The organism is Methylosoma difficile, assembly GCF_054657615.1.
This window is the reverse complement of record NZ_BAAHYJ010000001.1, coordinates 684,504-740,430: the sequence shown is the minus strand read 5'-3', so window position 1 is coordinate 740,430 and position 55,927 is coordinate 684,504. Positions and strand designations below refer to the sequence as shown.

Below are 55,927 nucleotides of genomic sequence, written 5' to 3'. Positions count from 1 at the left end.
ACGTTGACGGCTCACACATCAGAACCTTGTTGCTGACCTTTTTCTACCGCCAATTGCCGGAAATTGTCGAAAAAGGCTATATCTACATTGCCCAGCCGCCTTTGTACAAAATCAAAAAAGGCAAACAGGAATACTACGTAAAAGACGACTTACAACTGCACGAATACCTGATCCAGCTGGCGTTGGACAAAGCGCAATTATTCACTGACGAATCCACACCGCCTATCCAAGGCCAAGGCTTGGAGAAACTGGCGAAAAGCTATACCGAAGTGATGACAGTGATTAACCGCCTGTCCAGACGTTACGATACCTTGTTCCTGGAAGAATTCTGTTTTATGGAAACGGTAACGGATGAAATCAAACAAGACAAAGAACGTTTAAGCGCTTGGTTTGCCCAGCTTCAACAGCGTTTGACAGATTCTGAAGACAAAGCCATTTTCAAGGTGGAGCTGGATTACAAATCAGCCGGCGAGTTTTCAGTCAACGTCAGCAAACGCCAACATAGCATCAGCAAGCACTTTGTTTTGCCCAGCACCTTCTTCAATGGCAAGGACTACCAAAAAATTACCCAATACGCGCAAGAAACGGCAGGTTTGTTCAGCGAAGGTTCGTACATGCAAATGGGCGAGCGAAAAAACCCCGTCAGCAGCTTTAAACAAGCGTTTGATTGGATGATGAAAGAAATTAAGAAAGGCCAGCATATCCAGCGCTACAAAGGTCTAGGTGAAATGAATCCGGAACAATTGTGGGAAACCACACTGGATGCCAACAACCGCCGTTTGCTGCAAGTGCGGATTGAAGACGCGATTGCTGCCGATGAAATTTTTACTACGCTGATGGGCGATGTGGTGGAACCCCGCCGCGACTTTATTGTTAAAAACGCTTTGGATGTCAGCAACCTCGACGTTTAAAAATCCCTTATGTCAGATCTCAAAATTTATTAATAATGGTCCGCTGAAGGCGGACCACATATTTTTGTAAGCCAGAAGGTGAAGAACCTATCCCGCAAGAATCATTTTTCCAAAATCCCTAATTTGCCGTCCAAACAAAAGTGTTATTGATTGAATGGCAATATGCGGCGTTATTTAATGGCTTACTTTTTGCAAAGGATTACATGAAGTTCAACGAAGACACGCGCGTCAAGCTACCAACGATTCTGCATTTGGTTCGCTTGGGTTACGACTACCTGTCGCTGAAAGACCAGCAATGGGACATCGACACCAATATCTTTCCCGCGCTGTTCCGTCAAGCCATAGCCAAGATCAATCCAAGTGTCGATGAAGATGACATTGCCCGCTTACTCACAGAAACCAAACTGACGTTGGATAACGACGATCTAGGGCAGGCCTTCTACCAAAAGCTGACCGACCGCTCCGGCACTAAGCTGATTGATTTTGAAAACTTCAGTAACAACCTGTTCCACGTTGTTACTGAACTGACCTGCCAAAACGGAGACGAAGAATTCCGCCCCGACATCACGCTACTGATTAACGGCATGCCACTGGTGTTCATTGAAGTTAAAAAGCCCAACAACCGCGAAGGCATCCTCGCAGAGCGTGACCGCATCAACAAACGCTTTCAAAACCCCAAGTTCAAGCGCTTCATCAACATCACCCAGTTAATGCTGTTCTCCAACAACATGGAGTACGACGAAGACGAAGCACAGCCCATTCAGGGTGCGTATTACGCTAGTCCAGCTTATGGCAAGCCAGTGTTCAATTATTTCCGGGAAGAAGAAGTATTAAACCTCACCGCGCTGCTGAAACCAATTTCCGAGCAAACTGAGCTTAGCGTGCTCAAAGACAACAATTTGGAAGTTATCCGCAGCAACCCCGAATTCATCACAAACAAAGACCCCAACCGCCCAACAAACCGAATATGCAGCTCGTTGCTCAGTCGTGAACGGCTAGCGTTTATCATGCGTTTTGCTTTGACCTACGTGCACGAAACTGACGACCTGCAAAAGCACGTCATGCGCTACCCGCAACTATTCGCCACCAAGGCTATCGAGCGCAAATTAAATGAAGGTATCAAAAAAGGCATCATCTGGCATACCCAAGGCAGTGGCAAAACGGCGCTGGCCTACTACAACGTGCGCTTTCTGACTGACTATTTTCAGAAAAAGCACATCATCCCCAAGTTTTACTTCATTGTTGACCGCATAGACTTACTCATCCAAGCCAAAACCGAATTCACCAGTCGTGATTTGATCGTGCACACCATCGACTCACGCGAAGCCTTCAGCCGCGACATCAAAGCCACTCAAGTTATCCATAACCATTCCGGCAAACCGGAAATTACCGTAGTCAATATCCAGAAATTTGCAGATGACCCAGACGTGGTTTCAAACCAAGACTACAATGTCAGCATTCAGCGAGTGTACTTTCTCGATGAAGTACACCGTAGCTATAACCCCAAAGGCAGCTTTTTAGCCAATCTGGACGAATCAGACCGCAACGCCATCAAAATCGGCCTGACTGGCACGCCGCTGCTGGGCAGCGATTACAACTCACGCATGTTGTTTGGTGATTACATCCACAAGTATTACTACAACGCCTCCATTGCCGACGGCTACACCCTACGCCTGATCCGCGAGGAAATCGCCACCAACTACAAACTAGCACTGCAAAAAGCTTTGGCTGACTTGCAGATTCAGCAAGGCGACCTCGACAAAAAGCAGGTTTACGCCCATCCCAACTTTGTTGAACCCATGCTGGATTACATCGTCAGTGACTTTGAAAAAAGCCGAGGTGCTTTGAATGATGCGGTGATTGGCGGCATGGTGATTTGCGACAGCTCAGAGCAAGCTAAACAACTCTTCGAACTGTTCAACGCCAAATACGCCAAACCAGCCGCACCGCAAGCCGCCAACGACCTTGAATTTATCCAACTGAAACACGTCGCCGAGCCTAAAGCCGACTACAAAATCCAGAAAAAAGCCGCCAATCAAGTCACCAGCGCCGCTTTGATTCTGCACGATGTCGGTACTAAAAATGAGCGTAAAACCTGGGTGGAAGACTTCAAAGCAGGCAAAATCGACTTTCTGTTTGTCTACAACATGTTATTGACAGGCTTTGATGCCAAACGCCTGAAAAAGCTGTATCTGGGGCGGGTACTCAAAGCCCACAACCTTTTACAAGCGCTAACCCGCGTCAACCGCAGTTACAAAGATTTTCGCTACGGCTACGTGGTGGACTTTGCCGACATCAGCAAGGAATTCGACGAAACCAACCGCCGCTATTTCGAAGAACTGCAAGGTGAACTGGGCGACGAGCTGGAGCAATACTCCAAGCTGTTCAAAAGCCGTGAAGAAATTAGCGCCGAGATTGAACACCTCAAAGACGTATTGTTTCACTTCAATCTGGACAATGCCGAAGAGTTTTCCCTGCAACTCAATCAAATCAATGACCGTGAACAAGTGTTAGCGCTGAAAAAAGCCCTAGCCGATGCCAAAAGCCTCTACAACCTGATCCGTCTACAAGGCGAATACGACTTTCTACAGCATCTGGATTTTGAAAAGCTCAACAAGCTATTCCGTGAAACCAGCAACCGCTTGGATTTGCTCAATCTCAAAGAAACCCTGGAACAAGGTAGCGAAAGCGCCAATTTGCTAAACATTGCGCTGGAAGACGTGATTTTTCAGTTCACCAAAATCGGCGAACAAGAGCTGGTGCTAGCCGACAAACTGAAAAACACCCTGCGCCAAACCCGCGAAGCCCTGGCTAGCAACTTCGACCAGCAAGACCCCAAATTCATCACCCTCAAAGAAGCACTGGAACGGCTGTTCAAGAATAAGAATTTGTCGGAAGTGACTCAGGAAGAAATGAACGCCAATATTTTCACCCTGAACAAAATCCACGAGCGGGTTAAAGAGCTCAACCGCCAGAACAATCAATTGCGGCAAAAATACCAAGGCGATGCCAAATACACCCGATTGCACAAACGCCTGCTTGAACGCGGCGGCTTGTCCGATTCCGAACGCAAAATCTTCGAAGCCCTGAGCGGTGTCAAACAAGATGCCGACGAACAAGTGCTAAAAAACACCCAAATAATTGATAATGAAAGCTATTTTGAGAGAACGCTAATGCCGATTGTCATCAATCGCTTTATGAAACAGCAACAAATTAAACTCAATCCCGACACCAGCCGTTACATCAACCATCTGGTTGTTGCCGAATACTTGAACGAATTTAACAGCGGAGCCCGCGCGTGGTAGAACTGGAGTTTCAACAAAAAACCAAAAGTCTGATCGACAGCCTGAAAGCCATTTGCGCCAACTACGGCTTAGGCAACGATGGCAACGAGTTCAAAATCATCACCCAGATTTTTCTGTATAAATTCTTAAACGACAAATTCGCGTTCGAAGCCAAAAAGCTCGACGAATCCATCGCCAAAGCCGATAAATGGGAAGACGCACTGGCAAAACTCAGCGCCGACGATCTGGAAATGCTGCAATTACAACTCGGCCCGGATACCGCGCGGCTGAAACCCAGCCATTTCATCAATTACCTGTTTAGCCAGCAAAACGCGCCGGACTTCGCCAAACTGTTTGACGATACCCTGATAGACATCGCCAGCACTAACAACGACGTGTTTGCGGTCAAAACCGACGGTGGCGCGAAAGTGGTGCTGTTTGATCGCCTCAGTAATTACATTGCCGACGATGCCAAACGCGACGAATTCTGCCGCGCCCTCATCAACAAACTGGTGGAATTCAGTTTCGAGCGCATCTTTAACCAAAAATTCGACTTCTACGCCACCATCTTCGAATACCTGATTAAAGACTACAACAGCAACAGCGGCGGCAAATACGCCGAGTATTACACCCCACACGCCGTGGCCCGCATCATGGCGGCTATACTTGTGCCGGAAGATCAACAAGGTATCGTCAAAAACGTCAGCGTCTACGACCCGTCCGCTGGTTCTGGCACTTTGTTGATGAACGTCGCCCACGCCATCGGCGAAAACTGCTGCTCGATATTTACCCAAGACATTTCGCAAAAATCTTCCAATCTGCTGCGGCTGAATCTGATCTTAAACAATCTGGTGCATTCCATCCCCAACGTCGTACAGGGCAACACCTTGCTGCACCCCTCGCACAAGGACGGCAGCGATTTAAAACGCTTTGATTACATCGTTTCTAATCCACCGTTCAAAATGGACTTTAGCGATTTCCGCCATGATTTGGACAGCAAAGCCAATAAAGAACGCTTTTTTGCTGGTATCCCTAAGGTTAAAGCCAAGGCCACCGACAAAATGGAAATCTATCAGTTGTTCCTGCAACACATCATTTACTCGCTCAAACCCGCTGGCAAAGCGGCAGTAGTAGTGCCGACTGGCTTTATTACCGCCCAATCCGGCATAGACAAAGCCATCCGCGAACATCTGGTGGATAAGCAAATGCTCGCGGGCGTGGTGTCCATGCCCAGCAACATCTTCGCCACCACGGGCACTAACGTGTCAATTCTATTCATTGATGCGAGTAATAAAGATAAAGTTGTACTGATAGATGCCTCAAATTTGGGGCAGAAAGTTAAAGAAGGCAAAAACCAGAAAACTGTACTCACTGCCGCCGAAGAACAACGCATCATCGATGTGTTCAATGGCAAACAGCAGGAGGAAGATTTTTCGGTGGTTATCAGCTACGGCGATATTGCCGCCAAGAATTACTCACTCAGCGCCGGGCAGTATTTCGATGTCAAAATTGAATATGTCGATATAACGCCGGAGCAGTTTGCCGAGAAGATGCGGGCGTTTACTGACAATTTGGACAGCTTATTCAATCAATCGCGGGAGCTGGAAGCAGAAATTAAAAAACAACTGGCGGGGTTGAAGTATGAGTAATCCAGCGCAGCCAGACCACTATTCTGGCTTACTACAAGGCATAGGCCAACGGCTGCATAGCGCCCGCCAACAAGCCGCGCAAACCGTCAACACATTACTGGTGCAAACCTATTGGCATATCGGCCAGCACATCGTCGAATTTGAGCAAGGCGGTAACGAAAAAGCCGACTATGGCAGCGGTTTGCTAGACCGCTTGTCCAAAGACCTCACTGCCTTGCATGGCAAGGGCTTCAGCCGTTCCAATGTGTTTTACATGCGCAAGCTCTATTTGAGCTTTCAAAATAGTGAGACACTGTCTCACAAATTGAGTTGGAGCCATTATTTCGAAATACTGAAAGCTGACGACCCCTTGGAAATCAGCTTTTATACCCGCCAAGCCGCTTTGGAAAACTGGAGTGTGCGCGAACTGAAACGGCAAATGAAAAGCCTGCTGTTTCATCGTTTGGCCTTGAGCAAAGATAAACAGGGTGTGTTGCAACTCGCCAGCCAAGGCCATGAGCTGCAACAACCGGAAGACTTGCTTAAAGAGCCGTTTGTGCTGGAGTTTTTAAACATTCCGCAAAGCCACGTTCTGACCGAAACCCAACTGGAACAAAAACTGATTGACCACCTACAACAGTTCATCTTGGAACTGGGCAAAGGCTTTGCCTTTATTGCCCGGCAATATCGCATGAGTATCGGCGGCAAGCACTTTTACGCCGACTTGCTGTTTTATCACCGCATCCTCAAATGTTTTGTAGTCATCGATTTAAAACGCGGCGCCATCGACCATCAAGATATTGGTCAGATGAATTTGTATCTGAATTATTTTGCCAAGGAAGAAAATGTCGAAGGCGACAACCAGCCAGTGGGTATTATCCTGGGTGCGTACAAAGACCATTTCCTGGTGGAATACGCCACCGCCAGCATTACCAATAACATCCTGCTGGCGAAATATTTGTTGTATTTGCCGGACAAAGACGTGTTACGGCGGCAGTTGGAAAAGCTGTTATTAGCAGAACAATGGGACGAGCCATTAGCGGAGTCGGATTCAAATGAATAATGCGAATGCCAAAAGGGATGAATCAAGCGTAAGGTACGCAGCGCGTACCATTAGGGTCGTCGATAATTCGGCGTTTCAAAGGTACGCGATGCGTACCCTACAGAGCTTCAACGTATTTGTAGGATGTGCCGACGCAAGGAGGCGCATCAATCGCGACCGATGCGCTTCACGTTGTTCAGCACATCCTATTTACTCGCTCAGTGCCGGGCAGTATTTCGATGTCAAGATTGAATATGTCGATATTACGCGGGAGCAGTTTGCTGAGAAGATGCGGGCGTTTAATGACAATTTGGATAGCTTGTTTGGTCAGTCGCGGGAATTGGAATTGGAAGTGGAAATCAAAAAGCAGTTGGCGGGGTTGAAGTATGAGTAAGCTAAAAAAGTACCGGTTTACTGATTTTTATGAGATGTCTTCTGGAATATCATCGACTAAAGAACAGGCTGGTCATGGATCACCGTTTTTGTCTTTCTCCAGTGTTTTTAACAATTATTTTGTTCCAGAAACGCTAAGTGATTTGATGTATACCTCCGAAAAGGAGCAGGAAACTTTTTCTGTTCAAAACGGAGATATTTTTCTGACACGTACAAGTGAAGTCGTCGACGAACTTGGGATGAGTTCTGTTGCTATAAAAGACTACCCATATGCTACTTTCAGCGGATTTTTGAAACGCTTAAGACCAACTAAATCTAATGTCACCTATCCTAAATACATGGCTTTTTACCTGAGAAGCCAATTGTTTAGGAAAACAATGACTAATAATGCGGTGATGACGCTTAGGGCTAGTTTGAACGAAGCAATATTCTCATATTTTGAATTATTCCTTCCTGAATACGACGATCAAGTTAAAGCGGGTGATTTGCTTTTCTTAATGAACCAAAAAATCGAACTCAACAATCGCATCAACGCCGAGCTGGAAGCGATGGCGAAGACTTTGTATGACTACTGGTTTGTGCAGTTCGATTTTCCCTTCGACTTCGCTCAAGGCAAGCCCACCGCCAACGGCAAACCCTACAAATCCTCCGGCGGCAAAATGGTCTACAACCTAATCCTGAAGCGGGAAATACCGGTGGGGTGGGAGGTATCACCATTAGCAAGCTGGATTGCTAACGATAAAACTGGCGATTGGGGGGAAGAGTTACCTCAAGGTAATTATACAGTTCCGGTCAACTGTATAAGAGGAGCTGATATAAATGGTTTAAATGGTACAGGGAAAATTGCAGCACCAAGCAGATTCATTCTTGAAAAGAATCAGCACAAAATATTGTCGCCTTATGATTTTATTATTGAAATCTCAGGTGGTAGCCCAACCCAGTCAACCGGACGTATGGCATTTTTGATTGATGAAACATTAAGCCGATTTTCTCATCCATTAATTTGCTCTAATTTTTGCAAGGCGATTTCGATAAAAGACAATACTTTCTTCTACAACTTCGCGTATCAATGGAGCAATATTTATAACAGTGGATTGTTATTTGGTTGGGAGGGCAAGACAAGCGGTATTAAAAATCTTTTATTTGATGCATTTGTAACTAAGCATATGGTTTATAAACCGCCGGAAAGGCTTGCAGAAATATTTTTCGAATTTGCAGAGCCTTTGCAAAGAAAAAAGCAGAAGGTACTTAAAGAAAATGAATATCTTGAAGATTTGAGAGACTGGCTTCTCCCCATGCTAATGAACGGTCAAGTCACCGTTAAATAATCAACGGATTGAATATGCGCTATCAGGCAAAATTTACTGGCTGGCAAAACCTAAGCCTCGAAGACTTGGTGGTGACTTACCGCAAAGCCAAAGCCGATAGCTTCTTCGAAAACACTTTTCCTACCGCCATCAAGCTTGCTGAATACGAACAAAATTGGCTAGTCAATCTGAAAGCGCTGCTCGCCAACCTACAAAGTGACAATGGTTTTGCGGAAAACACCGATTATCTGGGCGAGTGTTGTCGGTCAACACACAAACATCCATAAGCGGTTACAGCCTAAAGCGGGTGCTTACTTCAACCGTGCTGATGACCGCTTTTGCACCGCAAGCGGCCTTATAAATTAAGGTTGAGCGCGTTGGGTGGCTCTGGAGGTTGGCTGACCAGGGCATGAACATGAAAGGGAGATATTCGAATCGCTGCTTTTCGGGCAGATGTTATATTTATGTAAGTTATTGAAATAAATTGAATAAATTTACTTCATTACAAGTTATGATATTCTGCTGCGTTTTTACCATTAATGATTGAATTTTTTGATGATCTGTATTTCATGAATTATGAGATCCGACACCTTACTTTGGATGCCTGATTATGTTGACTTATCCTGAAATTGACCCGGTTGCCTTAGCTGTTGGACCAGTAAAAATCCACTGGTACGGCTTGATGTATTTGCTGGGTTTTGCTGCCGTCTGGTTATTGGGGCAAAAACGCGCCGCTCAAGCTTGGTCGCCCATCAAACCCGAAGCTATCGAGGATTTGGTCACGTACGGCGCAATGGGGGTAATTTTAGGCGGACGCATTGGCTACATTCTTTTTTACAATTTCAGCCAGTTTCTTAGCGATCCGCTGATCTTGTTTAAAATCTGGCAAGGCGGCATGTCATTTCACGGCGGTATGTTGGGCGTGTTTATCGCTATGTGGTTTTTTAGCAAGAAACAGCATTGCAGCGTCTTGCAACTGACAGACATCATTGCGCCCTTAGCGCCTATCGGTTTGGGGGCAGGGCGCATTGGTAATTTTATCAACTCAGAATTATGGGGCAGACAGACCGACGTGCCTTGGGCGATGGTTTTCCCTAATGGCGGTCCGCTGGCGCGGCATCCTTCACAGTTGTACGAAGCGTTTCTGGAAGGCGTGGTGTTGTTTGTCATTTTATGGATTTACACTAGCAAACCCAGACCTGTCATGGGCGCTACGGGCATGGCTGTATTTTTCTACGGTTGTTTCCGCTTTTTTGTTGAGTTTTTCCGTATGCCCGATGCCCATTTGGGCTTTGTCGCCTTGGATTGGGTAACGATGGGGCAAATCTTATCAACCCCGATGATAGTAGCTGGCGCAACGATGCTTTACTTGGCACACAAAAAACCTGCATGAACGTATATTTGCAATTGCTCGATAAAATCCTCAATGAAGGCGCGCTTAAGGGCGACCGCACCGGCAGCGGCACCTTGTCGATCTTTGGTCACCAAATGCGTTTTAACTTGCAGGAAGGTTTTCCGCTGGTCACCACTAAAAAAATCCACGTCAAATCGATCATCCATGAATTGCTGTGGTTTTTGCAAGGCGACACCAACATTGCTTACCTGAACGCCAACAACGTCAATATCTGGAACGGCTGGGCAAACGGGCAGGGCGATTTGGGTCCGGTATACGGTAAACAATGGCGGTCATGGCCGACGGCAGAAGGTCGGCATATCGACCAAATCAGCCAAGTGTTGGAACAAATCAAAACCACGCCCAACAGTCGCCGCCTGATCGTCTCAGCTTGGAATGTCGCCGATTTGCCGGATGAAAGCATCAACCCGCAAGCCAATGTCGCGTTAGGAAAAATGGCTTTGGCGCCTTGCCATGCCTTCTTCCAGTTTTATGTGGCGGACGGCAAATTGTCTTGCCAACTCTACCAACGCAGTTGCGATACGTTTTTAGGTTTGCCCTTCAACATTGCCAGCTATGCCTTGCTAATCCACATGATGGCGCAACAGGCCGATTTGCAAGCGGGTGATTTGGTCTGGACAGGTGGTGATGTGCATTTATACTTAAACCACCGTGAGCAAGCGCAATTGCAATTGGCGCGCCGCCCTTATCCGTTGCCCACGCTCGTGTTAAAACGACAGCCCGCAACACTGTTCGATTATCGTTATGAAGATTTTGAAATCACCAACTACCAGGCACACGCCCACATCAAAGCAGACATTTCCATTTAACCGCCTTTCTAAACCCTTAAACTATACATCCGCACAATTCTAAATGAACATACAACACAAAGCACATCCTTGGCATGGCATTGATCCGGGCAAGGAAACCCCTGACGTAGTGACGGCTTTTATCGAGATTGTGCCTTCCGACACGGTCAAATACGAAATAGATAAAGCCAGCGGCTATTTAAAAATCGACAGGCCGCAAAAATTTTCCAATATGATTCCAACGTTGTATGGATTTATCCCGAAAACCTACTGTGCCGAAAAAATAGCGGAGTATGCCGCATTCCGGTCTGGCAAAACAGTCGAGAAAGGTGATGGTGATCCTCTGGATATTTGTGTCCTCAGTGAACGTAGTGTTACCCACGGTGATATTTTGCTGCAAGCCGTACCCATTGGCGGTTTCAGAATGCTCGATGGCGGCGAGGCCGATGACAAAATCATTGCCGTCATGCAAGGCGATGAATTCTACCGGCAATGGCATGATGTTTCCGACTGCCCTTTGTCTTACATCAACCGTTTAAAACACTATTTTTTAACCTACAAGCATCTCCCTAGCGAAAAGAACAATTGCGAGATTACCGATGTCTACGGACGCGAAGAAGCGCATGAAGTCATCAAACGCTCGCTGGAAGATTACCAAAACCACTTTGGCGACTAACGGATTTTATAGGCGGCAAAAAATCTTTGTGGCAGGAAAATAAAACCGCCTTACCCACAAATGATATAAAATTTATCGCTTTGATTTGAAAACCTTTTTGGTCAATAAACGACAAACACCTAACTATGCGATGTCCATTTTGTGGAGTACACGACACACGGGTTTTGGATTCCCGATTAGCTAACGAAGGCGACCAAGTCCGCCGCCGTCGGGAATGCAACGCCTGTAAAGAACGCTTCACCACTTTTGAAACAGCAGAACTGAGTTTGCCACGCGTCATCAAACGCGGCGGCTTGCGCGAACCTTTTGACGAAAGCAAACTGCGTTCAGGCATGTTGAGGGCTTTGGAAAAACGGCCTGTCAACAGCGATGCCATTGAAGCCGCCATCAACCGCATCAAAAAAAATCTGCTTGCCAAAGGCGAGCGTGAAATCTCCGCACAGGAACTGGGTGAAGGTGTCATGAAAGAACTCAGCGTGCTCGACCACGTCGCCTTCGTGCGGTTTGCCTCGGTTTACCGAAGCTTCCAAGATGTCAGCGAATTTACTGACATGATTGAACACCTGCAAAAAAACTAATGTCAGCCGAGCAAGATGCCCGCTTCATGGCCCAAGCCCTGCAACTAGCGCGGCAAGGTATATACACAACCGACCCCAATCCGCGCGTCGGCTGTGTCATCGTTAAAAATGGCAAGATCATCGGCGAAGGTTGGCATGAAAGGGCAGGGCAGGGACACGCGGAAGTGGTGGCGCTTAACAGCGTAGCGAAGGTAGACGACCTAAAAGACGCAACCGCATACGTCACCCTAGAACCGTGCAGCCATCACGGCAGAACCCCACCGTGTTGCGATGCGCTCATTAAAGCAGGCATCCGCCGCGTAGTCGCCGCCATGCAAGATCCAAACCCGTTAGTCTCAGGCCGTGGCTTGGCAGCACTGCAAGCTGCGGGCATCGAAGTACAAGTCGGTGTACTAGAAGCCGATGCCCGCGCCTTAAACCGTGGCTTCATCAAACGTATGACTGAACACCGTCCGTTTATCCGCAGCAAACTGGCGATGAGCCTTGACGGACGCACAGCCATGGCCTCCGGCGAAAGCAAATGGATCACCTCCCCGCAAGCCCGCGCCGATGTTCACCGCCTACGCGCCGAAAGCTCGGCAATCTTGACAGGCGTAAACACCGTGCTGGCAGATGACCCCGCCTTAACCGCGCGGGTCGATTTCCCAGTCGTACAGCCTATCCGCGTCATATTAGACAGCCACTTGCAAACGCCACCGAGCGCGCAAATAGCAACCCTACCAGGCCGCAGCTTGATCCTAACCTGCTCGGACGATGCCGCAAAGCAGCGAGATTTACAAAACGCAGGCTTTGAAGTGCAGCGTTTGCCAGACACCAACGGACGCTTAGATTTGCCCGAAGTCATGCGCTTTTTGGCAGAGCAACAAATTAACGACGTGCTAGTCGAAGCTGGCGCTATCTTAAACGGCGCATTATTAGCGGCAAACTTATTGGATGAAATCATCGTCTACATGGCGCCCTCCATCCTAGGCGACCAAGGACGCGGCTTGTTTCATTTGCCAGCCTTACAGGCAATGGCGGATAAGAAGGAATTGAAGCTGTCGGATGTCCGGCAGGTGGGCGGGGATTTGCGCTTGACTCTTAAGCCACAAACAAGAGGTAAAATATGACTATTTCTGTTGCCATAGATTTTTCCCAACTTAAAACCGTTGTTGGGCAATGCAATTTAGAGGAGAAACTCGAATTGTTAGAATTGCTTGAAAAGGAAACTTTTGCTTTAAGGTTCAAGAAAATATTGAATCAAATCAAAACCAATGAACTGAGTTTGGAAGACATTACCGCCGAAGTGGAAGCCGTAAGAGAAGCTAGGCACCATGCCAGATAAAGTAGTGCGTGTTGTTATTGACACCAATATCTGGATCAGTTTTCTTATTGGTAAATCGCTTATTGGTTTAACCGATGCGCTTGTCAATAATCGCGTGCAAGTCTTATTCAGCGATGAGTTGTTTGCTTAACTGTTTGAAGTGTTACAACGCCCAAAATTTAAAAAATACTTTTCAAATACATCCGTTGAACAATTGTTAGTTTTGCTCAATGAAAAAATAGTTTGGATAGCGGTAGATGATAAATTTACCGATTGCCGCGATGCAAAAGATAACTTCCTGTTAAATTTATCGGTTTCGGGTCAGGCAAATTATTTGATAACAGGCGATGCCGATTTGTTGGTATTAAATCCCTTTCACGGCGTTGAAATTATTACTTATCAGTTTTTTCAAAATGAAATTTTGGCAGGTGATTTTACACACTGAAAAATATTATTTTTCAAACTATATCAACCAGATCGACTATTGCATTTTTCAAAAAAAGCGGGGATAGGCATTGGAAAAAAGGTATCAAGTATTTGTCAGCTCCACTTACGCGGATTTACAGGATGAGCGGAAGAGAGTTATTCAAACATTGTTAAAAATGGATTGTATACCTGCGGGGATGGAATTGTTTCCTGCTACCGATCAAGATCAGTTTGAATTTATTAAGCGAATTATCAATGACTGTGATTACTACCTATTAATTATTGGTGGCAGATATGGTTCTCTTACTGCTCAAGGCATTAGTTATACAGAACAAGAATACGAATATGCACTAGAGCGAAATTTGAAAGTTATTGCCCTTTTGCATAAAAATCCAGATCAAATACCGTTTGATAAATCAGAACAAAAACCAAAATTACGGGCGCGTTTAAAAGCTTTCCGAGAAAAAGCAGCAAAAGGTAGGGTGGTTGAGTTTTGGCAAAATGAAGACGAGCTTCCAGGAATTGTGGCTTTAAGTTTGATAAATACTATAAAAATGTTTCCGGCGGTGGGCTGGGTTAGAGCAGATAAAGTGTCTAGCGAAGAATTATTAATTGAGATTAATGAACTTCGTAAACAAAATGAGTTGATGAAAGAGCAATTGGCGGCAATTGAACCGAGTATTTTTACTGGAAGTGAGGAAAAAGATTTTTCGTATATTTATAATCAATTTAATCGCTTTGAAGATGTGATTTTAACGATTCAAAACATAAAAGTTGATCCTCTAAAACGTGAAAAAAACACACAAGTTAAAAGATACTCAATTAACTTGGCTTCATTGGTTGCCTCAATTGATACTTCAGAAAGTCATATCTACAAGTGGTTTTTTGTTTCATCAATGATTGCTAGTGCCATTTCACAGGACAGAACAAAGCAGTGCTCAATATCAAGTGGTTTTGAGTGCTTAAGTGATGAACTATTAAGATATGGTCTATTAGTTAAATCTTATGTTCCTGCTATCGCGGAACCGCATAACCCAGCACAGTTGGGAGAGAGTTTACCTTTTAGCATCCCAATTATTAGAGGGGACGAATATCGCTTGGTATACTCAGAAAAATTAGAACGTTATAAATATTGGTTAGACGTAAACGGTAAAATGCCAGAACGCATTCAGATTGTAAAAAAGGAATGATGTCTATTTCAAATGCTGTCATTCAAAGGTGAAATCATGAACACAGCCGAACAAATCTATCAAAACGTACAAGAATTCCCCGAACCTTTGGCATTGGAAGTTTTGCATTTTGTCGAGTTTCTGAAAAGTAAAAACCCAGCTATCGACGAGTTGGTATTAGATCGCAAGATTCAACAAGGCTTAGAACAAGCGGAAAATGGCCTAGGAATTAGCGTGGATGATGGCTATATCGATAACCTGAACCAACGGGTTCAGCAACGCCTTGCCGCTAACCCAAAATAATGGCGGCGTTTGCAGTAAAAATAATGCCTCAAGCGGATGAGGAACTTGAAGATATTGCTTATTTCATCGCTTTGGATAGTCCGCAAGCCAGCCAACGCTTTATTACTGAATTAATCACTAAATTCAACAATATACTCGGATATTTTCCTGAAAGTGGTTTGGTTTATAAAGCGGATATTCGGAAGTTTTCCTACAAAGGCTACACCGCCTTTTACCGGTTCAATAGCTTGAAAAATCAAGTTGAAATTTTGCATATTATCAATTTAACCAAGCCGTTATCTGCGAGAAACCTTGATATTTAACCTTTTCAATTTATAAAAACCATGTTCACAGGCATCATCTTAGCAGTCGGCAAAATCGCCGCCATCGAGCGTAAATCTGGCGATTTCCGTTTGAAAATCGACACCGGCAAATTGCCGTTAACCGACGCGCAATTAGGCGACAGCATCGCCGTCAATGGCGTGTGCTTAACCGCCATCGAATTAGGCGCACGGCATTTTTGCGCGGATGTTTCCAATGAAACCTGGGACAGGACGACCTTGCGATTGGCTGCCGTCGGTTCAGCGGTCAATTTGGAGCTGGCGTTAACCCCCACCACGCGCATGGGCGGGCATATCGTCAGCGGTCATGTCGATGGCATCGGCAAAATCGTCGCCAAAAAAGCCGATGCACGCTCATGGCGGTTCACCGTGCAAGTGCCTGATGAACTCGCCAAATATATCGCCGAAAAAGGTTCGATCTGCATCAATGGCATCAGCTTGACGGTCAACGAAGTCGATGGCGCGACTTTTGGTGTCAATATCGTGCCGCATACCCTACAAGAAACCACCTTGAACGATGCCGTCGTGGGTAGCTTGGTGAATCTGGAAGTGGATATTTTGGCGCGTTATATGGAGCGACTGATGCGCGGTGACGCAGCGGCACATTCTCACGGCAACGTTACCGAAGATTTATTGAGAAAAAGCGGTTTTTTAAACTAATAATCAAGGACATTACCATGCTCCTACAATTACAACCGGAATTCGACGACATCCTGCAACCGCTAGGCCATCATGCTGCTGAGTTCTTTTTGGCAGCGAGTTTATATCATGCTGGAAAACTGAGTTTTGCCAGAGCAGCCCACCTGGCTGGTTTGGATTTTGATGGTTTTAAGACGCGTTTAACAGAACATTTCGGTCAAGGCTTTATAATCGCCGAACCCTGTGTTTTGGAAGACGTAGACACCGTAAATAATTGGTAAATTTGTGAAAATCGTTTTAAACACCAGCACAGAAATTTTAAACGCATTAACAAAGGCTAATCATGAGTGAACATCAACGCTGGTGGGAGTTTTATCTTGTCCGTTACTTAGCAGCAAATATTTTTGCTGTATTGGTGTTGTTTTATTTGGTTGGATTTCATGGTGGAGAAATCCAAAAAAGCCTTTGCTGCGACTACGACAAATTCAAAAGTACTGCCTTATGTAACTATTTTTCAGAACATCCCCTTCCAGGTGCTGTTTTCGGTTTTATTTTTGTTACATCGAAAGAAATTATTCCAATAAATCCAGAAAAAAATCATCCGCTAGAGGAAACAGCAACTTCCAGCGAGTCTAGCTTTATAACAAATAAAAGCTCCAAAATAGATATTACCGAAATAAACTTTGCCAATATTTTTGTAGTGGGAGTTTTTGGATTTTTGTATATGTATATATCATCCATCCCAATTTTCTACCTCCATATTTTTCGAGGTATATTTTTAGATAAAACTAAAAAAGACAAAATGTGGTTTATTTATATTTTTTATTTGGTAGTAATTGCATCGTCTCTTATTTTTCAAAGCTTTCCATTATTTATATTCTCTATCATTTCAATTATTAGCTTTCTTTTCGCTAGAAGAGTTTTTAAGTATTTAAAAGATTCCACTAAAAAAAGAGATCAGATTAGATCAGAAAAAAAGGACGATACCAGTATTTTAACTTTGCTGGACAATCTATTCATCCGATCAAGGATAACTCCTGCTCAACATCAAACTTCTCTATTCTCTCCTGAATATATAATCTCTTATAAACATGATAGGGAACACGGCAATGCCTTTGGCATCATCCTAATGGAAATACTATTTGCTTGGTATCTTGTTACATCAGAGTTTTCTATTTGGGGTCTTGTAGCTTGGCTATTGCTAGGTTTTTCGGGCTGGTTCCTAGGTATTTATCTTGAATATAAGATGGTAAATTCGTAAAAGCCTAAATTACAACTACTTTCAAACTAACTCGGACATTTGATGAATACCATCGAAGAAATTATCGAAGATTTACGCCAAGGCAAAATGGTCATCATTATGGATGACGAAGACCGCGAGAACGAAGGCGACTTGGTTATGGCGGCTTCTTTTACCCGCCCTGAAGATGTCAATTTTATGGCGCGATACGGTCGCGGCCTTATTTGCCTGACTTTAACGCCGGAACGTTGCCAGCAATTGCGCTTGCCGTTGATGGTCAACGAAAATAAAACCCCGCATTCGACCAACTTCACCGTGTCGATTGAAGCGGCGACGGGCGTAACCACTGGCATTTCCGCAGCCGACCGCGCCCGCACCATCCAAGCTGCCGTTGCTGCAAATGCCAAGCCCGATGATTTGGTGCAGCCTGGTCATATATTCCCGTTGATGGCAAAATCGGGCGGCGTGTTAAACCGCGCCGGACACACCGAAGCAGGCTGCGATTTGGCGCGTTTGGCGGACGCAGAGCCTGCTGCGGTCATTGTTGAAATCCTCAATGAAGATGGCTCGATGGCACGCAGGCCGGATTTGGAAGTATTTGCCCAAGAACACGGCTTAAAAATCGGCACCATTGCCGACCTTATCCATTACCGCATCCAGCACGAAAACACCTTGGAGCGCATCAGCGAATGCGCTTATCCCACCGAATTCGGCGATTTCCGTTTGTATGCTTACCAAGACCGCAACGATGACAATCTGCATTTGGCCTTGGTTATGGGCAAAGTATCTGGCGAAGAGCCAGTATTAGTCCGCGTCCATGCCCGCAATTTATTGGATGATGTCTTTGCCTCCAAACGCAGCGATTGCAATATGCCCGTGCGCTTGGCCATGCAAAAGATTGCTGAAGAAGGGAATGGCGTGTTGGTGATTATCCGCCAAAGCGAAAACAACAAAGCCCTCGCCGAACTGATCCACGCTTATCAATTGGCGGACAATGGCATTGCCAACGCCGGACAAAATAACGATCCCGACTGGCGCACCACCGGCACCGGCGCACGGATTTTGGCGGATTTGGGTGTGCATAAATTAAAGGTCTTAGGCACTCAGAAAAAATACATCGCCTTATCCGGCTTTGATTTGGAAGTTGCCGAACATGTCGGTTGAGCTGTTGGAAACCATCCGAAGAAATTAATGCTTACAGATAGATGCACCGTTAATTGGACTTACCCGCAGCAACTTTCTTTGTTGACGGAATTTTGTGTGCCGTTTCCAACGCCAATCAAACCGGAATTTACGTTTATCGATTTATTCGCAGGGATTGGCGGTTTTAGAATCCCGTTGCAAGCGGTTAATGGTCAATGTGTGTTCACTTGTGAAAATAATCCCCACGCCCAAAAAACCTATCAGCGTAATTTTGGTGACATACCCTTTGGCGACATTACCACGCTCGATTTAGACCTTGTTCCTGAACACGATGTGCTAACGGCAGGATTTCCCTGCCAGCCATTTAGCATATCCGGCAAAATGAAAGGTTTTGAAGATACGCGCGGCACCTTAATTTATAACGTGTTCCAGATTATTGCCTTAAAGAAACCCAAAGTGGTTTTCCTGGAAAACGTCAAACATTTGGTTCATCACGATAACGGCAACACCCTAAAAGTCATCATCAAAGATTTGGAAGAATTGGGTTATGTGGTTTCGGCTACAGTTTTGAACGCTTCTGACTTCGGTGTGCCGCAAAACCGCGAGCGGATCATCATTATGGGTCATCAAAGCAAAGCCTTCGATTTTTCCCGTTTGCAAACCAAGCCCAAACCCGTCCTTAAGGATTTTCTGGAAGAAAATGCGGTGTTTGAATATTTGGATGAACCTTATACGTTATTGACCGATTATAAAGTACAAGACAGTGGCTTGATTTTTATTGGCTATCGCAATAAATCCATAAGAAAAGCGGGCGTAAGGCCAGGCACGGAACATCTGTCACGCGTCCACAAACAACCCAACCGGATTTATTCAACGGAAGGCTTGCATCCGGCCTTACCGTCACAAGAAACGTCAGGGCGGTTTTGGATTTACCACCAAGGTAAAGTCCGCAAGCTAACCATCAAAGAATGCTACCGGATTATGGGCTTCCCTGATGAGTTCAAAATGATCGACAACACCTCAGAACGCTACCGGCAAATTGGCAATTCTGTTTGTATCCCAATGATTCAAGAAATCGCTGCTGCGATTAAAACTCAGCTTTTGTCTGCAAATAGTGAACTGCAAAGGGTTGTAAACGCAGAATATTTTCATTGAATATCAAGCCAAGCAGAACCTATCAACGGTTGGAATGCATAAAGATGAAGTAGAAAAATTGCGAATTTGCATGGTTGCCAATTGATTGTTAATGGCATCATGCCTACTTTGAAAAATTACTTGCGCTTGTTTGATGATACGTTTGAATTTATTGAAAATTACGTCAAATTGCTGGAAGACGATGAAGCGTTAAAGTTTGAGCATAAAGCGCAATGGAATAAATTAATTGGCTAATTGCATTCTAAGGTGGAAAACAAGGCATTGTTAAACACGTAGAGTTTTTTATTTATATCTATTTGAATAATATGGCTAAAAAATTTAAAACCTATCTTAAATTAGCAATACCAAAAGTACATACCGATTACCGACTCATTAATTTTAAAGGGCTTTTTTCGTTACAATCGCGATACGATCTCAAAATATTAATCGTCTCAAAAGTTTCCACATAGACCTTAGTTCTAGCCTAAAGCACACCGTGTTGGGCGGACGCAAACTTTTGAGACGATTAATACCAGCGTATTTTCAAATACTTTAAACTGTATCATCGATAATTGGTGAAAGGCACAGAACATGAACTATGACATTTTCGTAAGTCATGCTAGCGAGGATAAAGATGAAATTGCTCGACCATTGGCACTTCTTCTCCAAAAGTATGGAATTTTAGTATGGCTTGACGACTTTGAGTTAACACTTGGAGATAGTTTGCGGAGGAGTATTGACTATGGACTTTCCCAATCTCATTTTGGAGTGGTGATTTTAAGCCATGCCTTTTTTGCAAAGGAATGGCCCCAAAAAGAGCTGGATGCACTCGTTGCCCGCGAAGACGGGCAAGGTAAAGTTATCTTACCGATTTGGCATAATCTAGGTAAGAATGACATTATTAAATATTCACCGCTACTTGCAGATAAACTTGCTGCTTCTACATCAAAAGGACTGCCTAACGTAGCTGATAAGATAATACGTGCTATTCAAAAAAATTATAATAAATGCAACGTTATCAAGTCTGCTTGTGGTATTAACTATGATACTTTGCGCAATTTATTAGAATCAAGTCAATGGAAAGAAGCGAATCAAGAATCTAGCCGCTTGTTAATCAGATCGTCTGGGAGAGAAGTCCTTGGCCCTTTGGATATGCCAGGCATGATTGGAACTTTAGGCGATAGAGATATATATGAACTTCCTTGCCAGGATTTAAAAATACTTGATAAGTTATGGTCGAAATATAGCTATGGGCGCTTTGGGTTTTCTGCTCAAGCAGGAATCATTGCTGAGATAAATGGAGAAAATATTTGGGATGAATTTTGTCACAGAGTTGGATGGAATCATTCAAAAATAATATATGAATTGCACAGTCCTGTCGGTCATTTACCCACTCCACCGCCCCACTATCATATACACCACGTAGACACAGACTATATCAACAATATGGATAGGGCTTTGTGGTGGAATGTGGCAACAATTTTAGCTAGGTTTAAGGAGTGCACTGTTGAAAAATCTGTCCAGGATAAATAGCCGGGTAATATCGGTAATTTCTTTATATTAATCGTCTCAAAAGTTTCCACATAGACCTTAGTCGTATCCTAAGGCATACAGCGTGTCGGGCGGACGGAAACTTTTGAGACGATTAATAATTACCTGGCATTCTCAATCAACACACCTGTCTAAAGAACCTTTCCAGCACATCCGTGCCACAGGCTCTTGGTTTTTAAGTTTCTCGGCTCGGGGCAATGGACGCAGGCGTTGAATGGCAGTTCTCATTGGATCCCTGTCGACATTGAGTGCCAAGCTTCGAATGTCAACTAGGAGTCGAAATAGGAGAATCATGTGACCAACCAAATTATGAATTACCCTAAAAATTAACTCCAACCACTTGACTGGATTTAAAGATAGCGCCAATTTGCTTCATTCCAGCAATTGCCAATTAATCAGCGAAATGAAATAAAAATGTCGGTTGTAGTGCGTTAAAGGACAACATCCAAAACCGCACTAAATTCTTCCCCCTTAGGCAAATGTACCGCCTTAATGCCCAAGCTACGTGCCGCTTCCACGTGCATGAGCGTATCGTCAATAAACACCGTTTCTTCTGGTTTTAAGCTATTGTCGGCAAGCACAAATTCGAAGATTTCCACATCGGGTTTGCGCAGGCCTATGTCGCAAGAATAATAAACTTTGTGGAAAAAAGGCTGTAAGTTGGCGGTTTTATGGCTATCCCATAAGGTTTTTTCAAAGGCGCACACGTGCGTGACATTGGTGTTGCTGAGCAAAAACAGGTTGTAGCGTTGTTTGTAGTCCAGCAATTGTTCAAGCCGATGGGCGGGGAAATCCAGCAGCATGGCATTCCAAGCCTGTTCTAGTCGGGCGATAGGCTGCGGTAGCCCAAACTGTTGTTTTAGGTTGGTGAAAAAAACAGTTTCCGAAACCAAGCCTTTGTCAAACGCGTCAAACAACGGCGTTTGCGCCAATTGGCTGTAGCTTTCGTTAAAGTTCGCTGCCCCTAGTTCTTCAAAAGCGCGGGTGGTGCGCGGGATGTCCAAATTGATGATGACGCCGCCCAAATCAAAAATAATCGTGTTAATTTTTGCCATTAAATAGGTTCCTGTTGGTGAAGTGGGGCGTTGTTAAGTGTGGGCTGGTTCCACAGGGAGGCATTTGATGCTAACCTATCCGATTAAATTTTCGGCGCTGTTTCGTTGCGAAAAATAACAGCATCCGCTTGGTTTATGGGCTGTGAGTGGCCTGTACTGTTCAACTATAGAGAAAAAAATGTCAAAAATAAAAACCTTTGAAGGGATATTTTCTGCCCAAGGCGGCAAATTCTGCATCGTCGCTTCACGCTTTAACAGCTTTATTGTTGACCAGCTGGAAGGCGGTGCAATTGATGCGTTGGTGCGTCATGGCGCTGATAAAGACGACATCCATATCGTTAAAGCCCCCGGTGCTTTTGAATTACCGATGGTGGTGCAGCGTGTTGCCGCCAGCAAAAAGTACGATGCGATTATCGCCATTGGTGCGGTGATCCGTGGCGGCACGCCGCATTTTGAATATGTGGCGGGCGAGTGCGTGAAAGGTTTGGCGCAGGTGTCTTTGCAATACGACGTTCCCGTCAGTTTTGGTGTGTTGACCGTTGATACCATCGAACAAGCTATTGAACGCGCAGGCACAAAAGCCGGTAACAAAGGTGCGGAAGCGGCGTTGTCTGCTATCGAGATGGTCAGCTTGTTCAAAAATATGGAAGTTTGATGAGCCAGGCCCGCACCCATGCCAGGCAGGCGGCAGTCCAAGCCTTATACCAATGGCAGATGACCGGACAAAATTTAAGTCAAATCGAAGTCCAGTTTCACGAAGAAGACCGCTTAAAAGATGCCCAAAAAAATTATTTCACGGAATTGTTCCACGGTGTACCGGAACATCTGGACGAGATCGATGAAATCCTAACCCAGTTTGTTGACCGCCAAGTGGATATGATCGATCCTGTAGAACGGGCGGTTTTACGTTTGGGTACTTACGAGCTGATGTATCGCTTGGATATGCCGTATCGGGTCATTATTAATGAAAGCATTAATTTGGCTAAGCATTTTGGTGCCGATGGCAGCCACCGCTATGTGAACGGTATTTTGGATAAAGTCGCCCAGCAAAAACGGGCGGTGGAAGTTAAGGCCAGAGCCGCTAAAAAATAACGCAGGCACTTAGGCGGATGGCAGAATTTAACATCATCGAAAAATATTTTAAGCATACGCCTAAAAATAGCAGCACCCGTTTGGGAGTTGGCGATGATTGTGCGCTCTTGGCGGTACCGAGTGGTTATGAGTTGGCGATCACCACCGATACGATGGTGGAGAACATCCACTTTTTTGCCGGTGCTGATCCGGAGCTTCTAGGCCATAAGTTGCTGGCAGTCAATTTAAGCGATTTGGCTAGCATGGGCGCTAAGCCGATTGCCATTACGTTGGCACTGACTTTGCCCGCCGCCGATGAAGTTTGGTTGGCTGCTTTTGCCAAAGGCTTGCTGAATTTGGCGGCGCGTTACCAAGTCGATTTGATTGGCGGCGACACCACTTCAGGGCCATTGACGTTAACGGTTCAGGCGATGGGGATTGTACCTGCCGGGAAAGCTTTAAAACGCTCATCGGCGCAAGTGGGTGATGCCATCTATCTGACTGGTTCGCTAGGCGATGCGGGTTTGGGTTTAAAAATCGCCCAAGGCTATGTTTGTCAAAACCCCGCTGCCGCGTTGCGGCGTTTTCATCAGCCTGATCCGCAGATTGCAGCAGGTTTGCAGTTGGTCGATTATGCCAACGCCTGCATTGATTTGTCGGACGGTTTGGCAAGCGATTTGGGACATATTCTGCAGCAAAGCCACGTCGGTGCTTGTTTGGATTGGCAAGCCTTGCCGCTGTCAGCCGCCGTACACACTTATATTGATGATACCGGCGATTGGGCGATGCCTTTGGTCGCGGGCGATGATTATGAATTGTGCTTTACCGTCGGTGCCGATAAAGCTGACGAGTTTGCAGAGATTTGTGATTTTCCCTGTACAAAAATTGGTGTCATTGAACCAGCATCCGGTTTGCGTTTAACCAAAGCTGGGCAAACCCAGCCCCTGACGGTAAAAGGCTTTGAACATTTTTCTTAATGAAGTGGGGCGCAACAAACTCACGCCCAAACAGATTTTGACCGATCCTGTGCTGTTCTTGGCGTTTGGTTTTGGGTCGGGTTTGGCAAAAAAAGCGCCGGGTACGTTCGGTACGGTTGCCGGCATTCCTTTATATCTTCTGATTGCCCAAACCGATTTACTGGTTTACAGCTTACTGACCTTGTTGGCAACGGTGGTAGGTATTTGGATTTGTGATGTTGCCGCCAAAAAGCTCGGTGAACACGATTTTGGTGGTATCGTCTGGGATGAAATCGCCGGTTTGCTTATCACCATGTGGGCAGTACCGCCAACTTGGCAAAACGTTGGTTTGGGTTTTGTCCTGTTCAGATTTTTTGACATTGTCAAACCCTGGCCCATCAAATGGGCAGACAGGAAAGTGCAAGGCGGTTTTGGCATTATGCTGGACGATGTGTTGGCGGGCGTATTTGCAGCAATACTGTTGTGGGCGTTGCGTTCATGGCTGTAAGTTTTTTGATGTTAGAAAATAAATGCATTTAAATTTATAAAAGAATTGATATTTATTAAAATATCAGTATAATCGCTTTATTAATCGCGGGGTGGAGCAGCTTGGTAGCTCGTCGGGCTCATAACCCGAAGGTCGTTGGTTCAAATCCAGCCCCCGCTACCAGACAAAGAAACCCCTTTTTGGGGTTTTTTAATTTATGGGCTTCGGTTTTGGAAGCTGACATGATGAGTTATGGAAGAGCCGTAGGCTCTTTTTTTTTGTGCGAAAGTAAGTGAGGAAACAATGAAGCAGGCTCCTGAGCATTTGGTTGACTTGATAGAGCCAATTGTTGAAGGTTTAGGCTATGAATGTGTTGGGGTTGAATATTATCCCCATCCCAAAAATGGCTGCCTAAGAATTTATATTGATAGCGAAAACGGCATCAACGTTGATGATTGCAGCAAAGTCAGCCATCAAGTCAGTGGTGTATTGGATGTGGAAGACCCCATATCCGATGTCTATCAATTAGAAATTTCTTCACCCGGTGAAGACCGGCCTTTTTTCAAAATCAGCCAGTTTGAGCGGTATATTGGCAGCAAGGTATTGGTCAGCTTATTCAAACCTTTCAACGGTAGACGCAAAATTACCGGCCTGATCGACAAGGTGGAGGGGGAAACCATCACATTGGTGGAGGCTGGGCAGTCATACGGCGTGCCATTTAGTGCCATGAGTAAAGCACGTTTAGTGCCTGACTTAAGTTCATTCAATAAAAATATCGGAAAAGGAGCTGCAAATGGCAAATAAAGAGATTTTGTTGGTAGTCGAGGTTTTCTCCAATGAAAAGGAAATTGAAAAGGAAATCGTCTTTCAGGCCATCGAGTCGGCATTGGAAGCGGCTACCATTAAACGCCACCTCAACCCGATAAAAGCCAGAGTCCATATCGACCGGAAAACCGGCGATTATTCAACTTATCGCCAATGGGATGTTGTTGATGCCAACCCGCTGCTGGATGGCGATGTTGAGTTTCCGACCACCCAAGTGCTGCTGGAAGTGGCGCAATTGGATGACCCTGATATAAAAGTAGGGGATGTTGTCGAAGAAGAAATTGAATCGGTCGAATTTGGCCGTATCGCCGCACAACATGCCAAACAGGCCATTATCCATAAAGTCCGTGAAGCCGAGCGTAAAAAAATCGTCGATGCTTACAAACACCGCATTGGTGAACTTATCACCGGTATTGTCAAACGCATAGAAAAAGGCAGTTTATATTTGGATTTGGGCGGTCATGTTGAAGCGTTTGTCGCCAAAGAAGACATGATCCCGCGTGAATCCATCCGTATTGGCGACCGTGTGCGTGGCTACCTTAAAGACGTGCGCTTAGAACAGCGTGGCCCGCAACTGTTTGTTAGCCGTACCGCGCCAGAATTGTTGATCGCTTTATTCCGCTTGGAAGTGCCGGAAATCAGCGAAGGCAAAATCACCATCATGGGCGCGGCGCGCGATCCTGGCTCAAGGGCCAAACTGGCGGTCAAAAGCAACGACCCACGTATGGATCCAGTCGGTGCTTGCGTCGGTATGCGCGGCTCGCGCGTGCAGTCGGTCACCAACGAATTGGCTGGCGAGCGCGTTGACATCATCCTTTGGAATCCTAGCGAAGCGCAATATGTCATCAACGCCATGTCGCCTGCGGAAATCCAATCGATTATTGTTGATGAAGACAAACACAGCATGGATTTGGCAGTGGCTTCTGAAAACCTCTCCCAAGCCATTGGTCGGGGTGGTCAGAACGTGCGCTTGGCCTCGCAGTTGACAGGTTGGGAACTGAATGTGATCGATGCTTCCAAAGCCTCACAAAACAGTGAAGAAGAAGCGCAAAAAACCATTCAGTTATTCATGGATCAGCTCGACATCGATGAAGACATCGCCACCATTCTGATGGAAGTGGGCTTTAATGCGGTTGAAGAAATCGCCTACGTGCCGGTCAGTGAAATGTTGGAGATCGAAGGCTTTGACGAAGATTTGGTGGAAGAACTTAGAAGCCGCGCTAAAGATGCCTTGTTGATTAGCGCAATTGCTGCCGAAGAAAAAATTGAAACGGCAGAACCGGCGCAAGATTTGCTGGAAATGGAAGGCATGGACACCGATTTGGCCTATGACTTAGCAAGCCAAGGCATTATTACAATGGACGATTTGGCGGAACAATCAGTTGATGATTTAGTAAAATTCGAAGGCGTTGATGAAGAACGGGCAGCAAAATTAATTATGAAGGCGCGTGAGCCTTGGTTTGCTGAAATGGGTGAGTAAGGATAGGGGCAGGATATGAGTGATAAGACAGTACGGCAATTGGCTGAAGTGGTAAAGATCCCACTGGAAAGGCTTTTGGAACAGCTAAAAGAAGCAGGATTATCGGCAACTGCCCCTGATGACGTGATTAGCGAAGACGAAAAAATGCAATTGCTGAGCCATTTGCGTAAACGTCATGGCAAAAGCGAAGGCGATAATAGTTCAGCACCCCGACGTGTCACACTGGAACGCCGCAAAGTGATGGAAATCAAGCAAGCCAGCGCGCCTGGCACCTCGACCAAAACCATCAGTGTTGAGGTTCGCAAAAAGAAAACCTACATCAAACGCCCACAAGAACTGGAAGCCAGCGAACAAAAGCCTGAAGTGGCGCAAAGCGCCATGCCGGAAGCGGAAATTGTTGCGGAAGTTGCTGCACCGGTTTCTGTCGTCGAAAGCGAACCCGTTACTGTTGAGGTGACTGCCGAAGTCCAAGCAGAAGTGCCTCAGAAAGATGTTGCTGAACCAGTTGCGGAACGCGTCGAGCCAGTAGCCAATGTCATTGCGGATGACGCGGAAGTGGAACCCGAAGACAAATACGCTACCGTAAAAGTCAAGGAAGACAAAAAAGTTAAGCAGGATAAGCCTGTTAAGTTGAAAGACAAAGAAGCGGACGAAGCTAAAAAGAAACAACAGGAAAAAGAACGCCGTCTTGAAGAATCCATCAAACGCAACGCTGAAAAAGTAAGGCAAATGGCAGAAGCTAAGCAAGAAGGGCAATTCCGTAAAAAACAGGAAGAAGGCTCAATCAAACCATCGCCTAAAGACGGCAAACGGAACAAACGCAAAGGTGGCAAGCAAAACCAAAAAAGCCACGTGCAAAGTGACAGCCGCCACCAGTTTGAAATGCCGGTTGCACCGATCACTTACGATGTGACGGTACCTGAACACATTATCGTGTCGGATTTGGCTCAAAAAATGAACGTCAAAGCCGCTTTGGTCATCAAGCATTTGATGAAGCTGGGCATTATGGCCACTATCAACCAAAGTATCGACCAAGATACTGCCGTTATTCTGGTTGAAGAAATGGGTCACAAAGCCATCATGCAAAGCGATGACGATCTTGAAAAAGAAATGCTCGCCGAGGTATTGCAAGAAGACAACCGTGTTCATAAACCCAGAGCGCCGATTGTCACCATCATGGGTCACGTCGACCACGGTAAAACTTCGTTGCTCGACTACATCCGGAAAACCCGCGTTGCTGCTGGCGAAGCGGGTGGCATTACCCAGCATATCGGTGCGTATCAAGTGAAAACTGACCACGGTTCGGTCACCTTCCTTGACACCCCAGGCCACGCTGCGTTTACCGCCATGCGGGCGCGTGGTGCACACGTCACCGACGTGGTCATCGTGGTGGTCGCCGCTGATGACGGCGTGATGCCACAAACCAAAGAAGCCGTTGAACACGCCAGAGCTGCCAACGTGCCGATTATTGTCGCCATGAACAAAATCGACAAGCCCGATGCCAACCCTGACAAAGTCATGCAAGAATTGTCAGCCATCAATGTGTTGGCAGAGGAATGGGGCGGTGATGTGCAGTTCCTGAAAATTTCCGCCAAAACCGGTGAAGGCATCGACGATTTGATTGAATCCTTGATTGTACAAACCGAGATTTTGGAACTGAAAGCCCCTGTCGAAGGTGCGGCTTCCGGTATCGTCATCGAATCGCGTTTGGACAAAGGCCGCGGTGCGGTCGCAACCGTGTTGATCCAAAAAGGTACGCTGGAAAACGGACAAATGATCCTATGCGGTCATGAATACGGTCGCGTGCGCGCCATGTTCAACGAAAACGGCAAAGTCATCAAAGAAGCGGGCCCTTCAGTGCCGGTGGAAATTTTAGGCTTGTCCGGCACACCGAATGCAGGCGACGAATTTTTGGTGGTGCAAAACGAGCGGGTTGCCAAAGACTTGGCGAAACATCGTGAAGAGCGCAAAAAATCGACCCGTCATGCGGCGCAACAAGCGTCCAAATTGGATGAAGTGTTTTCCAGAATGGCTTCCGGCGAAATCGCCAGCGTCAACTTGGTTATCAAAACCGACGTGCAAGGCAGTCTTGAAGCATTGCGCGGTTCGCTGGTCGCCTTGTCGAATGAGGAAGTGGAAGTTAAGGTCATCTTTGGAGGCGTCGGCGGCATTAACGAAGGCGACGTCAACTTGGCCTTGGCCTCGGGCGCTATCTTGATGGGCTTTAACGTCCGTGCTGATGCCACCGCCAGAAAGCTGATCGAAGAAAAAGGCGTGGATTTGCATTATTACAGCGTCATTTACGATGCCATCGACGAAGTCAAAAAATCCATCAGCGGCATGTTGGCGCCGGAAATCAAAGAACAAATCGTCGGTCTTGCCGAGGTGCGCGATGTCTTCAAATCACCCAAATTTGGCGCGATTGCCGGTTGTATGGTGGTGGAAGGTTACGTCAAGAAAAACTTGCCGATCCGTGTCTTGCGCGAAAACGTGGTGATTTACGAAGGCCAATTGGAATCGCTACGCCGCTTTAAAGACGACGCTAGCGAAGTCAAAATGGGCATGGAGTGCGGTATTGGCGTTAAAAACTACAACGATGTGCAAGCCGGCGATCAAATCGAAGTCTTTGAACGCACTGAAGTCAGACGGGTTTTATAAAGACTATGCCAAAAGAGTTTGGGCGTAATGCCCGCGTGTCGTCACAAATGCAAAAGGAATTGTCATTTATTTTGCAGCGTGAAATTGACGACAGCCGTTTGGGCTTTGTCACTATTAACGAAGTCGATGTCACCAAAGATTTGGCGGTGGCAAAAATTTACGTCACCGTGCTGAATGCCGATGATGCCGGTAAACGTGCCAACGTAAAAGTGTTGAACGAATTGTCGCCCGTTATCCGCCACTTGTTGGCAAAACGGATGCGTTTGCGGCATATTTCCGAACTGCGTTTTCATTATGATGACTCTTTCGACACCGGTATGCGTGTGGCGGAATTGCTCAGCAATATAGAAAAGCCTAGCGAGGAATAAGCCATGGGCAAACGCAAATCGGGGCGCGATGTCCATGGCATCGTGCTGCTGGATAAGCGTCTGGGTGTGTCTTCAAACCGTGCCTTGCAAGAAGTGCGGCATTTGTTTAATGCCAACAAAGCGGGTCACACTGGCGCACTCGATCCTTTGGCAACAGGCTTGCTGCCTTTATGCTTTGGTGAGGCCACCAAAGTGTCCGGTCTGATGTTGGACGACAACAAACGCTACCACGTCACCGTGCGTTTGGGCGTCATGACCGACACCGGCGATGCCGAAGGGGCTGTCATCAATACCTTGCCCATTCCGGATCTGACGCTTGAGCAAATACACGCTTGTTTACAAGATTTTACCGGCGAAATTGAACAAGTGCCGCCCATGTATTCAGCTTTAAAGCTGAATGGCAAAAAATTATACGAACTGGCGAGGGCAGGGCTGACCGTTGAGCGAAAAGCCCGCCGGATCACCATTAGCCAACTGCTTTTGCTGGGTTTTTCCGAAGGGCAATTGCAACTGGATGTCGCTTGTTCAAAAGGCACTTACATCCGTTCATTGGCGGAAGATTTAGGCCATGCGCTAGGCACGTGCGCGACAGTGACGGCGCTTCGGCGCGTTCAGGCTGGGCAATTCCATTTGACGGATGCTTACACGCTTGAACAATTGCAAGCAATGGATGGCGAAGCCTTGGAAAACTGCTTATTGCCCGTTGACGAGCCTTTGCAAAGCCTGCCCGCCGTCATCTTGGCTGACGGGCAAGCCCAAAGCATTAAATATGGGCAAAGCATCATTGTAGACTTAAGCCTGCTGGCTGAAACCCTGCCAGGTACTGTCCGCATCTACCACGCCGCCGACTTTTTGGGGTTGGGTGAAATGCTAATGGATGGTAAACTAGCACCGAAAAAATTGTTTAATTTAAACAATGAACAACGTTAATAAAACTATCTAACGTGACATAAAACGCCGGTATCTGCACCCTATCGCGGATACGGGCTAACCAAAGCCGATTTTTATCGGCTTTATTATTTTTTAACATTTAATCTTATAGGGATTAGCAATGCCATTTACCGCAGAACAAAAAAAAGCCGTTGTCGAAGCATACCGTTTGACTGAAACTGACACAGGCTCCCCAGAAGTGCAAGTTGCTTTATTGACCGCGCACATCACCCATTTGACCCCGCACTTCGCCGCCCATAAAAAAGACAACCATTCCCGTCGCGGCTTGTTGCGCATGGTTAACCAACGCCGTAAATTGTTGGACTACTTAAAAAACAAAGATAATGACCGTTACCGTTCATTAATCGAGCGTCTTGGTTTACGCAAGTAATGCAATCAAAGAAACGGCACTTGGGTGTCGTTTCTGCTTTTGAGGCTTTTACCAAAAGCCTTCCCATCTTAAATAACCTCTACGCAAAGGAACCTTATAGTGACTCCTATTAGGAAACAATTTCAGTATGGCGACCGCACCATCACCTTGGAAACCGGCGAAATCGCCCGCCAAGCCGACGGTGCCGTCATCATAGATGTCGACGGTACCACTTTATTGGTGACTGTTGTCGGTAAAAAAGAAGCCAACGGTGGCGACTTTTTTCCATTGACTGTCAATTACATGGAAAAAGCCTACGCAGCGGGCAAAATTCCTGGTGGTTTTTTTAAACGCGAAGGCCGTCCTAGCGAACAAGAAACTTTAACTTCACGACTGATTGACCGGCCTATCCGCCCGTTATTTCCTGAAGGCTACACCAACGAAGTGCAAATCGTTGCCACGGTCGTATCGCTAAACCCTGAAGTGGATCCTGAAATTCCTGCTTTGCTAGGGGCTTCCGCTGCCTTGGCAGTGTCCGGTTTACCGTTTAACGGACCTATCGGCGCAGCTTGTGTGGGTTATAAAGACGGTGCTTATGTACTAAACCCATCGCCTGCCGTGTTAAAAGAATCGCAATTGACCTTAGTGGTTGCCGGTACGGCCCATGCGGTGTTGATGGTTGAATCCGAAGCAGCGGGTTTGTCAGAAGAAGTCATGTTGGGCGCAGTCTTGTTCGGTCACGAGCAAATGCAGACCGCCATTAACGCCATTAACGAATTTGCTGCTGAAGCAGGCAAAAGCGCCATTGCTTGGACAGCGCCAGAAGCCAATGAAACATTGGTGGGTTTGGTGAAGGCCGAAGTTGAAGCTGCGATCAAAGCCGCTTACCAAGTACCGGAAAAATTGGTCAGACAAGAACAGCTCAAAGCTATCCGTAACTCAGTTGTTGAAAAACTGACTGCGGAAGGCGAGTACGATGTGATGGCTATCCGTGGCATCATCGAACACTTGGAATACACTATCGTCCGCAATGCAATTTTGAACGAAAGCAAACGTATCGACGGACGTGCATTGGACTCCATCCGTCCGATCAGCATCCGTACTGGCGTATTGCCACGTACCCATGGTTCAGCCTTGTTCACACGCGGTGAAACCCAAGCGATTGTCGTGGCGACTTTAGGCACACAACGTGATGCGCAAATCATTGATGCATTGGCGGGTGAATACAAAGAACCGTTTATGTTGCACTACAATTTCCCTCCGTACAGCGTGGGCGAAACTGGTCAAGTCGGTTCGCCAAAACGCCGTGAAATCGGTCATGGTCGCTTGGCAAAACGTGGCGTGGCGGCGGTGTTGCCGAATATGGAAGAATTCCCGTATACCATCCGCGTGGTTTCTGAAATTACCGAATCGAACGGTTCCAGCTCAATGGCTTCCGTCTGCGGCAGCAGCTTGGCTTTGATGGATGCTGGCGTACCCATTAAATTCCCCGTAGCCGGTATTGCGATGGGTCTGATTAAAGAAGGCGACCGTTTTGCCGTCTTGTCTGACATCATGGGCGATGAAGACCACTTAGGTGATATGGACTTTAAAGTGGCGGGTTCTGAACAAGGCATCACCGCTTTGCAAATGGACATCAAAATCGACGGCATCACTGCCGAGATTATGAAAACCGCGTTGGAACAAGCCAAACAAGGCCGTTTGCATATCTTGGGTGAGATGAATAAAGCTTTAGCGTCTACCCGCGAAGAAATGTCTGATTTCGCGCCGCGTATCATCAGCTTTAAAATTGATCCTAGCAAAATCCGCGAAGTGATCGGCAAAGGTGGCGCCACCATCCGTGGCATCACCGAACAAACCGGTGCCAGCATTGATTTGACTGACGACGGTGTGGTTAAAATTGCCTCGGTTGATAAAGCCGCTGGTGAAGAAGCGCGCCGTTTGATTGAAGAAATCACTGACGAAGTCGAAGTCGGCAAAATCTACGAAGGCAAAGTGGTCCGTTTGATGGACTTCGGCGCATTTGTCACCATTTTGCCGGGTAAAGACGGCTTGGTGCATATTTCGCAAATTTCTGACGAACACGTCGATAAAGTCAGCGACAAGCTGAACGAAGGCGATGTGGTACGCGTCAAAGTGTTGGAAATCGACCGTCAAGGCCGCGTCAGATTGAGCATGAAAGAAGCGGAAAAAGAATAAGCGGAATAGCTTGTTAAAATTACAGAAAGGGCCGAAAGGCCCTTTTTTGTCGCCATCGTTTCGCCAATAACCCTTATGCAAACAAAATTTTTCGATCAAGACTGCCATCTTTGTACTAGACTGTCTGACTTTTTGGACGCAGTCAAACAGCAGTATTCGCACTACCACGCCCGTCCGGTCGCGCCTTTTGGTGATGCCAACGCCCGTTTTTTGGTGGTCGGTTTAGCGCCAGGTATGCACGGCGCCAATGCCACGGGCAGGCCGTTTACGGGTGATTATGCAGGCTTGTTGCTGTATCAGGCTTTATATGAATTTGGTTTTGGCAATCGGCCTGTTTCCGAATCGTTGGAAGATGGATTGGTGCTTAATAATTGCCGTATTACCAACGCGGTAAAATGTTTGCCGCCGCAAAACAAACCTATCGGTGCGGAGATTAACCTTTGCAATCGTTTTTTGGCGGTCGAGCTTAATGCATTGCCATCGGGGGCGGTGGTCTTGGCGCTGGGTAGAGTTGCCCACCAAGCTGTTTTAAAAGCATATCAGCTAAAGCAAAGTGCGGCAGTCTTTGCCCATAATGCCGTTCATGAGTTGCCAGAGGGGCGCTATTTGGTTGATTCGTATCACAGCAGCCGCTACAACGTGCAGACCAACCGCCTTAATAAAGCTATGTTTGATGAAGTATTTGTCACTATTGAAGGTTTGCTTGCAAATACTAAAGCGTAATATGTTCATTTTTGGTGCAAATGCTTTACTATCCTACTGTTTTTTTATTAGAATCAAAACGCTATAGCAAGAATTTAAGTCGAAATTTACCATGTGCCTACAAGGTTTTATAAAACCGGCTTTATATTGATTAATCCAGTTATTTCTTTAACCAGCAGCCTTTACCATCGTCAATTTGCCCGCACTTAGGAAAACATCATGGATATTGATATTCAACAGTTGGCACAGACAGAGCTATTTTTTGATGCGCCTGAAGAGGTTTTGTATCGGGTGTTGGCACACACAAGCTTGATGGTCTTAGATGAAGGGGAGGTGTTGTTGTCTCCTGATCGTGACAACCATCATGTCTATTTGCTTATTTCCGGCAGGTTGGCCTTGCATTTTGGGGCTTTAGATTCGCCGGAAATTAGGGTGCTGGAAAAAGGCGTTTCAGTGGGGGAGCTGTCAATTATTGACCAAGTGAGGCCATCGGCTTTTGTGGTCGCCAAAGAAAATTGCCATGTTTTACCGGTTCACCGCGACTTTATCCAAACGATGATATCGGATTGCAATCCCATTGCCCGTAATATGCTCAAATTGTTGAGCGGATGGATCAAAGCCAATACAGAATGCATCGTCACCGACAAATCCATTATTGGCGAGTTGACTAACCATGCCAACATTGACGCTTTGACAGGCTTATACAATCGCCGCTGGCTGGATAATACCCTGCAGCCCTTGTTGGCACAGGGCATCGAAAATCGCCAGCCGCTCTGTTTGCTGTTGGCGGACATTGACCGCTTTAAAAACTATAACGACGCCATGGGGCATTCTTCTGGAGATCAAGTTTTAGCGGTTATTGCCAAGGTTTTAATGGAGACGATACGCCCGAATGATTTTGCCATCCGTTATGGCGGTGAAGAATTTTTAGTTTTGCTGCCTAATACTTCGCTTAACGAAGGTAGGCAAATAGCGGAAAAAATTCGTAAAACCATAGCAGAAACAAAAATTTTCCACGTCGATGGTGGATTGTTGCCCAGTGTCACCGTATCCATTGGTTTGCAGGTGAACCACAGGGGGTCAACGGTAAAATCCCTCATTGATTCGGCAGATGTCAAACTGTATGAAGCCAAGCAACAGGGACGTAATTGCGTTTGCTGTTGAGCGGGTGCAGAATGGAAGGGGCAAAGCGCCCCTTCCGGTTTGGCGGTTTGTTGTTTATTTCTCGGAACGTGGCACTAATTCAATGTCGTGAATGAGTTTGTCGCCAACGGATTCAGTAAACATAAAATAGCCGGGTGTGTTGACAATCAACGTGCTGGAAGGCTCAACAACGGAAGGTTAATTTTATAAAGCAAGCTTCAGACAAACCAAAACGCGGCGAAAGATGACAGAACAAGAAGATCAAAACGATGTTTCCCAACAAGGTTTTGACGTTAAAACATTTTTAAAAAATCTGACCACGCGTCCGGGCATTTATAAAATGTTCGACGAGCACGATGAAATCATTTACATCGGAAAGGCCAAGAATTTAAAAAACCGTGTTTCCAGTTATTTTAGAAGCCAAAACGCAGCCCCCAAACAACAGGCGATGGTGGCTAAAGTCAGCCATATTGAAGTCACTGTCACCCACACCGAAGGCGAAGCCTTACTGCTGGAATGCCAGCTCATCAAACGCCACAAGCCGCATTACAACATCCTGCTGCGCGACGACAAATCGTTTCCGTACATCTTTCTGTCTAGTGAGCATCCTTTTCCGCAAATTACTTTGCACCGTGGCGCCAAAAAAAAGCGCGGTCGCTACTTTGGCCCTTATCCAAACGCGCTGGCAGCCAAGGAAAGCTTAAAGCTTTTGCAAAAGCTGTTTCCTATCCGCCAGTGTGACGATACCGTTTACAACAACCGCACCCGACCTTGCTTGCAATACCAAATCAAACGTTGCACCGGCCCTTGTGTGGAGTTGGTCAGCAGCGCCGATTATGCCCAAGATGTCGATAGCACGGTGATGTTTTTGGAAGGCCACGGCGGCTTGTTGGTGGAGCAGCTGATTGCGCGCATGGAACAGGCCAGCAGCCACTTGGAGTTTGAACAAGCCGCCGCCTACCGTGACCAAATCGCGCGCCTGCGTTCGGTATTGGAACGCTATTTTATCCACGGCGAAAAAGGCAATGTCGATATTATTGCCTGTGTCAGCAAGCTGAACGTGGCCTGCATCCAAGTGTTCTTCATCCGCAACGGGCAACATTTAGGCAATAAAATTTTCTTCCCTAAAATCAGCCACGAACAAACACCCGAAGAGATTGTCGAGGCGTTTATCCCACAATACTATTTAGGCAAGCCCATTCCGGGCGAACTGATCGTCAGCCATGCGCCGGCACAAGCCGAATTACTGATGCAAGTGTTGGCAGAGCAAGCCAAACATAATGTCGCCATCAGTGCCAAAGTGCGGGGCGAGCGGCAAAAATGGCTGCAAATGGCCTGCACCAATGCCGAAAACTCCCTGCTCAGCAAGCTCGCCGACAAACAAGGGTTGTACGGCAGATTTTTAAGCCTGCAAGAAGAGCTGGGTTGCAGCGAATTGCCCAAACGCTTGGAGTGTTTTGACATCAGCCACACCCAAGGTGAACAAACCGTGGCTTCGTGCGTGGTGTTCGACCGCGAAGGCCCCGTCAAGTCATCCTACCGGCGTTTTAATATCGAAGGCATAACCGGTGGAGATGATTATGCGGCTATCCACCAAGCCGTCTTGCGGCGTTTCAAACGTTTGAAACAAGGCGAACACGAAGCCCCTGACATTTTGTTTATCGACGGCGGCAAAGGCCAAGTCAATCAAGCGCAAAAGGCACTAGAGGAATTAGCGATAAACAATGTTATGATAGTAGGAGTTTCCAAAGGCCCTGATCGCAAACCCGGCATGGAAAAACTCATTTTGGTCGATCAGGAACAGCCAATAGATTTTTCGCCAGGCGCAAGCGGGTTGTTATTAATCCAACACATCCGCGACGAAGCCCACCGTTTTGCCATCACCGGACACCGGCAGCGGCGCGGCAAAGCCAAGCAGCAATCGGTATTGGAAAGCATAGACGGATTGGGCGCCAAGCGGCGGCAACTTTTATTGAAACAGTTTGGCGGTTTGCAAGGTATCGTAAATGCCGGTGTGGATGCACTGGGCAATATCGACGGCATCAGCAAGCAATTGGCGCAACGGATTTACGAACACTTTCATCATCATGATGAGTATTGAATTTAATTTACCAACCAACATCACCCTGCTTAGAATTGCCCTGATCCCTTTGCTGACAGTGGCTTTCTATCTGCCGTGGGCGTATTCCAATGTCCTGTGCACGCTGATTTTTGTATTGGCGGGCTTCACTGATTGGTTGGACGGTTACTTGGCGCGCAAAATGAAGATGGAAACGCCATTTGGCGCGTTTTTGGATCCCGTTGCCGACAAACTTATGGTTGCTTGCGTGCTGGTGCTGATCGTCCAGCAACAGGCTACACCCTATTTGGCGATTCCTGCCGCCATTATTATTGGTCGCGAAATCACCATCGCCTCGCTGAGGGAATGGATGGCAGAAGTCGGCCAGCGGGCAAAAGTTAAAGTATCGCAATTGGCAAAATGGAAAACCGCCGCACAAATGTTGTCCATTGGCCTATTGCTATACCGTGAAGATTTATACGGCATTCCCGTCAACACCATTGGTATGGTGCTGCTTTATGTGGCAGCGGCGCTGACTTTATGGTCGATGGTCAATTACTTAAAAGCCGCTTTGGGCAGAAACCCGACAGCCTAGCGGTATGCAAATCCTAGCTTTTTAAGCTGATGATTTTAATAACAATTAACTGATACAGCCCATGAATTGGCTGTTAAACGATAACATGGATCAAGAAAAAGATAATTTACACAGTAAAGCTGAAACCCAAGATGAAATACTGCTGGCGGCATTAAAACTGTTTGCCCAAAAAGGCTATTTCAACACTTCCTTACTGGACATCGCCGAAGCTGCGGGCATAAAAACCACCAGCACCCTCTACCAACATTTTAAAAGCAAACAAATGATTGCGGCAAAGCTTTACGCCAACATCATCGACAGCCTGAACATCTCCATCGACGACATCAGGCGGCGCAACCAAAAACCCTCGGAACAGCTGCGCGGCATTGTCGATTTGCTGTTTAAACTGACCGACGAAGCCCCTTATGTCATGCAGTTCTTATTGGTGTTAAAGCTCAACGAATTCCTGCCCGACGAAAAACCCCTGCTGGAAACCCCGCCGTTCATCAAAATCAACAAAATCATCCAAGCCGGTATCCGCGCTGGCGAAATCCGCAGCATCGACGCCATGCTGGTGTTCGGTTACTTCTTCGGCATCATCAACCAAACCTTAAAGCTGGTGCTGAGCGGTGATCTCGACAAAAAAGCCGACGCCTACCAATCACAATGCTGGCTGGCGGCTTGGAATGCCATTGCTAAGAAATAAAAGTTAAAACTGTAGGGAACGCACCGCGTACCTATTGAAAACGGACTAATATTTCGGCATTTCAAAAGATACGCAATATGTACCCTACTGCATAGATGGTTTTAGCGATCCCACAAAACCAACCGCTATAACCATCCTGCACTGCCTGCCCAGCAGCTGTTTTTAGATTGCTCTAATCAGCCACCTTGTTCAACTCATGCACATACATCGTCGCGCCAATCACCGCAGCTGGTGCAACGATAATATTCACAAACGGCAGGCTGGAGCCAAACGCAGCTACGCCGCCAAAGCTGAGTGCGCCTAGCCGTACACTTTTGGCGAGTTGTTTTTGTTCTTCAAACAATACGCCTTGGTTTTCCAACGGATAGGCGAAGTATTCCAATGCCATGCCCCATGCGCCAAACAATCCCCACACAAACGGTGCGAGTAAATTTAATCCAGGAATAACCGACAATACCAACAGCGGCAAAGCGCGGGTGATGAAATACGCTGTGCGTTTGAGTTCGGCATTGAGCATTTGCATCAGCGGCGGTTCGATGATGTCTGCCGTATCGCCGTTGAGCAAGGCTTGGGTTTTTAAGGCCAGTTTGCCGTAGAACGGTGCGGCTATCAGGTTGGCTAACAGGGTAAACGTGAAAAAACCGGCGATAAAAAAGCCGATGAAAAACAACGGCCACAGCAGCCAATCTAACCATTGCAGCCAATCGGGGATAAAGCGGGCGATCAGTTCGTTGACATAGTAATAGCCTAGCACCAGCACCGTGCTGTACAGGGCCAAATTAATCAGCACGGGAATCAAAATATACGCCCGCAATTCCGGTTTGCTTAACCAATGCAAGCCTTTAAATAGAAAGCCTGCCGCCAGCAGCGGATTATTGCCTTTTTTGTTGAAAATCATGATAAGCCTCTCACGCCTTGTTCGGCAGGATTTAACACAATGCCCCGTTCGGTGACGATGGCAGTAATGAGCGACGCGGGTGTCACGTCAAACACCGGATTCCAAGCACTCACGATAGAGCCACCTTTTAAATACGCTGCGGGTAGCAATTCGCTGGCGTTGCGTTCTTCAATGGCGATTTGTTTGCCGCTGTCGATAGTGAAGTCTATCGTTGACGTTGGGGCGACCACCATAAAATTAACGCCGTGGTGTTTTGCCAACACTGCCAGTGAGTAAGTGCCGATTTTGTTGGCAGTGTCGCCATTGGCGGCGATGCGGTCGGCACCGACAATAATCCAGTCGATGGCACCGGTTTGCATCAGCCAGGCCGCTGCCGAATCGGCAATCAGCGTGGCGGGAATGTTGTCTTGCGCCAACTCCCAAACCGTTAACCTTGCGCCTTGCAGCCATGGGCGGGTTTCGCCGGCAAAGACGCTGAGTGGTTTGCGCCGATACGCGCTGCGGATGACACCTAACGCCGTTCCATAGCCGCCCGTTGCCAGCGCGCCGGTATTGCAATGGGTCAGCACACCTTTTGCGCCTTGCAATAAGTCCGCCCCCACTTCGCCCATCAGACGGTTGGCGGCAATGTCATCGGCGTGGATGTGTTCGGCGCAGGCGGTCAGTTCGGCAAGCGGATTTTCCAAAGGCTGCGCCAGCAAGGCTTTCATGCGTTCCAAAGCCCAAAATAAATTGACGGCGGTCGGGCGCGATTGCGCCAGCTTGTCAATGTCGGTGCGTACCTTGGCTTGCCAATGTTGGGGGTCGGCGGCAAGATGTTGCTGTGCCGACAAAACCACGCCATAAGCGGCGGCAATGCCAATCGCCGGTGCGCCGCGTACGCGCATGGTGACGATGGCATCAAACACGCCAGCGGCATCTTGGTAGTCATCGTAAGCGATGGTGTCCGGCAATTGCCGTTGGTCCAATACTTTTAAAGAATCGCCCGTCCATTGCAGGGCTTGCACGGACAATGGGTTTTGCTGGGTCATTGTTATCAATATCCAAGAGTAAAAAGTTATAATTGCAGGCTAAATCGTGTCAATCCACGGCATTGGCAGTTTTCTTAGAAAAGGGGCTGGCGGTGAGGGAAGGCACAAAATATCCAACTTAGCACAGAGGCAGCCATGCAAACCGTCGATACCGTCATCCACGCCCGTTGGATTATACCCGTTGAACCGGCATCCGTAACCTACGACCACCATGCCCTTGTCATCAATAACGGCAGAATAATCGACCTGCTGCCCAGCAGTGAAGCAACGGCACACTATCAAGCCAAACATACCGAACACTTGCCCGACCATGCGCTGTTGCCAGGTTTGGTCAATTGCCATACCCACGCGGCGATGAGCCTGCTGCGCGGCATTGCCGACGATTTGCCGCTGATGGATTGGCTGCAAAACCATATCTGGCCTTTGGAGCAAAAATGGGTCAGCGAAGCCTTTGTCAAAGACGGCACGGACTTGGCGATTGCCGAAATGCTGCGCGGCGGCACCACCTGTTTTAACGACATGTATTTTTTCCCCGACATTACCGCGCAACAGGCCGTGCAGCATGGCATCCGTGCTTGCGTAGGTTTTGTCGTCATCGACTTTCCCAGTGTTTGGGCGGAAAGCGGCGATGCCTACATTAACAAAGGCTTGGCCTTACATGACGAATTGCGCCAGCAACCACTGGTCCGCACCAGCTTTGCTCCTCATGCGCCGTACACGGTATCGGACGAACCGCTGCAAAAAATCCGCACCTACGCCGACGAGCTGGATATTCCAATTAATATGCACGTCCACGAAACGGCCTTCGAAGTCGACAGCGCCCAGCAACAATCCGGCAAACGCCCGCTGCAACGTTTGCACGAGTTAGGCTTGTTGTCGCCCGCGTTTATCGCCGTACACATGACGCAATTGACGGCTGACGAAATCGCCTTGGTTGCCGAGCAAGGTGCGCATATCGTGCATTGTCCAGAATCCAACCTGAAACTCGCCAGCGGTTTTTGCCCTGTTGCGCAATGCCTGGCGGCGGGCATCAATGTGGCTTTAGGCACGGACGGTGCCGCCAGCAATAACGATTTGGATATGCTGGGCGAAATGCGCACGGCGGCGTTGCTTGCCAAAGCAGTCGCCAGCGACGCCAGTGCCGTACCGGCGATGACGGCGCTGCGCATGGCGACCCTCAACGGCGCGAAAGCCTTGGGTTTGGCGGATGAAATCGGTTCGTTGACGATAGGCAAAGCCGCCGACGTGATTGCCATTGACTTGTCGGAACTGGAAACCCAGCCGCTGTTTGATCCCATCTCGCAAATTGTTTACGCCGCCAACCGCCAGCAAGTGACCGATGTGTGGGTGGCGGGCAAACGCTTGCTCAACAAACGGCAATTGACCACCTTGGATAGCGACGAATTGAAAGCGAAACTGGCGGTATGGCAACAGCGTTTGTCGGCAAAGCCGTAACTGCGAACAAAGGCATGTTTTTGTCGTTTTGCCGATAGATGCAAACGGACTATCTCATCGTCGGTCAAGGTTTGGCGGGCAGTTTGCTGGCGTGGCAGCTGCTGCGCCGTGGTTGCAAGGTTATCATTGTTGATAACGGCTTGGAAAATGCCTCGCAAATCGCCGCTGGATTAATCAACCCGATTACTGGTATGCGCTTTGTCAAAACTACCGACATCGAGCAATTGTTGCCTGCCGCCATTAGCTATTACGCCGACTTGGCGGCGTTTTTCGGGCAAGCTTTTTTTATCGAAAAACCCATGCTGCGCATTTTTCAAAGCCAGCAAGAAGCCCAAAATTGCCAAAAACGCCAGCAAGACTCGGCTTATCAAGCTTATTTGCAAGCCATCAAACCAGATAGCCATCGCCAGCTTGCCACGCCATTCGGTTATGTGGAACAAAAGCAAACCGGCTATTTGGCGACCTTGTCTTTGTTAAATTGCTTACGCGAATTTTTTATTGCCCGTGGCTGTTATCAGCAGGCCGAATTCGACTACGGCGCAATCCGCTTGGGACCTGTCTTGCGTTGGCAAAACATCACCGCCAAACAGATCATTTTTTGCGAAGGCTACCGTTTGGCCAATAATCCGTGGTTTCGCAGCTTGCCGTTGCAAGCGGTCAAAGGCGAGATTTTAAGCTTGCAGCATCAGGCCGATTTACCTGATGCCATCATTAATAATGGACATTGGCTGGTTCCGCTTAACCCACGACACATTCGCATCGGCGCGACGTTTGATAGGGAAAATCTGGACGCCCAAGCCACCACGCAAGGCCAAGCGCAATTATTGGCAGTTTGGCAGCAAATGACCGGTGGCTTGGCGCAAGCTTCTGTTATTAAACATCAGGCCAATATCCGCCCGTGCACTTTAGATAAGCAACCGTTTGTGGGCCTGCATCCGCAATACCCGCAACTGGCGGTGTTCAACGGTTTTGGCGCGAAAGGCAGTGTGCAAATTCCTTGGTATTGCCAGCGTTTTGCCGATGCGTTGTTGCTGGGTGGGCCGATTCCTGCCGACATTCAACGCTTTGCACGGTTTTTATAGCCATCTCCAACTTGTTGATCGCGGCGGCTGGCGACGGTTTTCCTTGTTGGCGGCTTAGCGCTATCTGCAACGCCAGGAGCGGTGCCAAATAATTTAAAGCCCAACAGCCAAGCGGCGATAAATTTTATAAGCCATTAAATTTATAGTTCTTTTCAATAACTAAAAAAGTCCTTATAATGCGCGGTTCTATAAACCCTCCTTGCTTTACCCTGCCCATAATAAAAAATTGGCGGGAAGGCTTAACCCGTAAGGAAAAACAATGCGACATTACGAAATTGTCTTTTTAGTCCATCCTGACCAAAGCGCGCAAGTGCCTGGCATGATCGAGCGTTACAAATCAACTATCGAAGGTGCAGCCGGTAAAATCCACCGTCTGGAAGATTGGGGCCGCCGCCATTTGGCTTACCCGATCAAAAAATTGCACAAAGCCCATTATGTGTTGATGAACATTGAATGTGACCAAGCCACTTTGGCAGAATTGGAAAGCGGTTTCCGCTTTAACGATGCCATTTTGCGCAGCATGACTTTGTTGCAAAAAGAAGCTGTCACCGAAGTTTCTGCCATCGCCACTTCTACAGCCGAAGAAAACAAAATGGCTGAAGCCAAAGCGAAAGACGCTGCCGCAAAAGAAGCCTTGGCTGCCGCTGCCGCAGAACTTGAAGACGATATTGATTTGGACGGCATCGACGAAGATTTTGATGTCAACAACGTCATCCCTGAATAAATCTTCTACAGACTAGGATAGAGAAAGACTATGGCACGTAACATTAAACGTAAAAAATTAAGCCGCGTCGGTTCAGAAGGCGGCAGCCAAATCGATTATAAAGACCTCGATTTGTTAAGCGATTACATTACCGAAACCGGTAAGATCGTACCTAGCCGCATCACTGGCACCAGCGCGAAAAACCAACGCGCTTTATGCGTGGCGATCAAACGCGCCCGCTTTATCGCCTTGTTGCCTTATTGCGACGCACACAAATAAAAACAGGCAGTTATGAACTTTTTAGCGGCATTCATTATGAAAAACAGGATGCAAGCCATGATTGTGGCTTCATCCCTAGCTATGTTGTCGCTAATTATTACACCTGTCAGTATCGTTAGTTCGGCTTCGGTCGCATTGGTGACGCTGCGCCGTGGCGCGCTGGAAGGCTTGTATGTGTTGCTTTGCTCGGCAATTGCTTCGGCAGTGTTGGGCTTTTTGCTGTTGGGCAATTTTCAGTTCGCTTTACTGTATGGCGCGCTGCTCTGGTTGCCGGTGTGGCTGATTTCCATTGTTTTGCGCGAAGGCCGGCATTTGTCATTGGCGGTTGAAATTGCCGTGATGCTTGGCGTGGTCGGTGTGATAGGCACTTATGTGTTTGTTGGTGATGTTGCCAATATGTGGGTTGCCATCCTGACGCAAGTTTTAGGTATGGCGGCGGCTAACAGCCCTTTGCCGCAAGACCAGTTGATGCCTATCCAGCAAAATATTGCCATGATGGCGCATTACATGACCGGTATGGTGGCGGCTGGCTCGGTATTCAGCTTGTTGTTCGGCTTATTTTTAGGCCGCTGGTGGCAAGCTAATTTGTACAATCCCGGTGGTTTTGGGCAAGAATTTTTGTCGTTAAGCACGCCGCCGCGTATGGCGTTGGGCAGCTTGGCGATCATTGCCGTTGCTTGGTTGAGTTCTGGGGTCTTCTCCGAAGTCCTTTGGAACATCGCCATCTTGCTGTTTGTGTTGTACACCTTTATTGGCTCATCTGTAGCCCATGGCTGGTTTGCCGGCCAAAAGCTCGCCCGATTTAGCGTACCGATGTTTTACTTGACCATGTTGCTCGTGCCTTACACCGCATTGCCTGTCGCATTGATTGGCTTAGCCGATGCTTGGCTGAATTTACGAACTAAAAAATCCACAATCTAACGCCTGTTGGCGAAATATATCGGCTGCGTGCCGAACAGAGGTATTTAAAATGGAAGTCATTCTTCTTGAAAAAATTGCAAACTTGGGCAATTTGGGCGACAAAGTTACCATCCGTCCAGGTTATGGCAGAAATTTTCTGATCCCAAAAGGCAAAGCTGTTCCTGCGACAGCAACTAAAGTGGCTGAATTTGAAGCCCGCCGCGCCGAATTGGAAAAAATCGCGTTGGAAAAATTGGATGCCGCTAAAGCCCGCGCTACCGCCTTGGCTAAATTGGCCATCAGCATTGCCCATAAAGCGGGCGACGAAGGCCGATTGTTTGGTTCTATCGGCACACACAACATTGCCGATGCCATCACCGCTGCTGGCGTTGCTGTTGAAAAACACGAAATCCGTTTGCCAAATGGTGCCATCCGCCATCTGGGCGATTTCGACATCGACGTATCGTTGCATACCGATGTTGTTGCCACGATCAGCATCAAAGTGGTAGCCGAAGCTTAATTGGCTTAGAAACCGGCAAATTGGACGGCTCTGCCGCCCCGTTTGCTGGTTTTGCTTTTCCCCGCATTAACAACCGCAGGCTACGCTTGATGCGAACCTTCTATTCCGCCCTGCTGTACCTGTTATTGCCCGTTATCTTATTGCGCCTGCTCTGGCGTAGCCTAAAAGCCCCCGCTTACCGACAACGCTGGTCGGAACGCTTGGCGATTTTCCCGCAAACAACCGTAAAAACCGATATTTGGTTTCATGCCGTCTCAGTTGGTGAAGCCGAAGCCCTGTTTCCTTTACTGCGGCAATTGCAACAGCATCAACCCGACTTGCGGCTGCTAGTCACTACCACCACACCGACAGGTTCCGCCCGCGTTAAAGCCGTGATGGGCGAAGCGGTCTCGCATGTGTATTTGCCTTATGACTTGCCCGATGGGGTTGCGCGCTTTCTAACGCATTTTAAGCCGACATTGGCGGTGGTTGTCGAAACCGAAATTTGGCCTAATTTATTTGCCGCCTGCGGTCGGCGCGGCATTCCGCTTTTTATCATCAACGCCCGCTTGTCCGAAAAATCCGCGCGTGGCTACCAAAAATTACCGGCTTTAGTGATGCCCGCCTTGGCACAAGTGCAAATGATTGCCGCACAAACCCACGATGATGCCCAGCGCTATATCCGCATCGGCGCCAGGCCAGACAAAGTGCAAAGCCTGGGCAATATCAAATTCGACATCGACATTCCGCCCCAACAAATCCAACAAGGCCAGCAACTGAAAGCGCAAACGTTTGCAGGCCGCTTCGTGTGGCTGTGCGCCAGCACCCATGCCGATGAAGAATTGCTTTTGCTTCAGGTTTACCAACGCATCAAAGCTCAAATTCCCCATTTATTGCTGGTACTGGTGCCGCGACACCCCGAACGTTTTCCCGACGTTAAAAAAATCACCGAACAGCAAAGTCTAAACATCGTATTGCGCACCGCCAACCAGGCTTGCACCGCCGCAACCGATGTCTATCTGGCGGACACCATGGGCGAGTTGAAAATGCTCTATGCTGCTTGTGATGTGGCATTGGTGGGCGGCAGTTTGGTGCCGAAAGGCGGGCATAATATTTTGGAGGCGTTGGCGGTGGGCGTGCCGGTGCTGTTCGGGCCGTTCATGAACAACTTTAAAGATATAGCCCACGGCGCACTACAAGCGCAAGCGGCTCTGCAATGCCAAACAGATACTGACATTGCCGAAGCGGTCAACCGCCTTTACCAACAGGACGGGCTGCGCTTGCAGATGGTCGATCAGGGCAAAATGTTTTTACAAAGCAATCGCGGTGCATTGGCTAGGGTTTGTACCTTGCTTGAGCAAGCCTTGACAAGCCATCACTAAGCCCGCGCACAAACCCAAACCACCACACGCCCCGCCCCGGCCTGCTTTAACGCCTTTGCCAGTTCGTTGACGGTCGATCCGGTTGTCATCACATCATCAACAATCGCAACCGTCTCGCCGTTTAAGGGTTTTTGTACGGCAAACGCATTGTGCATATTTTTGCGCCGCTGTTTGGCGGACAATTCGGTTTGGTGGGGTGTGTCGCGTTGGCGTACGCACAACTGTAAAGCCAAGGGGATGTGCAGCTGCTTGCCCAAGAGTTCACGAACTTAAGAAATAGGATATTTTAAAGGATAAAATAAGACACCCAATAAACAACAAATAAATTATAGAAATAGGATAAAACTAATATTTAACGAAAACGAAACCTTGCGTTGTACCAGACGAAACAGCAACCAAAACTTTAAAATCTTCAGAACACCCGACATCATTAAAAGACAAAGAACCTTGATACGAAAAAACCCCTGAAAAATCCAAACCAGTATTTTTTGATACTTGTACCTCTATAGGATTATTTGTATTCGTTGCAGTGATAACTTCAACGCCTGTGTACGAACACGCGATACCTTTTCTTATGTGCTGAGGACTATCTGTAAACCGATTGACATCAAGACCACCATCAGCAGACGCATAAATATAACCTAAGGTACTTGCAGTTGAAGACGCAGCAAAAACATTTTGACCAGTAGAGTTGCAGTCCATTACAACCCATGAATTAACAGGGAAAGTAGATAACACCCCCCACCCAACCCCACCATTTATTGTTTTATAGATACCACCATTGCCATTAGCTGCATAAATAACTGCCCCATCATCAGATAAACACCCAGCTACTGGGCTCATACCACTAATACCAGATGCAGAAAAACTAGCACCAAAATTAGTAGATTTAAAACACTTTTCAGTAGAAGATCCAGTAAATGCAACCATTTTAGAACCGTCACGTGTAACGTCGCATTGCTTCCATGCCTTAAACTTAAAAGATTCCGTCCAAGTATCACCTGAATTAGTAGATACGTTAATTGAATTAGAAACGGCTAAAATGACAGATCCATCCAATGAACACTTAATATCTTTCCATGACTGAATTCCAGCTGATGTAAGTGGATCCCATGTTGTAAATGGGTATAAAGATTTATAAATATAACCAGTAACTTCTGTTGCATAAATAGTTGACTTATCACCACTTATACAACATGCAGAAAAATCTTTAGGGCCAAAAACTTTTTTCCATGCTGAATGGCGGCGATCATAAGATCTATACCTATAATTACGCATCCGTACCCGCATCCATCGTGCAATAAATCAGCAAACCAATCAATCTAGCATCAACAGAAACCGTATCTGCTGAATCCGAAACGACTCTTTGTAAATTAAAGGTTAATAGATCACCTTTAGATGCAGAATTACCAACAACCACACCTGAGCTTTCGTTCGTCATATAAACAACATCTGCAAACGCAACATTTTTAGAAACGTTTACACGCGTACCATAAGAAGGATTAGATGAATCACCATCACTCATGCTAGCAACCGCTAACCCCCAAACAACACCACCAGAACTTGAGGATGGCAAAGAAAATATTGCTTTAAAACTTAAAAGGCCTGCATCCCAAGCTCTGGGTAAGCAATGGCGGAAAGTAATGTCCTGAGCGATTGTAGAGCTAAAATCATAGGTGCCTGTAGAAGATGAATAAGTAGCTGTTACAGACCCATCAAACATAGCCGGTGCATCTATGTAAATATACTCCTTGCCAATGACCAAGCCACGTGTAACCAAATCGGAAAAGCCTGAAAATAAACCAAGGTGTCTCATAAACTTAGCCCATTACGCTAATGCGATATTGACCAACAGTCGGTGCATTAGCAAAAGTTATCTGAACCGTATTAACACCATTAGCCACCCAATCCGCTAAAACACCGGTGTAAGTAGATGCCTCATAAATCGACACCACCACATCCCTAGTGCCTAAATTGTGCGTGACAGTAATCGTTGTACTTACACCGTCACCGATTGTCGCCGCGACTTTTCGCGCAGTAATAGAGGTATCAATTTCTATGACACCACTATTAATAATTATGCCCAAGCCTGCCGAATAACTTGAACCGCCACCAAACTGCGTAAAAACTAAATCGGTTGTACCCATAACAATAGGTGCATCTGTTGTCATCAACCAAGCAGTGTTGCCTTGTGTCACACCTTCGCTAACAAAAACAGCTGAACCAATAATTTCCGCTGACAAATCAAAATTGGGCGATCTTGACCAACCGCCAGAGCTTGCAACATACAAGCCATTATCCTGCTGGCTGCTTTGATTTTTAACTAAAACGTAATCGCCTAATGCAACAGCAACACCATCAATAGTCTGTAAGCCGCTTAATGAAATATTTGATGTTGTTGCAACCCTAGCACCGGGGTCTTTCCACTTGTAGCCTTGTATCGCTGCATCGAGCTGAGCTTTAGTGACAGCTTCCTGAGCGCTGGTTGCATCAGCTAAACCAACAATCTTCAAACCACTCATATCAAGAACATTAGTCGCCTTCATCTATCCTCCTACTAATTACAATAAACATAGCCCGACAAGGCGATTGCATGGGTGATTCGCACAACGTTTTCATCAACAAAATAAACATCCGACATAATCATATTACCCACTGAATCAAGAACCATAACAGCTGGAAACTTGCCAAGATTATGCGGAACTGTCCAAACGTAAGAAGCGATTGATTGATGCCATGCAAATGATTTATCGGCTTGCAAAGATAAAACCCAGTCCGCTTCTGTACCTTCAAAAAGTCCTAAATCAATGGCGGATTGATAAGCACTTTTTCCAGCGGGGCCAGGCTCTCTGATAATTGATTGCGCGGCATTCAGGCCACCTATCAGTCTGACCGCCGAATTAAACGGAAAAAGCAATTTGTGGATACTCATAACCGCGTCTCCGCCCTCTCGATCAGCAAAGAAAAGGTATCAGTAAGCAACGGTCCATAACTAGCAGCTGACTCTTTGATGTCAAAATAACATTTGCCATCAGGCCAATCCAAAGTGCTATGGGGATAATCAATCAAATACAAGCCCAACAATTCATCGACAACAATAACATCTAAAGTAGCGATTAAATTGCCCTTAGCGCCACGTAACTGAGAAGTTAATGTAATCCCCTCCAAGGACTGACCAACCCCACGGTCATCACAAAACTGATAAGGCAGTTGAAACTTTCCGCCTTGTTTTAAAGCAAAATCAATCATGGCACATACAAACGGGCTTTCATGACGATGATTTGTGCGTATGAGGCGGGTATATTCTTACCCTCGCCATCGACACCCGTGTTCCCCGATTCACCCAGCAGATCATTTAATACCCCACGGTCATCCTCACTTGTGCCATCATGTTGAATTCCATAGTCAACCGTATCAGGCGCACGACTTGGTATTCCGTGAGAATGACTCGGAACTACCGCATTATTACTGCCATAAAATTCACCAATTGTTTCGGCAATTATCCCAGGGCCACCCATTAAAAAACGGTCACGCAAGTCAGGGGTCGTTTGTGTTAAACCCTCATCATCCAAATAATCACGACCATCACAGACCTCCCAACAAGATGCTAGACCCGATAAAGACCCAACAAACTTCTTAGTCCCTAAAGGCTCATTCACATTAACAACCACCGCTATTTTTTGATTAATGAGCAAACTAATTGCTAATGCTAATTGCCCATCATTTTCAGCATCTAAAGCGATGTCGGCGGCTTGAATAACCCCACAAATCTCCTCTTGAACGGAATTCATCCAGTCGGGAGTAATCTGCGTCGGCGATTGTCCTGTTTCAATATTTTCAGAAACAAAATGATTATCGACATGTCCGGGTGCTGATGTTCTGTGCATAAAATCAATCCGTCAAATTAGGGGTATCAACCACAAATAGAAAAACATGCGCTTGCTTAAACACACGTAAAGCCTCAAGCAAAGAAAAAGCATCAATCAAAGATCGGTCGAAAGCTACACGCAAGTAATATCGGCAACGGCCTGACCATAACTGAGTGCCAATAACATTACCCACAACAAAAGGTTGAAAGTCATCGTCAAGTACAACACCGGGGGTGGGCGTTACTGATTGTGGTGCTGTATTGCTCCACAACCTATAACCCATACCACACCCTATCGAAGCTGGTTTGCGCTCAATGATCTGCAAAGCCGAATCAGCCACTTGTTGATAGTCACTTAGCAAATAGCTGATTTGCCCCGGTTGATGTAAATCAATAGCATCAGCCAATACAATTAACGCGGCATCATCAACACGCGCTAATTCTTGAGCTGTACCCAACAATAAATCAGCGCCCAAACCGACATCAGGCCACTCCCATGCTTGACCCAATGGCAGTAAAGCCTTTAACGAGTGAGCATAATCACCGGCTGCATGGGCTATCATTAACTGAACACCAAATTGCCTACAAACACCTCACCCGCCAACGCTGTAACAGTAGCGCCAGGGGCAACTCTGACATAATCACTGGTGACTGATAACACAGCCTCATCAATCTCTGTCACCAACAAAGTATTCAGCTCTGTAGCTTTACTTTGTATCAACGCATCAATAACAGTGGTGATTGCAGCGCGGTTATCAGCAGAATCAGCCGATGCGCCCAATGCAATATCAATATCAATAACTCGCAAAATGGGTGTGGCCACACGGTAATCTGCGACAGCAGGCACAACACTTGGTAAATAGTCGGCAACCGCCAAAAGGATTGATTCAGTCGGCAAACGATCAGCCAAACCACCGCAGATCGGCCTCACTAAAACAGTACCCACACCCAAGGCATGAGGTTGCACTAAAGCCCCCGTTATAGAAGGGTGCGCCGCTTTTGCCCATGCTTTATAGTCCGCTACCTTGCCACTACGACCGCCGTAAACAACCGCCGTCTGCCACTCATCGACTACCCGCAAACGCCAAGCATCAACGTCTTCATCATCTGCACCACCCGTTAAACCCAACACGCCAACCGTCATTTGGTTGTTAACGCCAATCAGCGGGTCAATCAGTGTTAAAGATTGTCCGGCAAGCACATTAGTAGACTTGCCCGTGGTGGTGCAGCGTACAGTTATTGCTGTGGCAGATGTGCCTAGAGTAACGGCAGATAGCACCTGATAATCAAAGCCATTAGCTGCACGCAATAATGATCCCGACAACACCGTATAACCTGCGCTGCCCGTGGCTAAAACCGTGCCTTGTGCTGCCACGGCAGTTAAGCGATCAGTCTTGTAAAGCAACGCCCAATCATAAAGATGCTCAAGATCACAGGTTAACGGCGAACACTGCGCCGCTATCCAATCCAAATACCCATGTTGGCTATGGCAAGCCCGCGACCACATTGCCGCCAATGGCTCTGCCAATACCGCAGGAATCAAAGCCAAATCGGCATTGATACGGGTATTTAACTCAGCAAAACTAGGGCGGTTGTAGTTGCTCATAACTGCACGGTAACAAGGGATTTGAGGTTATTGTAAGTAGCAGCAATACTGACAAATAGGCTGGAAACACTTCCAGCCGGGCTAATATCCAAAACGACAACATCAGTTAAGGCAGGATGGCTTAATAGCGCCGTGGTAATGTTATCAATGGTTGCCCGCCGCACCTCTTGGCTTAACGGCTGTTGGCGATACCACCATATTAATGATCCGGCTGCGGGATCAAACCACCAACCACGGCGTTGGCTACGGTCTGGCTGTTGTAGAGAACTGGCTTCGGCATCGGTAAAAAGCACGGCATAAACGAAGGTAGTAAATGCCGTTTGAGCATCATTACTGGCATTAACATCAAACACCAGGTCAAATAATCCCGTTTCAACTTCGATTAATTTCAACATGTCACTTCAACACATTGACAACAATAGTTGTATTTACACACATCAATCGTTTCCCAGGGTATTCCTCATGAATTAAATTTAAAACCCGATTGCATTCTTTTTCAGTGGGGAATGTTTCCAATTTTGTAGATGTCTCACCATCCGCAAAACTAAGTAATATCCATACAAGTGCCGTTCCTAAATTCATTTATCCACCTTGGCTAATTTCGCCCGTTGCATGTAAACCACCTTCAACCGTTACCATTCCAGCGCTAGGTTTTAGGGTAATGCCACCATCATTATTTAAGCGTACAAAGCTACCGCTAGGGTCATGCAAACCCACGCCACCCTCTGCCAGCTCCAGCGTGTAACGGCTATCACCGACTACAACAGCGATACCGTAAGAACGGTCGCCAGCTGGGAAAAGCATCACCGCTTGGCTGCCATTCGTCGGTGCATGGGCAAATCCGGCAGGGGTAATCAATTGGATGTTGCCCAAGACTTCATCCTCTAAGCCTTTGGCTTGTGCTTTATTGCCGTTGATTAAGGTTAAAGCCCCCTTGATTATCATCAACTGCACCCGCGACCAGATATGCTTAACCATCAAATACCCCTAATGTTTGTCATTTTTCCGCAATGCTGGCACTTACAACGTTTGCGCTTATCAAGCTCAGCCGACATTGAGTTAAATTCTTCAAGCCTTTGCTGTAGCCTTGATTCCTTTCTCGCAAGCTTTATAAGCACAAACATAGGGTTTAATTTAGCGCCGCAATCTGCACACTCTGCCTCTGCCAATTCTTCATCAACTAAAAAATGGTCATGCCGGCATGGCTTTGGATTTCTTCCAATAGGTGCAGCATCCAAAGTAATTTGTCGTGATTTCAATCTATCCAAAGGAAATTGAATAACGTTGTTGCTTTCCATTACTCCCCCGGATTAATAACAGTCTTAGGCTTTTTACGCCGCCCATTACCTTTCTTCTTTGCTTTTTTACTAACGGCTGAAGCCTTGCCCTTAGTGACTTTCTCACCCACAAACGCTTGTCTATCCATCACTTGCAAAGTAGTGATGCTGCCGCCTTTATCGTCCAAACTAAAACTACGGTCGCCAATCAAAAACACCGCATCGATACCTTCGGGCTGTATTACTACGCGCACTTGGGTATTGATGGCCCACAAGCCCGCATCATGCCGCCAGCCTTGCACCTCCAGCTCTAAGCTATGCGCCCGTGCTTTGCGGCGGTTGCGTTCCAACTCCGCCCGCCGATCGCAGCCGCCCACGCCTTGGCCTTGCTTATCAGCAATCATGTGCATCGGGCGGAAATAATCAAAAGCATCGTCTATTACTGATGCCTTGGTTGATTGGCTAGATTCGTGGTCGTAACCCTTAACGACATACTCGCTAAAACGGATTTTGTATTCATCAATCACGTCATAGCTCAGTAAGTTTTCGCCATAAATTAAAGTGGCAACTGGGGCGTCGGCGGTTGGCTCTGACAAAATCAGGCCACCATCAGGGGATGGATAAAGTAGTAAGTTACTCGCACGGGCGGCATTAATCAGCGCATTGGCGGGGGCTTCACATTGCATGGCAAAATCAGGCACTAAAGCCGTGTCTGCAAGTATCTTTAAAGGCACTTTAAACAGCGTACAAAGCCTGTTTACAATCTCGGATAATTTTAAGTTTGATAGCGTGGCAGAGTATTGGCAATCCACCAACTCACGGCCTAAGCTACGGGCTTGTATGCTGATGGCGTGGCTGGTTGCCGTTACTTTGCGCCGTACTTTATCAACGCGCACCGTCGCCGCCAGCTCACCATCCACCAAGACTTCAACAACGGTGTTTTCAGACAGCGGCAAAATACCGATGCCTTGCTCAAAACTCATTACCGCCAAGTTCACAGACGCACAGAGGTCATCAACACTGGCGCTGATCTGCACGCTTTGCCAATAACCATAGCGTTTGCCATCAAAGCGCAACTCAACCATAAACCACCCCCTCAACAAACAAAGGGTGTGTTACGTCATTCATGGCATTAAACACCGTTTCATCAAGCTCAAAACGGTGCGCTAATACCGTGGCGGGCATAAATTCAAACACCTCCACCGTTTGCGTTATATCAAGCACTTGCGCGTTTAAAGCATCCAGTAAGGCCACGCGGGCTGCCAAAGCAGCTTGAAAAACCGCGTCTGGCAATTGCGGTACCATAAAATCAATCGCCGCTAAAACCGCTGCAAGCGAGGTATCACGCGCCTTGGCATCGGTGTAATCCGCCAAAGCCAGCTTACCAGCGGCAGATACTAAAAACACCGCTTGCAGGGCTTTGTCTTTTTCAAGATTAATCGGCAATTCCAGCGCCGATGTTGCCGGCACATTTTTTACTAAAAGATTGGCATTAATCGGGTAACGGCTTGCCAGTTGGCTTAATAACGCCACAACGCGCGGGCGATCTGCATCACTAATCTCAATATCCGCACCAAAAATGCTGGTGGTTAAGCCACGCAAGGCTGATACATATTGGCTAGGCAAAGCCATCAACTCGTTAAAATCGCCTTTAATGCCTTGAATTTGCCCAGTGATTTGTTGCGCCCACGTTAAAGGCAAGCGAGCAATAGAGATAACATCACGCAAATAATCCAGCTTGCTGGATACTTCGGCAATAAAGCCATTAACCGCATCGCTGCCCATTTTAGATAAGCTAAAAGTCTCTTCGGCGGCATCTTCCAATAGCTCAAACTTTTTAACGGCGCTATCGACTAAATCAATGGTCGGCTCGGCAATCTCCATGCCTGCTGGTACAAAATCAATACCAATGGTGCAATAACCACCCTTGTCGTTACTTTCTGATAGCGACCACTCTTTAGCGCGAACCTCTAGCAAACCCAACCAAGGATGGTTTAACCAAGCCGCGCCTGGCTGTTGTAGCAAGTACAAAAATTTATCGCGATAAAGGTCGTAATCAGCACCGATAAAATAGGCATTCACGCGCAGTTCCGCCGCCTTAGCGCCCAAATCTTC

The 55,927-nt window shown here is 47.0% G+C and carries 64 protein-coding genes, 1 tRNA gene and 1 pseudogene (2 of these 66 only partly in view); 48 read left to right on the top strand and 18 right to left on the bottom strand.

Annotated elements, in window-relative coordinates:
- The 24 genes and pseudogenes from gyrB to ACYQ1O_RS03545 all read left to right on the top strand — a co-directional run.
- Positions 1-911, top strand: the 3' end of a protein-coding gene (gene gyrB, locus ACYQ1O_RS03660; RefSeq protein WP_459990276.1) for a DNA topoisomerase (ATP-hydrolyzing) subunit B. It extends 1,504 nt beyond the left edge of the window; the window shows 911 of its 2,415 coding nt (coding positions 1,505-2,415); its start codon lies beyond the left edge, outside the window; it ends in the stop codon at positions 909-911.
- A gap of 203 nt (positions 912-1,114) precedes the next feature.
- On the top strand, positions 1,115-4,216 hold the full coding sequence (locus ACYQ1O_RS03655) for a type I restriction endonuclease subunit R (RefSeq protein WP_459990275.1): 3,102 nt from the start codon (positions 1,115-1,117) through the stop codon (positions 4,214-4,216).
- Positions 4,210-5,844 carry an HsdM family class I SAM-dependent methyltransferase gene (locus tag ACYQ1O_RS03650; protein ID WP_459990274.1) on the top strand — a complete coding sequence of 545 codons (1,635 nt, stop codon included), beginning with the start codon at positions 4,210-4,212 and terminating at the stop codon, positions 5,842-5,844. Before ACYQ1O_RS03655 ends, ACYQ1O_RS03650 begins: the two co-directional genes overlap by 7 nt.
- On the top strand, positions 5,837-6,886 hold the full coding sequence (locus ACYQ1O_RS03645; RefSeq protein WP_459990273.1) for a PDDEXK nuclease domain-containing protein: 1,050 nt from the start codon (positions 5,837-5,839) through the stop codon (positions 6,884-6,886). Before ACYQ1O_RS03650 ends, ACYQ1O_RS03645 begins: the two co-directional genes overlap by 8 nt.
- An 88-nt stretch (positions 6,887-6,974) precedes the next feature.
- On the top strand, positions 6,975-7,259 hold the full coding sequence (locus ACYQ1O_RS03640) for a hypothetical protein (protein WP_459990272.1): 285 nt from the start codon (positions 6,975-6,977) through the stop codon (positions 7,257-7,259).
- Positions 7,252-8,586, top strand: coding sequence for a restriction endonuclease subunit S (locus ACYQ1O_RS03635; RefSeq protein ID WP_459990271.1), 1,335 nt, complete (start codon positions 7,252-7,254; stop codon positions 8,584-8,586). The genes ACYQ1O_RS03640 and ACYQ1O_RS03635 overlap by 8 nt, the downstream gene beginning before the upstream one ends.
- Before the next feature lie 14 nt (positions 8,587-8,600).
- Positions 8,601-8,852 (top strand): hypothetical protein, encoded by a 252-nt coding sequence (locus tag ACYQ1O_RS03630; RefSeq protein WP_459990270.1) that lies wholly within the window; start codon positions 8,601-8,603, stop codon positions 8,850-8,852.
- A gap of 323 nt (positions 8,853-9,175) precedes the next feature.
- Entirely contained in the window at positions 9,176-9,958 is a 783-nt protein-coding gene (gene lgt, locus ACYQ1O_RS03625; RefSeq protein WP_459990269.1) for a prolipoprotein diacylglyceryl transferase, read from the top strand.
- Complete coding sequence (gene thyA, locus ACYQ1O_RS03620) at positions 9,955-10,788, top strand: thymidylate synthase (protein ID WP_459990268.1); 834 nt, start codon at positions 9,955-9,957, stop codon at positions 10,786-10,788. Before lgt ends, thyA begins: the two co-directional genes overlap by 4 nt.
- Before the next feature lie 43 nt (positions 10,789-10,831).
- A complete protein-coding gene (locus tag ACYQ1O_RS03615) occupies positions 10,832-11,443 on the top strand; it encodes an inorganic pyrophosphatase (RefSeq protein WP_459990267.1) in 612 nt (203 codons plus the stop codon).
- 125 nt (positions 11,444-11,568) lie between these two features.
- Positions 11,569-12,021 (top strand): transcriptional regulator NrdR, encoded by a 453-nt coding sequence (gene nrdR, locus ACYQ1O_RS03610; RefSeq protein ID WP_459990266.1) that lies wholly within the window; start codon positions 11,569-11,571, stop codon positions 12,019-12,021.
- On the top strand, positions 12,021-13,130 hold the full coding sequence (gene ribD, locus ACYQ1O_RS03605) for a bifunctional diaminohydroxyphosphoribosylaminopyrimidine deaminase/5-amino-6-(5-phosphoribosylamino)uracil reductase RibD (RefSeq protein ID WP_459990265.1): 1,110 nt from the start codon (positions 12,021-12,023) through the stop codon (positions 13,128-13,130). The genes nrdR and ribD overlap by 1 nt, the downstream gene beginning before the upstream one ends.
- Positions 13,127-13,345, top strand: coding sequence for a type II toxin-antitoxin system VapB15 family antitoxin (gene vap15, locus ACYQ1O_RS03600; protein ID WP_459990264.1), 219 nt, complete (start codon positions 13,127-13,129; stop codon positions 13,343-13,345). The genes ribD and vap15 overlap by 4 nt, the downstream gene beginning before the upstream one ends.
- Positions 13,335-13,769, top strand: a pseudogene (locus tag ACYQ1O_RS03595) (putative toxin-antitoxin system toxin component, PIN family). The gene vap15 and the pseudogene ACYQ1O_RS03595 overlap by 11 nt, the downstream one beginning before the upstream one ends.
- A gap of 70 nt (positions 13,770-13,839) precedes the next feature.
- Entirely contained in the window at positions 13,840-14,940 is a 1,101-nt protein-coding gene (locus ACYQ1O_RS03590) for a DUF4062 domain-containing protein (protein WP_459990263.1), read from the top strand.
- 36 nt (positions 14,941-14,976) lie between these two features.
- Positions 14,977-15,222 carry a DUF2281 domain-containing protein gene (locus ACYQ1O_RS03585; protein WP_459990262.1) on the top strand — a complete coding sequence of 82 codons (246 nt, stop codon included), beginning with the start codon at positions 14,977-14,979 and terminating at the stop codon, positions 15,220-15,222.
- Entirely contained in the window at positions 15,222-15,524 is a 303-nt protein-coding gene (locus ACYQ1O_RS03580) for a type II toxin-antitoxin system RelE/ParE family toxin (protein ID WP_459990261.1), read from the top strand. Before ACYQ1O_RS03585 ends, ACYQ1O_RS03580 begins: the two co-directional genes overlap by 1 nt.
- 21 nt (positions 15,525-15,545) lie before the next feature.
- On the top strand, positions 15,546-16,202 hold the full coding sequence (locus ACYQ1O_RS03575) for a riboflavin synthase (protein ID WP_459990260.1): 657 nt from the start codon (positions 15,546-15,548) through the stop codon (positions 16,200-16,202).
- A 17-nt stretch (positions 16,203-16,219) separates the two neighbouring features.
- Positions 16,220-16,462 (top strand): hypothetical protein, encoded by a 243-nt coding sequence (locus tag ACYQ1O_RS03570; RefSeq protein ID WP_459990259.1) that lies wholly within the window; start codon positions 16,220-16,222, stop codon positions 16,460-16,462.
- Between the two features lie 62 nt (positions 16,463-16,524).
- Positions 16,525-17,442: a hypothetical protein gene (locus tag ACYQ1O_RS03565; protein WP_459990258.1), complete on the top strand. Its 918-nt coding sequence runs from the start codon at positions 16,525-16,527 to the stop codon at positions 17,440-17,442.
- A 42-nt stretch (positions 17,443-17,484) separates the two neighbouring features.
- The gene (gene ribBA / locus ACYQ1O_RS03560) at positions 17,485-18,585 is read left to right on the top strand and encodes a bifunctional 3,4-dihydroxy-2-butanone-4-phosphate synthase/GTP cyclohydrolase II (protein ID WP_459990257.1); all 1,101 of its coding nucleotides are present in this window, start codon (positions 17,485-17,487) and stop codon (positions 18,583-18,585) included.
- Between the two features lie 27 nt (positions 18,586-18,612).
- Positions 18,613-19,719 carry a DNA cytosine methyltransferase gene (locus ACYQ1O_RS03555; protein ID WP_459990256.1) on the top strand — a complete coding sequence of 369 codons (1,107 nt, stop codon included), beginning with the start codon at positions 18,613-18,615 and terminating at the stop codon, positions 19,717-19,719.
- Between the two features lie 99 nt (positions 19,720-19,818).
- Entirely contained in the window at positions 19,819-19,953 is a 135-nt protein-coding gene (locus ACYQ1O_RS03550; protein ID WP_459990255.1) for a hypothetical protein, read from the top strand.
- A 336-nt stretch (positions 19,954-20,289) separates the two neighbouring features.
- Positions 20,290-21,231, top strand: a complete 942-nt coding sequence (locus ACYQ1O_RS03545) for a GUN4 domain-containing protein (protein WP_459990254.1) — start codon at positions 20,290-20,292, stop codon at positions 21,229-21,231.
- A 449-nt stretch (positions 21,232-21,680) separates the two neighbouring features.
- On the opposite strand, the gene ACYQ1O_RS03540 is transcribed toward ACYQ1O_RS03545, so the two are convergent.
- Entirely contained in the window at positions 21,681-22,304 is a 624-nt protein-coding gene (locus tag ACYQ1O_RS03540; RefSeq protein ID WP_459990253.1) for an HAD family hydrolase, read from the bottom strand.
- A 178-nt stretch (positions 22,305-22,482) separates the two neighbouring features.
- Here ACYQ1O_RS03540 and ribH point away from each other — a divergent pair, with 178 nt between their 5' ends.
- From ribH to ACYQ1O_RS03455, 17 genes are all read left to right on the top strand, one after another.
- The gene (gene ribH / locus ACYQ1O_RS03535; RefSeq protein WP_459990252.1) at positions 22,483-22,959 is read left to right on the top strand and encodes a 6,7-dimethyl-8-ribityllumazine synthase; all 477 of its coding nucleotides are present in this window, start codon (positions 22,483-22,485) and stop codon (positions 22,957-22,959) included.
- Positions 22,959-23,396: a transcription antitermination factor NusB gene (gene nusB / locus ACYQ1O_RS03530; RefSeq protein ID WP_459990251.1), complete on the top strand. Its 438-nt coding sequence runs from the start codon at positions 22,959-22,961 to the stop codon at positions 23,394-23,396. Before ribH ends, nusB begins: the two co-directional genes overlap by 1 nt.
- A gap of 17 nt (positions 23,397-23,413) precedes the next feature.
- Positions 23,414-24,352, top strand: a complete 939-nt coding sequence (gene thiL / locus ACYQ1O_RS03525) for a thiamine-phosphate kinase (RefSeq protein ID WP_459990250.1) — start codon at positions 23,414-23,416, stop codon at positions 24,350-24,352.
- Complete coding sequence (locus ACYQ1O_RS03520) at positions 24,336-24,839, top strand: phosphatidylglycerophosphatase A family protein (RefSeq protein ID WP_459990249.1); 504 nt, start codon at positions 24,336-24,338, stop codon at positions 24,837-24,839. The genes thiL and ACYQ1O_RS03520 overlap by 17 nt, the downstream gene beginning before the upstream one ends.
- An 85-nt stretch (positions 24,840-24,924) precedes the next feature.
- Positions 24,925-25,001 (top strand) — tRNA-Met (locus ACYQ1O_RS03515).
- Positions 25,002-25,121: 120 nt separating this feature from the next.
- Positions 25,122-25,622, top strand: a complete 501-nt coding sequence (gene rimP, locus ACYQ1O_RS03510; protein WP_459990248.1) for a ribosome maturation factor RimP — start codon at positions 25,122-25,124, stop codon at positions 25,620-25,622.
- The gene (gene nusA, locus ACYQ1O_RS03505; protein WP_459990247.1) at positions 25,612-27,123 is read left to right on the top strand and encodes a transcription termination factor NusA; all 1,512 of its coding nucleotides are present in this window, start codon (positions 25,612-25,614) and stop codon (positions 27,121-27,123) included. The genes rimP and nusA overlap by 11 nt, the downstream gene beginning before the upstream one ends.
- A 15-nt stretch (positions 27,124-27,138) precedes the next feature.
- On the top strand, positions 27,139-29,781 hold the full coding sequence (gene infB, locus ACYQ1O_RS03500) for a translation initiation factor IF-2 (RefSeq protein WP_459990246.1): 2,643 nt from the start codon (positions 27,139-27,141) through the stop codon (positions 29,779-29,781).
- Between the two features lie 5 nt (positions 29,782-29,786).
- Positions 29,787-30,149 (top strand): 30S ribosome-binding factor RbfA, encoded by a 363-nt coding sequence (gene rbfA / locus ACYQ1O_RS03495; protein WP_459990245.1) that lies wholly within the window; start codon positions 29,787-29,789, stop codon positions 30,147-30,149.
- Between the two features lie 3 nt (positions 30,150-30,152).
- Positions 30,153-31,079, top strand: coding sequence for a tRNA pseudouridine(55) synthase TruB (gene truB, locus ACYQ1O_RS03490; protein ID WP_459990244.1), 927 nt, complete (start codon positions 30,153-30,155; stop codon positions 31,077-31,079).
- Positions 31,080-31,200: 121 nt separating this feature from the next.
- Positions 31,201-31,470 (top strand): 30S ribosomal protein S15, encoded by a 270-nt coding sequence (rpsO, locus tag ACYQ1O_RS03485; protein WP_459990243.1) that lies wholly within the window; start codon positions 31,201-31,203, stop codon positions 31,468-31,470.
- Between the two features lie 99 nt (positions 31,471-31,569).
- Positions 31,570-33,648, top strand: a complete 2,079-nt coding sequence (gene pnp, locus ACYQ1O_RS03480; protein ID WP_459990242.1) for a polyribonucleotide nucleotidyltransferase — start codon at positions 31,570-31,572, stop codon at positions 33,646-33,648.
- A 75-nt stretch (positions 33,649-33,723) separates the two neighbouring features.
- Complete coding sequence (locus tag ACYQ1O_RS03475; protein WP_459990241.1) at positions 33,724-34,371, top strand: uracil-DNA glycosylase; 648 nt, start codon at positions 33,724-33,726, stop codon at positions 34,369-34,371.
- Between the two features lie 198 nt (positions 34,372-34,569).
- The gene (locus ACYQ1O_RS03470) at positions 34,570-35,514 is read left to right on the top strand and encodes a diguanylate cyclase domain-containing protein (protein ID WP_459990240.1); all 945 of its coding nucleotides are present in this window, start codon (positions 34,570-34,572) and stop codon (positions 35,512-35,514) included.
- A gap of 223 nt (positions 35,515-35,737) precedes the next feature.
- Complete coding sequence (gene uvrC / locus ACYQ1O_RS03465) at positions 35,738-37,594, top strand: excinuclease ABC subunit UvrC (protein ID WP_459990239.1); 1,857 nt, start codon at positions 35,738-35,740, stop codon at positions 37,592-37,594.
- Complete coding sequence (gene pgsA / locus ACYQ1O_RS03460) at positions 37,584-38,147, top strand: CDP-diacylglycerol--glycerol-3-phosphate 3-phosphatidyltransferase (protein WP_459990630.1); 564 nt, start codon at positions 37,584-37,586, stop codon at positions 38,145-38,147. The genes uvrC and pgsA overlap by 11 nt, the downstream gene beginning before the upstream one ends.
- Before the next feature lie 85 nt (positions 38,148-38,232).
- Positions 38,233-38,832 carry a TetR/AcrR family transcriptional regulator gene (locus ACYQ1O_RS03455; RefSeq protein WP_459990629.1) on the top strand — a complete coding sequence of 200 codons (600 nt, stop codon included), beginning with the start codon at positions 38,233-38,235 and terminating at the stop codon, positions 38,830-38,832.
- 172 nt (positions 38,833-39,004) lie between these two features.
- Here the strand turns inward: ACYQ1O_RS03455 and cysZ are convergent, their stop codons facing one another.
- Both cysZ and mtnA read right to left on the bottom strand, forming a co-directional pair.
- On the bottom strand, positions 39,005-39,730 hold the full coding sequence (gene cysZ / locus ACYQ1O_RS03450; RefSeq protein ID WP_459990238.1) for a sulfate transporter CysZ: 726 nt from the start codon (positions 39,728-39,730) through the stop codon (positions 39,005-39,007).
- Positions 39,727-40,761 carry an S-methyl-5-thioribose-1-phosphate isomerase gene (gene mtnA / locus ACYQ1O_RS03445; protein ID WP_459990237.1) on the bottom strand — a complete coding sequence of 345 codons (1,035 nt, stop codon included), beginning with the start codon at positions 40,759-40,761 and terminating at the stop codon, positions 39,727-39,729. The genes cysZ and mtnA overlap by 4 nt, the downstream gene beginning before the upstream one ends.
- A 135-nt stretch (positions 40,762-40,896) precedes the next feature.
- Here mtnA and ACYQ1O_RS03440 point away from each other — a divergent pair, with 135 nt between their 5' ends.
- The 7 genes from ACYQ1O_RS03440 (at position 40,897) to waaA (ending at position 47,061) form a co-directional block, all read left to right on the top strand.
- Positions 40,897-42,216, top strand: coding sequence for a TRZ/ATZ family hydrolase (locus ACYQ1O_RS03440; protein WP_459990236.1), 1,320 nt, complete (start codon positions 40,897-40,899; stop codon positions 42,214-42,216).
- A 38-nt stretch (positions 42,217-42,254) separates the two neighbouring features.
- Positions 42,255-43,298 carry an NAD(P)/FAD-dependent oxidoreductase gene (locus ACYQ1O_RS03435; protein ID WP_459990235.1) on the top strand — a complete coding sequence of 348 codons (1,044 nt, stop codon included), beginning with the start codon at positions 42,255-42,257 and terminating at the stop codon, positions 43,296-43,298.
- 259 nt (positions 43,299-43,557) lie between these two features.
- The gene (gene rpsF, locus ACYQ1O_RS03430; protein ID WP_459990234.1) at positions 43,558-44,022 is read left to right on the top strand and encodes a 30S ribosomal protein S6; all 465 of its coding nucleotides are present in this window, start codon (positions 43,558-43,560) and stop codon (positions 44,020-44,022) included.
- A gap of 30 nt (positions 44,023-44,052) precedes the next feature.
- A complete protein-coding gene (rpsR, locus tag ACYQ1O_RS03425; RefSeq protein WP_459990233.1) occupies positions 44,053-44,280 on the top strand; it encodes a 30S ribosomal protein S18 in 228 nt (75 codons plus the stop codon).
- 36 nt (positions 44,281-44,316) lie between these two features.
- Positions 44,317-45,201, top strand: coding sequence for a hypothetical protein (locus ACYQ1O_RS03420; RefSeq protein WP_459990232.1), 885 nt, complete (start codon positions 44,317-44,319; stop codon positions 45,199-45,201).
- A 49-nt stretch (positions 45,202-45,250) separates the two neighbouring features.
- Positions 45,251-45,700 (top strand): 50S ribosomal protein L9, encoded by a 450-nt coding sequence (rplI, locus tag ACYQ1O_RS03415; protein WP_459990231.1) that lies wholly within the window; start codon positions 45,251-45,253, stop codon positions 45,698-45,700.
- Positions 45,701-45,789: 89 nt separating this feature from the next.
- Positions 45,790-47,061: a lipid IV(A) 3-deoxy-D-manno-octulosonic acid transferase gene (waaA, locus tag ACYQ1O_RS03410; RefSeq protein WP_459990230.1), complete on the top strand. Its 1,272-nt coding sequence runs from the start codon at positions 45,790-45,792 to the stop codon at positions 47,059-47,061.
- On the opposite strand, the gene ACYQ1O_RS03405 is transcribed toward waaA, so the two are convergent.
- The 15 genes from ACYQ1O_RS03405 to ACYQ1O_RS03335 form a co-directional block, all read right to left on the bottom strand.
- Positions 47,058-47,318, bottom strand: coding sequence for a ComF family protein (locus ACYQ1O_RS03405; protein WP_459990229.1), 261 nt, complete (start codon positions 47,316-47,318; stop codon positions 47,058-47,060). The genes waaA and ACYQ1O_RS03405 overlap by 4 nt on opposite strands.
- 88 nt (positions 47,319-47,406) lie before the next feature.
- Positions 47,407-48,339 carry a WD40/YVTN/BNR-like repeat-containing protein gene (locus tag ACYQ1O_RS03400; protein WP_459990228.1) on the bottom strand — a complete coding sequence of 311 codons (933 nt, stop codon included), beginning with the start codon at positions 48,337-48,339 and terminating at the stop codon, positions 47,407-47,409.
- Positions 48,332-48,877 carry a hypothetical protein gene (locus tag ACYQ1O_RS03395; RefSeq protein WP_459990227.1) on the bottom strand — a complete coding sequence of 182 codons (546 nt, stop codon included), beginning with the start codon at positions 48,875-48,877 and terminating at the stop codon, positions 48,332-48,334. Before ACYQ1O_RS03395 ends, ACYQ1O_RS03400 begins: the two co-directional genes overlap by 8 nt.
- Positions 48,878-48,881: 4 nt before the next feature.
- A complete protein-coding gene (locus ACYQ1O_RS03390) occupies positions 48,882-49,607 on the bottom strand; it encodes a hypothetical protein (RefSeq protein ID WP_459990226.1) in 726 nt (241 codons plus the stop codon).
- An 11-nt stretch (positions 49,608-49,618) separates the two neighbouring features.
- Positions 49,619-49,993: a hypothetical protein gene (locus ACYQ1O_RS03385; protein ID WP_459990225.1), complete on the bottom strand. Its 375-nt coding sequence runs from the start codon at positions 49,991-49,993 to the stop codon at positions 49,619-49,621.
- Complete coding sequence (locus ACYQ1O_RS03380) at positions 49,990-50,310, bottom strand: hypothetical protein (protein ID WP_459990224.1); 321 nt, start codon at positions 50,308-50,310, stop codon at positions 49,990-49,992. The genes ACYQ1O_RS03385 and ACYQ1O_RS03380 overlap by 4 nt, the downstream gene beginning before the upstream one ends.
- A complete protein-coding gene (locus tag ACYQ1O_RS03375; protein ID WP_459990223.1) occupies positions 50,307-50,948 on the bottom strand; it encodes a hypothetical protein in 642 nt (213 codons plus the stop codon). Before ACYQ1O_RS03375 ends, ACYQ1O_RS03380 begins: the two co-directional genes overlap by 4 nt.
- Before the next feature lie 4 nt (positions 50,949-50,952).
- Entirely contained in the window at positions 50,953-51,492 is a 540-nt protein-coding gene (locus ACYQ1O_RS03370) for a hypothetical protein (RefSeq protein WP_459990222.1), read from the bottom strand.
- Positions 51,492-52,535, bottom strand: a complete 1,044-nt coding sequence (locus tag ACYQ1O_RS03365; protein WP_459990221.1) for a baseplate J/gp47 family protein — start codon at positions 52,533-52,535, stop codon at positions 51,492-51,494. Before ACYQ1O_RS03365 ends, ACYQ1O_RS03370 begins: the two co-directional genes overlap by 1 nt.
- A complete protein-coding gene (locus ACYQ1O_RS03360; protein ID WP_459990220.1) occupies positions 52,532-52,930 on the bottom strand; it encodes a phage GP46 family protein in 399 nt (132 codons plus the stop codon). Before ACYQ1O_RS03360 ends, ACYQ1O_RS03365 begins: the two co-directional genes overlap by 4 nt.
- A 1-nt stretch (position 52,931) precedes the next feature.
- Positions 52,932-53,117: a hypothetical protein gene (locus tag ACYQ1O_RS03355; protein ID WP_459990219.1), complete on the bottom strand. Its 186-nt coding sequence runs from the start codon at positions 53,115-53,117 to the stop codon at positions 52,932-52,934.
- Complete coding sequence (locus ACYQ1O_RS03350; RefSeq protein ID WP_459990218.1) at positions 53,118-53,513, bottom strand: phage baseplate assembly protein domain-containing protein; 396 nt, start codon at positions 53,511-53,513, stop codon at positions 53,118-53,120.
- Positions 53,513-53,833 (bottom strand): hypothetical protein, encoded by a 321-nt coding sequence (locus ACYQ1O_RS03345; RefSeq protein WP_459990217.1) that lies wholly within the window; start codon positions 53,831-53,833, stop codon positions 53,513-53,515. Before ACYQ1O_RS03345 ends, ACYQ1O_RS03350 begins: the two co-directional genes overlap by 1 nt.
- Positions 53,833-54,897, bottom strand: a complete 1,065-nt coding sequence (locus tag ACYQ1O_RS03340) for a phage baseplate assembly protein (RefSeq protein WP_459990216.1) — start codon at positions 54,895-54,897, stop codon at positions 53,833-53,835. The genes ACYQ1O_RS03345 and ACYQ1O_RS03340 overlap by 1 nt, the downstream gene beginning before the upstream one ends.
- Positions 54,890-55,927: the 3' portion of a DNA circularization N-terminal domain-containing protein gene (locus ACYQ1O_RS03335; protein ID WP_459990215.1), read on the bottom strand. 129 nt of this gene lie beyond the right edge of the window; the window shows 1,038 of its 1,167 coding nt (coding positions 130-1,167); its start codon lies beyond the right edge, outside the window; it ends in the stop codon at positions 54,890-54,892. Before ACYQ1O_RS03335 ends, ACYQ1O_RS03340 begins: the two co-directional genes overlap by 8 nt.

Bases quoted from the DNA above. Each gene is read 5' to 3' on its own strand.
- ACYQ1O_RS03655 (WP_459990275.1), top strand. From the start codon at position 1,115: ATGAAGTTCAACGAAGACACGCGCGTCAAGCTACCAACGATTCTGCAT.
- ACYQ1O_RS03645 (WP_459990273.1), top strand. From the start codon at position 5,837: ATGAGTAATCCAGCGCAGCCAGACCACTATTCTGGCTTACTACAAGGC.
- ACYQ1O_RS03640 (WP_459990272.1), top strand. From the start codon at position 6,975: ATGCGTACCCTACAGAGCTTCAACGTATTTGTAGGATGTGCCGACGCA.
- ACYQ1O_RS03635 (WP_459990271.1), top strand. From the start codon at position 7,252: ATGAGTAAGCTAAAAAAGTACCGGTTTACTGATTTTTATGAGATGTCT.
- ACYQ1O_RS03630 (WP_459990270.1), top strand. From the start codon at position 8,601: ATGCGCTATCAGGCAAAATTTACTGGCTGGCAAAACCTAAGCCTCGAA.
- lgt (WP_459990269.1), top strand. From the start codon at position 9,176: ATGTTGACTTATCCTGAAATTGACCCGGTTGCCTTAGCTGTTGGACCA.
- thyA (WP_459990268.1), top strand. From the start codon at position 9,955: ATGAACGTATATTTGCAATTGCTCGATAAAATCCTCAATGAAGGCGCG.
- ACYQ1O_RS03615 (WP_459990267.1), top strand. From the start codon at position 10,832: ATGAACATACAACACAAAGCACATCCTTGGCATGGCATTGATCCGGGC.
- nrdR (WP_459990266.1), top strand. From the start codon at position 11,569: ATGCGATGTCCATTTTGTGGAGTACACGACACACGGGTTTTGGATTCC.
- ribD (WP_459990265.1), top strand. From the start codon at position 12,021: ATGTCAGCCGAGCAAGATGCCCGCTTCATGGCCCAAGCCCTGCAACTA.
- vap15 (WP_459990264.1), top strand. From the start codon at position 13,127: ATGACTATTTCTGTTGCCATAGATTTTTCCCAACTTAAAACCGTTGTT.
- ACYQ1O_RS03585 (WP_459990262.1), top strand. From the start codon at position 14,977: ATGAACACAGCCGAACAAATCTATCAAAACGTACAAGAATTCCCCGAA.
- ACYQ1O_RS03580 (WP_459990261.1), top strand. From the start codon at position 15,222: ATGGCGGCGTTTGCAGTAAAAATAATGCCTCAAGCGGATGAGGAACTT.
- ACYQ1O_RS03575 (WP_459990260.1), top strand. From the start codon at position 15,546: ATGTTCACAGGCATCATCTTAGCAGTCGGCAAAATCGCCGCCATCGAG.
- ACYQ1O_RS03570 (WP_459990259.1), top strand. From the start codon at position 16,220: ATGCTCCTACAATTACAACCGGAATTCGACGACATCCTGCAACCGCTA.
- ACYQ1O_RS03565 (WP_459990258.1), top strand. From the start codon at position 16,525: ATGAGTGAACATCAACGCTGGTGGGAGTTTTATCTTGTCCGTTACTTA.
- ribBA (WP_459990257.1), top strand. From the start codon at position 17,485: ATGAATACCATCGAAGAAATTATCGAAGATTTACGCCAAGGCAAAATG.
- ACYQ1O_RS03555 (WP_459990256.1), top strand. From the start codon at position 18,613: ATGCTTACAGATAGATGCACCGTTAATTGGACTTACCCGCAGCAACTT.
- ACYQ1O_RS03550 (WP_459990255.1), top strand. From the start codon at position 19,819: ATGCCTACTTTGAAAAATTACTTGCGCTTGTTTGATGATACGTTTGAA.
- ACYQ1O_RS03545 (WP_459990254.1), top strand. From the start codon at position 20,290: ATGAACTATGACATTTTCGTAAGTCATGCTAGCGAGGATAAAGATGAA.
- ACYQ1O_RS03540 (WP_459990253.1), bottom strand. From the start codon at position 22,304: ATGGCAAAAATTAACACGATTATTTTTGATTTGGGCGGCGTCATCATC.
- ribH (WP_459990252.1), top strand. From the start codon at position 22,483: ATGTCAAAAATAAAAACCTTTGAAGGGATATTTTCTGCCCAAGGCGGC.
- nusB (WP_459990251.1), top strand. From the start codon at position 22,959: ATGAGCCAGGCCCGCACCCATGCCAGGCAGGCGGCAGTCCAAGCCTTA.
- thiL (WP_459990250.1), top strand. From the start codon at position 23,414: ATGGCAGAATTTAACATCATCGAAAAATATTTTAAGCATACGCCTAAA.
- rimP (WP_459990248.1), top strand. From the start codon at position 25,122: ATGAAGCAGGCTCCTGAGCATTTGGTTGACTTGATAGAGCCAATTGTT.
- nusA (WP_459990247.1), top strand. From the start codon at position 25,612: ATGGCAAATAAAGAGATTTTGTTGGTAGTCGAGGTTTTCTCCAATGAA.
- infB (WP_459990246.1), top strand. From the start codon at position 27,139: ATGAGTGATAAGACAGTACGGCAATTGGCTGAAGTGGTAAAGATCCCA.
- rbfA (WP_459990245.1), top strand. From the start codon at position 29,787: ATGCCAAAAGAGTTTGGGCGTAATGCCCGCGTGTCGTCACAAATGCAA.
- truB (WP_459990244.1), top strand. From the start codon at position 30,153: ATGGGCAAACGCAAATCGGGGCGCGATGTCCATGGCATCGTGCTGCTG.
- rpsO (WP_459990243.1), top strand. From the start codon at position 31,201: ATGCCATTTACCGCAGAACAAAAAAAAGCCGTTGTCGAAGCATACCGT.
- ACYQ1O_RS03475 (WP_459990241.1), top strand. From the start codon at position 33,724: ATGCAAACAAAATTTTTCGATCAAGACTGCCATCTTTGTACTAGACTG.
- ACYQ1O_RS03470 (WP_459990240.1), top strand. From the start codon at position 34,570: ATGGATATTGATATTCAACAGTTGGCACAGACAGAGCTATTTTTTGAT.
- uvrC (WP_459990239.1), top strand. From the start codon at position 35,738: ATGACAGAACAAGAAGATCAAAACGATGTTTCCCAACAAGGTTTTGAC.
- pgsA (WP_459990630.1), top strand. From the start codon at position 37,584: ATGAGTATTGAATTTAATTTACCAACCAACATCACCCTGCTTAGAATT.
- ACYQ1O_RS03455 (WP_459990629.1), top strand. From the start codon at position 38,233: ATGGATCAAGAAAAAGATAATTTACACAGTAAAGCTGAAACCCAAGAT.
- cysZ (WP_459990238.1), bottom strand. From the start codon at position 39,730: ATGATTTTCAACAAAAAAGGCAATAATCCGCTGCTGGCGGCAGGCTTT.
- mtnA (WP_459990237.1), bottom strand. From the start codon at position 40,761: ATGACCCAGCAAAACCCATTGTCCGTGCAAGCCCTGCAATGGACGGGC.
- ACYQ1O_RS03440 (WP_459990236.1), top strand. From the start codon at position 40,897: ATGCAAACCGTCGATACCGTCATCCACGCCCGTTGGATTATACCCGTT.
- ACYQ1O_RS03435 (WP_459990235.1), top strand. From the start codon at position 42,255: ATGCAAACGGACTATCTCATCGTCGGTCAAGGTTTGGCGGGCAGTTTG.
- rpsF (WP_459990234.1), top strand. From the start codon at position 43,558: ATGCGACATTACGAAATTGTCTTTTTAGTCCATCCTGACCAAAGCGCG.
- rpsR (WP_459990233.1), top strand. From the start codon at position 44,053: ATGGCACGTAACATTAAACGTAAAAAATTAAGCCGCGTCGGTTCAGAA.
- ACYQ1O_RS03420 (WP_459990232.1), top strand. From the start codon at position 44,317: ATGAAAAACAGGATGCAAGCCATGATTGTGGCTTCATCCCTAGCTATG.
- rplI (WP_459990231.1), top strand. From the start codon at position 45,251: ATGGAAGTCATTCTTCTTGAAAAAATTGCAAACTTGGGCAATTTGGGC.
- waaA (WP_459990230.1), top strand. From the start codon at position 45,790: ATGCGAACCTTCTATTCCGCCCTGCTGTACCTGTTATTGCCCGTTATC.
- ACYQ1O_RS03400 (WP_459990228.1), bottom strand. From the start codon at position 48,339: ATGCGTAATTATAGGTATAGATCTTATGATCGCCGCCATTCAGCATGG.
- ACYQ1O_RS03395 (WP_459990227.1), bottom strand. From the start codon at position 48,877: ATGAGACACCTTGGTTTATTTTCAGGCTTTTCCGATTTGGTTACACGT.
- ACYQ1O_RS03390 (WP_459990226.1), bottom strand. From the start codon at position 49,607: ATGAAGGCGACTAATGTTCTTGATATGAGTGGTTTGAAGATTGTTGGT.
- ACYQ1O_RS03385 (WP_459990225.1), bottom strand. From the start codon at position 49,993: ATGAGTATCCACAAATTGCTTTTTCCGTTTAATTCGGCGGTCAGACTG.
- ACYQ1O_RS03380 (WP_459990224.1), bottom strand. From the start codon at position 50,310: ATGATTGATTTTGCTTTAAAACAAGGCGGAAAGTTTCAACTGCCTTAT.
- ACYQ1O_RS03375 (WP_459990223.1), bottom strand. From the start codon at position 50,948: ATGCACAGAACATCAGCACCCGGACATGTCGATAATCATTTTGTTTCT.
- ACYQ1O_RS03370 (WP_459990222.1), bottom strand. From the start codon at position 51,492: ATGATAGCCCATGCAGCCGGTGATTATGCTCACTCGTTAAAGGCTTTA.
- ACYQ1O_RS03365 (WP_459990221.1), bottom strand. From the start codon at position 52,535: ATGAGCAACTACAACCGCCCTAGTTTTGCTGAGTTAAATACCCGTATC.
- ACYQ1O_RS03360 (WP_459990220.1), bottom strand. From the start codon at position 52,930: ATGTTGAAATTAATCGAAGTTGAAACGGGATTATTTGACCTGGTGTTT.
- ACYQ1O_RS03355 (WP_459990219.1), bottom strand. From the start codon at position 53,117: ATGAATTTAGGAACGGCACTTGTATGGATATTACTTAGTTTTGCGGAT.
- ACYQ1O_RS03350 (WP_459990218.1), bottom strand. From the start codon at position 53,513: ATGGTTAAGCATATCTGGTCGCGGGTGCAGTTGATGATAATCAAGGGG.
- ACYQ1O_RS03345 (WP_459990217.1), bottom strand. From the start codon at position 53,833: ATGGAAAGCAACAACGTTATTCAATTTCCTTTGGATAGATTGAAATCA.
- ACYQ1O_RS03340 (WP_459990216.1), bottom strand. From the start codon at position 54,897: ATGGTTGAGTTGCGCTTTGATGGCAAACGCTATGGTTATTGGCAAAGC.